Here is a 57,671-nt window from a genome sequence, read left to right on the forward strand (position 1 = left end):
GAACTTTCTGCCTACGGCAGATAATAAACGGGCGAACCTGACGAAAAGCTTTGCATACAATTTATTAAGATTACCGGAGTATCTTCGTAGCATGTATTATATAAATCAGCGGATCAGGGAGACAGGGGCGGAAGTTGTCATCAACTTCTACGAACTTTTAACCGGACTTACCTATGCACTCTTCCGTCCCTCCGTTCCGTATATTTGTGTTGGACATCAGTATCTGTTTTTACATCGTGATTTCGAGTTTCCGGATAAAAATTCGTGCCAGTTATGGATGCTGCGTTTCTTTACCCGGATGACCGCTCTAAGATCTTCGAAGAAACTGGCTTTGTCTTTCCTGGAAATGGAACGGGATGACGTGACTCAAATAGTGACCGTTCCTCCGTTGATTCGTCCGGAAGTGACGGCTATCTGTCCAGAAGAGGGTGATTATATTCATGGATATATGGTTAATTCCGGGTTTGCCGATAGCGTGGAGAACTTTCATGCAAAGCATCCGGAAGTCCCTTTAACTTTTTTCTGGGATAGATCGGATGCTGAAGAGGTGACACAGGTCGACGAAACATTGAGTTTCCATCAAATAGATGATGTGAAGTTTCTTAATGCTATGGCGGGTTGCAAGGCTTATGCCAGTACAGCGGGTTTCGAGTCTATTTGCGAAGCAATGTATCTTGGAAAACCTGTATTAATGGTTCCGGCACATATTGAACAAGACTGCAATGCCTATGATGCAATGAAAGCGGGGGCAGGAATAATCAGTGATTCCTTTGATTTGCAACCGTTGCTTCGTTTTGCAGGAGAATATACTCCGAACCGTCATTTCGTTTATTGGGTTCGCAGCTGTGAACGTCGGATGATCCGTGAACTGGAGAAACTGGCAGCTTCACATTCAGAAATAACTTCAATACCAACATTCACTAATTATTTACCAATATGAAACTAAACAGAACGGATTATGTGCTTGAACGCGCATCAGATGGTGGCTATTATGCCTGGTTGACTGTAAATATGCAATGTAATGCTTATGGGGAATCTCCTGAAGAAGCAGTTCAGAATTTACAGAATATAATGAATGAGATGATTGACGAGATGTATATGGTAGAAGAGTTTATATAAATTGAGAATTGAGAATTAAAAATTGAGAAATAAAAGTCATGCCACTGGGCATCATATTTCTCAATTTTTAATTCTCAACTTTCAATTTACTCAATGCTAAGTTCGTCGATGATATGAGAGGCTCCTGCGTATTTATCGATGATAAACAAGGTATAACGGATGTCAACACAAGCGGCTCGCTGCGATGAAGGACGGAAAGCGATGTCTCCTGTTAAGCCTTCAAAGTTGCGGTCGAAGGCAGTTCCAACTAGCTGACCTTTGCTGTTAAATACCGGGCTGCCGGAGTTTCCTCCTGTATTGTCGGTGTTTACGATAAAGCAGACAGGCATTTCACCGTTTTTGCCATAACGTCCATAATCCTGGGATTTATATAACTCTTTTAGCTTTTGAGGCACTACGAATTCCCAGTTTCCCTGATCTTCTTTTTCCATCACACCTTTGAGGGTGGTATGAGCGTCATAAACCACACCGTCAGCCGGTTCATAAGAAAGCACCTGGCCGTATGTCAACCGTAAAGTAGAGTTCGCATCCGGATAAATCGGCATTCCTTTTTCCTGTCTCATGTCCATCATGCCTTTCACCCATACTTTATGAGCTGCGTCATAGTTCTGATTGGCTTCTTTCATGGCAATGGCTGTTTTCAGAATTCCGTCGGTAACAGAATATTTGAATAATACCATCCAGTCATATCCTATTTTATACAAACTTGGTTTCTTGATAAACTTCTCAAAGTTTTTAGGATTGCCGAAAATGGAATGTTCGAAACAGGCATCAACGAAGGCGTCAATACTTCCCTTGAAACGAGAATTGATGATTTCGAAGATGTTGATTCGTTGTTCTGCCGGAATGTAGTTGGCATAAGTTTTCAGCATTTCTTTGGCTACCATCCGTTCTACGTCCGGGAAGGGGACAGAAGCAAAATACTTATCACCTTCTTTCTTCAGTTTTAGTTTTGCTTCTTTTATCTGCTCCTTATCTTTCGATTTCAGAGCGGTAACCAATTCTGTCGTGGAAGGGATACGCATAAAATCAAGGGCGGTGACCAATGCTTCATTGATAGCTTGCTGATGATATAGCGCATCGCGTCGGTGAGATACAATAGAGCGAATTTCATCAAAGGCTTTCTGATACGAATCATCTCCCTTTTCACGGCCACGGGCTAATAGTTCTTCTTGCTGTGCACGTTTGGTATCCAGTACATTGAGGCGTATCAGTCCTTCATTCATGCCGATTGCATTTTTCCAATAATTGGCCGAAGAAGCATATTTGCTTGCATAATGAATACGCACTGCCGGATCTTTCAGCATTTGCTCCATAAGTACTTTCTGACGGGCTCCGCGTACATGCTGGCGCATGAAATTGGTCGTTTGCATCCGTTCTTCCACTTCGTCGGCAATCATATACCGCCAGTTACGTCCGGGGAATCCCATGACAAAGGTGAAATCTCCTTCCTGAACTCCGGCGAGGCTGATCTTCAGATGTTTCTTCACTTGCAGAGGAACGTTGTCTTTAGAATATTCTGCCGGTTTTCCATTCTTGTCCGCGTAAATACGGAAGAGAGAAAAGTCGCCTGTGTGACGAGGCCACATCCAGTTGTCGGTATCAGCTCCGAATTTACCGATGGAAGAAGGAGGAGCCCCTACCATACGAATATCACTGTATACTGTTTTGATGAACAGATAATATTTGTTTCCTCCATAAAAAGCCTTGAGCTCCAGCTTTGTTGCAGGAGTTATTTCTATATTCTCCGCTTTGGCAAAACGTTCTGCTACGTTACCAAGATAACTTGGAGATAGATAATTAACACTATCCGGGTCCGGATCTTTTTTCAGTTGTTCGTTGACGTAATCCGTCACATCGAGAATCCGGTCGATAAAAGTGACGGTCAATCCCGGAGTAGGGAGTTCCGCATCACGGTTCATAGCCCAGAAACCATCTGTCAGATAGTCATGTTCTACATTACTATGTTGCTGGATAGCTCCATAACCACAGTGATGGTTAGTCAGTACCAGTCCTTCGGAAGAGATAACTTCTCCCGTACATCCTCCTCCGAAGTGTACAACAGCGTCTTTTAGAGAAAGACCATTTGCGTTGTATACTTCCTCTATCGGAATTTCGAGGCCAAGTTCGCGCATGGCAACAGCGTTCTGTGCTTTCAGATCGGTTAGCATCCACATGCCTTCGTCGGCGTGGATGCTAAGAGTTGCCAGTGAAAATAGGACAAATAGGATTTGTTTTCTCATTTATTCTACGATTGTCATTTCATTGATTAGGTGTCCGCAGTTTCCTAACTTTTCCAGAATGAACAGGACATAACGGATATCCAGGTTAATACAACGTTGCAGGTTATTGTCGAAATTGATGTCACCGCTTAATGATTCCCAGTTGCCATCAAAAGCACAACCGATCAGCTCTCCGTTTTCATTCAGTACCGGGCTACCGGAGTTACCACCGGTGATGTCGTTGGTCGACAGGAAGCAGACAGGCATATCACCATTTGGCAAAGCGTAACGGCCATAATCTTTCTTTTCAATCAGTTCCTTCAGTTTGGCAGGTACAACGAATTCACGGTCTTCCGGATTTTCTTTTTCAAGGATTCCCTTAGTGGTCGTATAGTAGTTGTAGTGTACGCCGTCTTTCGGATCATAAGGTTTCACATTACCATAGGTCAGACGAATGGTAAAGTTTGCATCCGGATAAGAAGGTACAGGCAACTTCATTTCACCCAGACCACGGATATAAGTTTTGTGCAGCAAAGCCAGTTCCTGATCCATATCCTTGAGTTGGGAAGTCAATGTATCCATCAAGTCGTATTTAGACTGACAGTATTGCAGTGCCAAATCATTGTCAATCGCTTTCACTGAAGGCTTCTTTGTAAACTTCTCGAAGTTTGCCCGGTTGGCAAAAATAGAGTTGTCATACATATCATCAACAAATTTGTTATAATCGCCTTTATATTTCTGCTCAATAACTTTATAAATAGAAGGACGTTGGTTTGCCGGAATCATTTCAGCATATAAGGGGAACAAGGCTTTCGCTACCTTGCGGTCTACTTCATGATCGTAATCTTTGTTATGGATGCTTTCGTAAGTGCTTTCCAAGGCTTTCATGCGTGCTTCGATTACAGAATCGTTTTTCTCAAGCAATGCTTCGCGTGTTTTAGCCAACATAATATTACCAAATTCGATAGCTCCGAAGAAAGTCTCTCTCAAACAGGTGTACTGATAGTTGAGAGGAGTTGTCTTAGCTACCAGGTCATCAATATTCTTCACTACTGCTGCATATTCAACATTGTTTTGTGCTTTTGCAAACTCTGCGAATTTGGCTTCTTGTGCAGCTTTTGTTCCCAATACATCATTATCGATGATGGCTTTATTCATGCCGATGGAGTTTTTCCAATAGTTGCTGGAACCTGCATACTTGTTTGCATACTGAATACGGATTTTGTCACTGGCATTCATTACCTCTTTCAGGACAGCCAAACGTGCACCACGAATACGGATACGTGGATCGTTCTCCGATTCCATACGTTCTTTTACTTCTGATACAGTCAGGTAGCGGCTCGTACTTCCGGGGAATCCCATAATCATTGCATAATCTCCTTCTTTCAATCCTTTGATAGAGATAGACAAATGTTTCTTGGTTTTCAGTGGGACGTTGCTCTCGCTGTATTCTGCCGGTTCACCATTTGCATCTGCATAAATACGGAACATGGAAAAGTCGCCGGTATGACGCGGCCACATCCAGTTGTCTGTTTCACCACCAAACTTACCGATAGAAGAGGGTGGAGCGGCTACCATACGTACATCCGGATATATTTTCTTGTAGAAAAGATAGAATTTATTCCCGGCATAGAACGGAAGAGCTTGCGGAACAATTCCCTTTTTGTCTGCCAGGTCACTTTTAAAATAAAGATCATGAGCCAGCTTTTGAAGGAATATATTGCTGAATGATTCGGATTCGGTGATTTCTTTCGCCGCAATCTTGGCATTGACAATATCCGTAATATCTTCGATACGTTCGATAAATGTAAATTTCAGTCCCGGTGTAGGGAGCTCTTTGTCTCTGGAAGTAGCCCAGAAACCATCAGTCAGATAATCGTGCTCAACACTACTATGTTGCTGGATGGAGGCGTAGCCACAATGGTGATTGGTTAGAATCAAACCTTCGGGTGAGATAATTTCTCCGGTACACCCTCCTCCGAATATACCTACAGCATCTTTAAGAGAAATGCCATTCGGATTATATAGGTCTTGTGCTTCCAGTTTTAATCCCTGTTTTTTCATCATGTCTATGGAGTGTTGCTGTTGCATCAGTTGCAATAGCCACATACCCTCATCCGCTCTAACGGAACATACAAAAAGCGCGGTCAGCGCTAATAGATAAAGTCTTAATCTGTTCATTATTAAATGATAAAATTACAATATATGATTGGTTAGTATTCAATTTTTAAATCTCCGTTTTTCAGTGCTTCCATGATATTAGCAGGCGGGCGTTGATTCATCAGTTCGTTTTTCATAAAGTCCATGTAAGGAGCTACATGCTTAAAGAACTGATAATACCCTTTGCATAAGTAATTTAACCCCGGTTCGCCTTCAGCCGTTTGGCTGAAACGATTTTTCGGGCATTCTCCGTTGCAGGCAAACAGGAACTCACATTCCTTGCATTGAGTAGGGAGAGACTGATATTTCATGTTCCCGAAATTGTGCTGACGTTCGCTATGCATCATTTCCACCAGAGTTTTACTGTAAATGTTACCTAATTTATATTCGGGGAATACAAAGTGGTCGCAAGAATAAACATCTCCGTTGAATTCCATCACACCGGCATGACCACAGGTCTTTGCCATTGTGCATATACCAGGTTGTTCGCCCATCCAATTCGCCAAAGTCGAATCGAATATTTGTACGTAGTATTTGCCTACGTCTTCTTTCACCCATTCGTCGAAAAGAGTACAAAGGAAGTTACCCCATTGTTCCGGGGTGATCGAAAAATCAGCAAGAGTTCCGGCTTTATTTTCTGCAAGAGAAGCGAGGTGGCGACCGTCTTCATGTGAGAGAATACGTTCAACGATAGGAGCGAACTGGATATACTGGCAACCGATTTCTTTAAAGAAACGATAAAAGTCTAGTGGATAGTCGGCATTGAAGTCATTAATAACCGCCATCGCATTCCATTCCACCCCATGTTTTTTCAAAAGATTGATGCCTTGCATCACTTTCACAAAAGAGGGTTTTCTCATTTTGTTTTTACGATACTCGTCATGAAACTCCTGGGGACCATCGATAGAGACTCCTACCAGCCAATTATTTTCACGGAAGAACTCGCACCATTCGTCGGTGAGCATGGTTCCGTTGGTTTGGATGCAGTTGTCGATCGTTCGTCCGCGGGCATACTTTTTTTGTAGTTCCATTGCCTTTTTATAGAAGGAGAGCGGTCGCATCAGCGTTTCTCCTCCGTGCCAGGTGAAAAGTACCTGTGGCATGGTTTGTGAGTTAATGTACTCGTCGATAAACTTTTCCAGAAGTTCATCGCTCATTACGTGTTTCGGATTGTCTTTGTATAGGTTGGCCTTTTCCAAATAATAGCAGTAATCGCATGCTAGATTACATACGGCACCTACGGGCTTTACCATTACATAAAGCGGTTTGGCAAAAGGGGCAAATGTTGATGTTTTCATGACTGCAAAATTAGATAAACTAAATGAAAAAAAGAGCCTTACACCTATGTTTATAAGGATTATTAAAGAAAAGAGTCTTACAAGATTTAAATATTGATAAAATGTTTCTTTGAATTCTGAATCAGTTGTACCTTTGTACCCAGAATTTAATGAATAGATGAACGTGAATAAAATTTTGCCTTTTTTGCTTTTGCTTCCGTTTTTGGCTTCCTGCACCAGTAAGTACAAGATTGAAGGAACCTCTTCTGTGAATAGTCTGGATGGAAAGATGCTGTATCTTAAATCCCTTCGGGATGGAGAGTGGGTGAAGCTGGATTCTGCTGAAGTAGTGCATGGTCTGTTCTCAATGAAAGGGAAAATAGATTCCGTACAGATGGTGACACTTTATATGGATGAAGAAAGCATTATGCCGATTGTGCTGGAAAGTGGGAAGATAACAGTTACCATTAGCAATACGGACCTCAAGGTAGTCGGAACATCTTTAAATAATGCACTGTACGAGTTTATCAGCAAAAGAAACCAATTGGAAGAAAGCATTGGTGAACTGGAGCAGAAGGAAACTCGTATGGTACTGGATGGAGGCGATCTGGATGAAATTCACGGTCAGTTGGTGGTGGAAGGAGACTCACTGATGAAAGAAATGAATCAGTATGTGAAAACGTTCATCTCTGATAATTACGAAAATGTGTTGGGACCTAGTGTATTTATGATGCTCTGCAGCTCTTTGCCCTATCCTATTATGACTCCGCAGATTGATGATATAATCAAGGATGCTCCTTATTCTTTTAAAAATAATAAGCTGGTTAGAGAGTTCCTGTCTAAAGCAAGAGAAAACATGAAGTTGATAGAAGAACATCAACGATTGGAACAAAATGCTTCAACAAATAAGTAATACTTGAGTTTTTTTTGTATTTTTGTACAAAACTCAAGTAAAGTGAAAACGACTACTGTTTCGGTATACGCCGCTTTCTTTTTTATTTTAGTCTTATCGGTTTCTTGTCATAGAGATTCGGAGGTCCCTGATGCGGCATTCCAGAGGATCGAAATGTGCATGGAATCTCTTCCGGATACGGCTCTGTATCTATTAAAGTCAATACCTCATACTGAAAAATTGCGTGGAAAGTTGCAGGCGGATTATGCACTTTTATTGACGCAGGCAATGGATCAGAATTATGTGAAGTTTACTTCTGACTCATTGATTGCACTGGCGCTGAATTACTATACTGTAGAGCGTGGTGACTCTGTTATGCGTGCTAAAGCACAGTATTATTATGGAAGAGTACTGCGTGAATTGGATAAAGATGAAGAGGCTTTGACGTTTTTGTCTTCGGCAAAAGAAATGTTCGGGAAGATTCAATGTTGCAAGATGTTTGCAATGGCTACTGATGAGATAGGGATGATTGACCGGAAAAAGAAATTGTATCAGGAGTCGTTAGAGAATTTTCGGGAGTCGTATGCTATCTATAAAGAGTTGAAAGATTCTTTGGGGCTTGTCAGAGCCGGGCAAAATATAGGCCGGGCTTATTTGTTTCAGAATAAATGGGATAGCTGTTATTTCTATTATACTTATGCATTAGAACTAGCCAGGGAAAAACAGTATCCGTCTGAAGTTTCCATTTTACATGAGTTGGGGATACTGTATCGTTCTATGGGAGAACTGCAAAAGTCTGAACGCTATTTTCTTGCTGCTTATGAGAAAGAAACGGATGAAGAAAGGAAATACGTGGAGTGTATGTCTCTCGGCTATTTGTATATGCAGATGGGTGATGTGGAGAATGCCCGGAAATATTTTAAGATGAGTATCAATTCTTCTAAAGAATATACCCGTATTGACGCATATAACAATTTATACTTTCTTGAAAAAGATATTGATAATTTTGAAGAAGCGATTATCTACCATGAAAAAGCGGACTCTATCGTGAATGTATTGGATGAAGTCGATTCGCAGGAGTTGATAACAGAACTGCAAAAGCAGTACGAGAACGAGAAACTCCGGAATGATAATCTACAACTGAAAGTGGACCGTACAGTTTTTATATTTTGCGGTACGGTTATTTTCCTGATTGTGGCCTTCTATATGTGTTATTACTACTACAAAAGTAAAAATCACAGGAAGAAGATTGCCGAAATCGAATCCCAGATTAGAGATAATGAAGAGGAGATAAAGCGATACCAGCAGGAGATGGAAGAAATCCAGGAGTTGAAAGATCAAGTGCTGGAAGAGAACCGCATACTGGAAGAAAATCGAATGAAGGTAGGCGAGTTGAATGGAAAGATTGTACTTCTAAGTATGCAGAACAAAACCTTATCGGGACTGTTGAAAGAACTGGGAGGAGAATTAACTGTCGGACCCTCTTCTGAACAGTACATATCCGCTTTTCGTCTGCTGCTTGCTATCAAAGAGGGAACATTAAGAGGTAAATTGTCTAATGGAGAACGCTATAAATTGTTTAGCCTGTTTGATTTACTCTATTCTAATTACGTTACCCGGTTGCTTGACAAAACTCCTTTATTAACTAAACATGATCTTGAGATCTGTTGCTTTCTTAAATTTGGACTGACCAATGAAGAACTGGCACGTATTTTTCAGACCTCTTCCGATTCTGTTACCAAAGCAAAAGGAAGGCTGAAAGGCCGATTAGGCATTTCTCCACAAGAAGATTTGAATGTGTTTTTAAGGGATTTTTGATAAATAAAAAATGAATTGTCCGGGTCATTAATAGAACGCTAATCTGTATTTTATTGAAATGTAGGTGTTTACGGAAAATCAGGCGCGCTGATTTTGTCCGGGTGACTTTTTTTGTGTTTTCGGATGCATGCTGTACTTTTGACACAACAAAAACCAAATAGCTATATGAAAAATCCTAATGAATTATCTGCCGCCTCTTCTTTAAGAGGTGACGAATTGCAGTTAATAGAACAAAAAGCCAGCATTGTTGTCGGAATAGCTAATTCTCGCACGAGGTTAAGGATAGGAGTTCTATTAAGTAAATATTCAGAGTATCAGGTGGATTATATATCCTCCGAGAGTGAGATCGGTAAACTGATTGAAGAAGCCGACTTGATTATTGGTGCGGGGGTTACCGCTTATGAAGGGGTATTGCGCCGAAAACCGGTGATTGTAGTGGGTGATTATGGCTTGGGAGGTCTGGTTACTCCGGATACATTTCGCAAGCATTATAACAATCGGTTTAGAGGGAAGATTAATGGCGTCAGAAATGAATCTTTCTCATTAGAGAATTTAGAAAAGGAGATTTATAAAAGTTTTAATTTGACTTTTCAAGAATTACAAATGATGTCAAACCAAACCATAACCTTGCAAAACATCTAAATATCTGAATTTCTTAATTTAATAGTTTGATGCATAAAACTGGTTAGGAATATGGGGGTGCGTGAGCATCCCCATATTTATATAAGATTATGTACTGACTATCGGTCTTGATCTTCGTTTTTCACCATTCCCTTGTATTGTTCCGGCAGGGCGCTTTCAACCGCAGCGTAGGCCTCTGCCATGGTTGCCTTGATATTTTCCATTCCTTTCCCTTTGGGAGGAATAGGTTCATGAATAGTCAGAATCATGCGATGACGGTGTATCCATTTGCCTGTGCGTGGCAGAATTTCGAATGAGCCGTCAATGGTGACGGGTACAACCGCCAACTGTAAATCATCTGCCAACTGGAAAGCGCCTTTCTTAAAGTATCCCATGTGTCCTGTAAATGTACGCGCTCCTTCAGGAAAGACAACGAGAGAAACCCCATCTTTCAATGAGTCTTTTGCCTGTCGGATTGTTTCCAATACTTTTTTAGGGCCGGATCTGTCTACAAAGATATGTCCTGCACTCTCACAGGCTTTTCCTACAAATGGCAGCTTGCGCAGGCTTTTTTTCATCATCCACTTAAAGTTTCTTCCTATGAAGCCGTAAATAAGGAAAATATCAAATGAACCCTGATGGTTAGGTACGAAAATATAGGAAGTTTTGTCATGCAACTTTTCACGTCCCTCAATCTTCACGGGAATCAACAGAAACAGACAAATTAATTGTGACCAAATCTTCCCCGGATAATATCCCCAGATGTGGGCTCCTCCCAAGAGAGAACCTACAATAGTGACGATTGCCGTGAGGATGGTCAACACTAATAAAATAGGCAAAGCGATGCAAATCTGATAAATATAATACAGTATCTTCATAGGGTTGGATTTTTATCCTGCAAATATACATGATTATTGGTAAAAAAGAGAGGCAGATGTGATATAATCTTTTTGATTGTGTTATTTTTGCCTCTTGTTATTAGAGATAGTTACAAAATTATGATACGTATATTACATACTGCCGACTGGCATCTGGGACAAACCTTTTTTGGTTATGATCGCACGGAAGAACATGAAGTATTCCTGAATTGGCTGGCAGAAGAAATTCGTCAGAAAGAGATTGATGCATTGATTATAGCCGGAGATGTTTTTGATGTTTCCAACCCTTCCGCTGCATCCCAAAGCATGTATTATCAGTTTATTTATCGGGTGACAGCGGAGAATCCGTATTTGCAGATTGTCATTGTTGCCGGCAACCATGATTCGGCAGCACGCCTGGAAGCTCCTTTGCCTCTGTTGCAAGCTATGCGGACGGAAGTCAGAGGGGTAGTTCGCAAGCTTGAAGGCGGAGAAATCGATTATGACCATTTGACTGTGGAACTGAAGAACCGGAAAGGGGAAGTGGAATTGCTTTGCATGGCAGTTCCTTTTCTGCGTCAGGGAGATTATCCGGCCGTGCAAACGGAAGGCAATCCGTATGCGGAGGGAGTTCGCGAACTTTATGCACAACTTTTGCAAAGGCTATGGAAGCGAAGGACGGAGAATCAGGCGATTCTTGCCATCGGTCATTTGCAGGCTACAGGATCGGAGATTGCAGAGAAGGATTATAGCGAGCGTACCGTGATTGGTGGGTTGGAGTGCGTATCTCCGGAAGCTTTTTCCGAACAGATAGCTTATACGGCATTGGGACATATACATAAAGCGCAGCGAGTGTCCGGAAGAGAGAATGTACGGTATGCCGGAAGCCCCATTCCGATGTCTTTTGCCGAGAAACATTATCATCATGGAGTCGTGATGGTGACTTTCGACGGAGGTTGTGCCGTGGACATTGAACGGTTAGAATGCCCGAAATTAATACCTTTGGTGAGTGTCCCGAACGGAGAACCTGTTTCACCGGAAGCTATCTTGGAAGCCTTGAAGGAACTACCCGAGACAGAAGCCGTAGCCCCATATCTGGAAGTAAAGGTATTGTTAGAGGAACCGGAACCCATGCTTCGACAGGAGATTGAAGATGCACTGGCAAATAAAAATTATCGGTTGGCGCGTATTGTTTCTACCTATCGTACTGAAACTGGAAATACGACGAAAGAAAATGAAAACTGGAAGAGGGGGTTGCAGGAAATGTCTCCCTTACAGATTGCACAGTCTGCCTTTGAGAAGATTTATCAGGTGGAAATGCCTGTAGAACTGACAGGTTTGTTTGAAGAGGCCTATTTGGCTGCTACCCGTAAAGAAGAGGAGGAAGGAGAATGAAAATACTAGCTATACGATTGAAGAATCTGACCTCGATAGAAGGAACGGTAGAAGTGGATTTTAGGACAGAACCATTACATTCTGCAGGTATCTTTGCCATTTCAGGACCTACCGGTGCAGGTAAGTCTACTTTATTAGATGCCTTATGCCTGGCATTGTATGATAAGGCTCCCCGTTTCGCTACTTCAGTGGAAAATGTGAACTTGGCAGATGTGGGAGACAATCAGATTAATCAGTCTGATGTTAGAAATTTGCTGCGCCGGGGGACAAGTGATGGTTATGCGGAAGTCGATTTTTTAGGTATTGACGGACGGCGTTACCGTTCTCGTTGGTCGGTGAGGCGGACAAGAAACAAGATAAACGGTTCTTTGCAGCCACAAACGCTGGAAGTGAAAGAACTGGATACGGAGAAAGAATTTCAAGGTACCAAGAAAGAGTTGTTGATTCAGTTGGTGGAGTTGGTTGGCCTGACGTATGAACAGTTCACCCGTACAGTATTATTGGCACAAAATGATTTTGCTACATTTCTGAAATCAAAAGGGGCGGCAAAAGCAGAATTACTGGAGAAGTTGACAGGAACCGGCGTGTATTCCCGGATTTCTCAAGAGGTCTATGCCCGGAATAAGGCGGCACAAGAAGAGGTGACCTTGATTCAGAATCGAATGAATGTGATCGAATTGATGCCGGAAGAAGAGCTGCTTGCTCTGCAAAAAGAGAAAGAACTATCGACTGAAAAGCGTGCATTAGGGATTAAACTGCTGGCAGAACAGAATGAACAACTGAATGTGGTTCGTTCATTAAAAATACAGGAAGAACTTTGGAAGAAAAAGCAGCAGGAAGAACAGGAGGAACAGGCTAGGGAGAAAGTACTGCAGGGTGCATTGGCTTCCCAAGAGGAAGGATTGGTGCATTTTAAGGCACAATGGGAGGCCATACAGCCGGACTTGAAGAAAGCACGTCAATTGGATGTACAGATACAGTCTCAACAAAGCAGCTATATACAGTCGCAGCAGATTTTACAAGCGGCTAACAGGCAGGTGGCGGAGCAGGAACAAAAAATGCGAGTGGCTGCGGAACAATTACAGGTGTCTTATTCTTCTCTGAACCGCTTATTAAGCCATGTAGGGATAGAAGAAGCACTGCAACTTGAACAGGTGGAAGAGATTCTACGGCAAGAAGAAAGCAAACTGGCTGCCGCTACAAGTACGAATGAGGAACGTTTATTGCGCTTAAATTCTTTCGGATATCCGTTATTGGCCGAAGAACAGGTGAAGTTGCAAAAAGAGTTGACTCGTCAGCAGAATATCCGGCAATTAACGGAAACGCAGACGAAAGCAAAGACGGAAATAGAAAGACTGGAGAAAGAAGTGGCCGATTGTCTGAAACAATTGACGGAGCAAGAAACCGCATTGAAAGTTACTCAACGTCTTTACGAAAATGCACGTATGGCAGTGGGAAAAGACGTGAAAGCATTGCGCCGGCAATTACAGGAAGGGGAGGCTTGTCCGGTTTGCGGTAGCACAGCGCATCCTTATCATCAGGAACAGGAGGTGGTAGATACTCTTTTCCGGAGTATAGAGCAGGAGTATAATGTAGCATCAACCAACTATCAGCAGATGAATAACCGGAGCATTGCTCTGCAACGTGATTTGGCGCATCAAAAAACGGTGGACGGACAGATCGCGGAACAGTTGGCAGCATTATATAAAGCAGGGATTGAAGCCGGAAACGAAGAGCAAATACAACACCGTTTGGCGGAACTGGCAGAACGTATTTTGGAATATCGCAATCTTTATGCAGAATGGCAGCGCGGCGATGAAGAAATTAAAAAGATGCGTGCACATTGTGAAGCCCTCCGTGAGAATGTTTCTCTCTGTCGTTTGGCTATGCAGAAAGTATCGTCTGCCAAAGAACAGCTGGTAATCTTACAGAATGCTGCTTCGGCCGAACTAAAGAGATTTGAAGTGATAGAGAAAGCGCTGAATGTGCTTCGTCAGGAACGTTCGCAGCTATTGAAAGGAAAAAGTGCGGATGAAGCGGAAGCTGCCGTAGCAAAAAGAGAGAAAGAACTGAATCTCGCTTTGGAGAAAGCACGTAAAGAAGTAGAGGCGGTACACAACCGGCTTTCCGGTTTGCAAGGAGAGATGAAGCAAATTGCACTGGCTATAGGAGAGTTGCAAGAACAGTATAAAAAGATAGAGTCTCCCGAACTGCTTCCCGAAATAATAAAGAAGCAACAGGAAGAAAACCTGAATATAGAACGTGCCCTTTCTACTATGGAAGCCCGCCTGCTACAACAAGCAAAGAATAAACTGACTGTGGAACAGATTGCGAAGGAACTGGCAGAGAAACAAACTGTTGCCGAACGTTGGGCAAAATTGAATAAACTGATTGGCAGTGCGGATGGAGCGAAATTTAAAGTGATTGCTCAAAGTTATACTTTGAATTTGTTGTTGCTTCATGCCAATAAACATTTATCCTATCTCTCTAAACGCTATAAGCTGCAACAGGTACCCGATACGTTGGCACTTCAGGTAATAGATTGCGATATGTGTGATGAAATACGGACCGTGTACTCTCTTTCAGGAGGTGAATCGTTCCTGATTTCTTTGGCACTGGCTTTAGGTTTGTCTTCCTTGTCAAGTAATAATCTGAAAGTTGAATCTCTTTTTATTGATGAAGGTTTCGGCTCTTTGGATGCGGAAAGTTTGCGTACAGCCATGGAAGCATTGGAGCAATTACAGATGCAGGGACGGAAAATAGGAGTCATCTCTCATGTGCAGGAGATGAGTGAACGGATTTCTGTTCAGGTGCAGGTACATAAAAAAGTGAATGGAAAAAGCGTGCTTACCGTGGTGGGGTAAGCACACTCCTTACTACTTAGTATGAATTATTCAGGTTAGATTCTTTTACATTAATTCGTTCAGTTCGCTTAAATTCTTTTTGATTTCGTGGATACGATTTAAGAACTTCTTGCGGTAAATCCATAAGATCAATCCCAGTCCTCCGCCCCATAACAGGATGAAGAAAGCGATCATCCCCATTCCATATTGCCACACTTGCCAGTAGATAAATGAAAGTATAGCCAGGACCAGGAGAAAGGCAATAGCAATCAATCGTTCCCTGATGGTCCATCGATGGATACGGTTCACGCGGCTGATTACTTCTACCAAAGGCATCTCGTCTATTTGTGTCCGTTGGAGGAAACGGGTGGTGACGATATCCCAGCAAAGGGCAGGAATCCATGCGAAAATGATAATGATATAGATCGGGTTCAATCTGTTGTGCAACAGTACCTCTGCTAAAAATAAGATCAGTATCGGCAGAGAAATCAGAATAAGCTTGATGTTCAGTCTGGCAATGGCATGGATACCTTTGTCCGCATGCCTTATCAGCTTTTCAAGCTCTTCTTCTTTGATGAACTCTTTGTCTTTCAAGTGTTCATCCAGGGCATTCCAAGATTTTTTCAGTTCTTCCAGTTCCATATATCTTATTCCTCCTTTTTCATTCTTTTAAGTTTGTCTTTGATGCGACTTAGTTTGGTCGCTACATTGGTAACCGTCAGTCCGGTGATTTCTGCTATTTCCTCGTAACTTTTGTCTTCGAGATAAAGCAGGATAATTGATTTGTCGAGTTGTCCCAGTTGGTTAATCATCTGATAGAGCTGTTTCAGCATTTCGTTGATCGGGTCGTGTGCTTCTATGGCCCAGTCGGTATCTCTGGTGAGGCTGACTATTTCCGGCACATTCTTTTCTTTACGATAGAAGCTGATACAGGTGTTGAGGGCAATACGGTAAATCCAGGTGGAAACCTTACATTCTTTTCTGAATTTGGGATAGGCTTTCCAAAGGTTTAATACCACGTCCTGATACAGATCATTGAGAGGAGCATTGGGATTGGCATACAGATAGCATACCTTATAGATCACTCGTTCATATTCGCGGATCACCGACAAAAACTCTTGCTCAATAGGGGCGCTGACCTCTGTTGTTTGTTCTCTCATGGAATCTATGATTACTTTTCTGGTTAGTTAGTCGTGAGAAAAGGAGAAAAATCACAGGAGAATAGGGGCTATTGGAGATTAGCTGCCAGAAACTTACACATTTCTTCGATACTTTTTCCCCGACGGCGGGCATAATCTTCTAATTGGTCTTCTCCAATCTTTCCGATGGAGAAGTATTCGGAGGCCGGGTGTGAGAACATAAGCCCGCAAACAGAAGCGTGCGGGTACATAGCTCCGTTTTCGGTCAGCGAAATGCCTATCTGCTTCATATCCAACAGTTCATCCAACAGGAAGTTGACAGATTGATCCGGTAAAGACGGGTAGCCGACAGCAGGGCGAATGCCTTGATACTTTTCGACCAGTAAGTCCGCTATGCCTAAATTCTCGTCTTTGGCATATCCCCACGCTTCTTTGCGCACATATTCATGCATCTTTTCTGTTGCTGCTTCTGCCAGTCGGTCGGAGAGGGTTTGGACAAGCAGGTGTTTATAAGGGTCCTGTTCGTACAATCCTTCCATGTCTGCATCAATGGAAGAGGCAAAAGCACCGATGGTATCCGGGATATCGGAAGAGATCGGGCGGATAAAGTCACTTAGACAAAGAAAAGGACTACCGTCTCTTTTCGGCGTTTGCTGGCGCAGTAAAGGAAAAGTGATGAACCGGTCTTTTTCTTTCTCAATAATCAGGTTATCCCCGTCAGAGTTTGCCTTGCAAAGCTTGAAGATGGTCTTTACTTCATAATCCCGGTCGAGCAGATCGAGCATCCGATTGGCTTCTTTGAATAGCTGCATTGCTTCGGAAGCCTTATTACGCTCTTCTTCGGGGAAAGTTGTCAGCCACGAAGCACGGCAGGCATCACATCCGTGAATGTTGGCGATGGCTGCAAAACGCGGTTGGAAACCCCATGCGTGGAAAAAGTAAATCCAGTTGATGTAGGGAGTGACTGTATGTATTTTATAAGATAAAATCATAAATTATGCAATTAAATAGGAGTTTAATGGCGGCAACGTAGTGCCAGGCAAGATTTTCTTCAGGATATTGATGTTCTTAGGCACGGATTACACGGATTACGCTGTTGTTTTATATAGTCATATTTCTAAAAACCGTGAAATCCGTGTAATCCGTGCCTGAAATATTATTTATCGCTCAAAGAACAATTCCTGTCCGCGATAAGTCTCGTCTATTTCTCCGTTGTTATATAACAGATGTCCGTTTACAAATGTTTTCTCTACTTTCCAGTCGAATGTGTGTCCCTCTAATGGACTCCATTTGCATTTGCTTAAAATACAATCGGTTGTTACCGTCCATTCGCTTCCGGGACGGACTAATACCAAGTCAGCCTGATAGCCTTTGCGAATGAATCCTCTGTTTTGTATTTCATACATCTGCGCAGGGGCATGAGCCATCTTTTCTACTACTTTTTCGATAGTAAACACTCCTTTTTCTGTCAACTCCAACATGCTGACGAGTGAGAACTGAATCATCGGCATTCCGGACATTGCTTTTAAGGCACCGCCTTCTTTTTCGCTAAGTAAATGTGGGGCATGATCTGTGGCAATAGCATCAATCAAACCGCTATTGACAGCCTCTCGCAAAGCTTTCCGGTCTTGCGCTGTCTTAATGGCAGGGTTGCATTTGATGCGGGCACCCAGTGTCTGATAGTCCTCTTCCGTAAAGAGTAGATGAGAAACACAGGCTTCTGCCGTGATCTTTTTTTGTACCAAAGGTACGTTAGAAAACAGGCTCAACTCTTTAGCTGTGGAAATATGCATGATGTGCAGGCGGGCGTTTGTCTCACGTGCCAACTGCACTGCCAGTTCGGATGAACGATAGCAAGCCTCTTCCGAACGAAGGAGCGGATGAAGAGCCAAAGGTACATCGTCTCCGTATTCTTTCTTATATTTATCCGTATTTTCTTTGATAATTCCCTGATCTTCGCAATGAGCAGCGATGAGCAGATCGGTTCCACCGAATATATTACGCAGACTGGCCATCCGGTCTACCAGCATATTGCCGGTGCTTGACCCCATAAATAACTTCACTCCACAAACCCGGTGTTTATCCAGTTGTGCAAACTGGGTATAGTTATTATTCGTTGCTCCGAAATAGCAGGAATAGTTGACTGCTGACTTTTCACCCAACAGAACAAATTTTTCCTCCAAAGCCTCCAATGTAGTAGTTTGCGGATTGGTATTGGGCATATCCATGATAGAGGTGACACCTCCAGCTGCCGCAGCACGACTTTCTGTGGTGATATCTGCCTTATGAGTCAGTCCGGGATCGCGGAAATGCACATGTTCGTCGATGGCACCCGGCAAAAGATAACACCCGGTTGCGTCTATTATCTCGTCGCAGGGGGCAGTTGCGTTTTCTTCACCAACCAATATTTCGGCTATCTTTTCATTCTCGATTACTACTGAACCCAGAACTTTTCTTCCTTCGTTGACAATAACGGCGTTTTGAATCAGTGTACGTTTCATTTCTTTTGTGGGAATTTATGGAACCAACTATTTACTTTTAATTTTATCACACCAAATATGGCTTCTCCAAAGATGCTGCTATTCATTTTAGAAGTCCCTAATTCACGATTAATGAAGATAACGGGAACCTCGATAATTTTGAAACCACACTTGTAAGCAGTGAATTTCATTTCAATCTGAAAGGCATATCCTTTAAAGCGAATATGATCTAAATCGATCGTTTCCAATACCTGACGGCGGTAGCAAACAAATCCGGCAGTGGTGTCATGTACAGGTATTCCGGTGATAAACCGCACATATTTAGAGGCGAAGTATGACATCAATACCCGTCCCATCGGCCAATTCACTACATTCACTCCGCTGACATAACGGGAACCGATAGATACATCTCCTCCTTGTTCCGAACAAGCCTGATACAAACGGGGTAAATCATTCGGATTATGACTGAAGTCTGCATCCATTTCAAAAATATACTCGTATGCGTGTTCCAGTGCCCATTTAAATCCGGTAATGTAGGCAGTACCCAGTCCTAGTTTTCCTTTACGTTCTATCATAAAAAGCTGTTCGGGAAATTCTTGTTGCAGTTTTCTTACGATGGCTGCCGTCCCGTCCGGAGAGCCGTCTTCTATGACCAGAATATGGAATACTTGGGGAAGGCCGAAAACGGCACGGATGATATTTTCTATGTTTTCCCGTTCATTATAGGTGGGGATAATTACAATGCTATCCGATGTCTGCATATAGATACTATAAAATTTAGAAACAAAAGTAGTTCTTTTTCCTTTAGTTATAGCTGAACTAAGGAAAATTTAACGTGTTTCATGCCCCATGCGGGATAAGACGGCAGATACCTTATTATAATACTTCTGTTCTTTGGGTGTATACTCCCAATCTTTTTTGTAATTTTGCGGGGAAATTTTATAGGTATGACAATAACTGAGTTGCAACAACAATATGCTGCCCATCCCAATATGGCAGTAATGAAGCGCTTGTTGAAGGACACTTCCGTTCAGACTGTTTTTTGCGGAGGACTGTGTGCATCCGCCGCTTCTCTTTTTTCTTCTGTACTGGTGCAAGAGGGTGGTTGCCCGTTTGTATTTATTTTAGGTGATCTTGAAGAAGCCGGATATTTCTATCACGACTTGACGCAGATATTGGGTACGGAAAGAGTTTTGTTCTTTCCATCTTCATTCCGTCGCTCCATCAAGTATGGACAAAAAGATGCGGCCAATGAGATTTTGCGCACAGAAGTACTTAGCCGCTTACAAAAGGGGGAAGAGGGATTATGTATCGTTACGTACCCGGATGCATTGGCGGAGAAAGTGGTGTCGCGCAAGGAATTGAGTAATAAAACGCTGAAGTTGAATGTAGGAGAGAAAGTGGATACCACTTTCATCACCGATGTGTTGCATAGTTATGGTTTTGAATATGTAGACTACGTATATGAGCCGGGACAATATGCTGTTCGCGGTAGTATTATCGACGTTTTCTCTTTTGCTTCGGAATATCCTTATCGCATCGATTTCTTTGGTGATGAAGTGGAAAGTGTTCGTACCTTTGAAGTGGAGTCTCAATTATCCCGTGAGAAGAAAGATGGAGTGTCTATTGTTCCCGATTTGGCGGTGACAGGTGATGTAACGACTTCTTTTCTGGATTTCATCCCGAAAGAGACTACCTTGGCGATGCGCGATTTTCTTTGGTTGCGCGAGCGAATCCAGGTGGTACACGATGAGGCGCTGACTCCACAGGCAATAGCCGTTCAGGAGGCCGAAGAGAATGGTGGCATTACATTGGAAGGGAAATTGATAGACGGCAGTGAGTTTACTGTACGGGCACTCGATTTCCGCCGGTTGGAATTTGGTAACAAACCGACCGGAACGCCTAATGCCAGCGTTACTTTCAATACATCTGCCCAGCCTATCTTTCATAAGAATTTTGATCTGGTAGCTTCTTCTTTCAAGGATTATCTGGAAAAAGGCTATTCGCTATCTATCTGCAGTGACAGCATGAAGCAAACAGATCGTATCAAAGCTATTTTTGAAGATCGGGGTGATAAGATTAATTTTACTCCCGTAGAACGTACCATTCACGAAGGTTTTGTAGATAACACACTGCGACTCTGTATTTTCACAGATCATCAGTTGTTTGATCGTTTTCATAAATATAATCTGAAAAGTGATAAAGCCCGTTCGGGAAAAGTGGCACTATCCTTGAAAGAACTGAATCAGTTCACTCCGGGAGACTATGTGGTGCATACGGATCATGGTATCGGACGTTTTTCCGGCTTGGTACGTATTCCGAATGGTGATACTACGCAAGAGGTTTTGAAACTGGTGTTTCAAAATGAAGATGTGGTGTTCGTCTCTATTCATTCCCTGCATAAGGTTTCCAAATATAAAGGTAAAGAAGGAGAGGCTCCCCGGCTTAACAAATTAGGTACAGGTGCATGGGAGAAACTGAAAGAACGTACAAAGAGTAAAATCAAGGATATTGCCCGCGATTTGATAAAATTGTATTCGCAGCGTCGTCAGGAAAAAGGTTTCTCTTACAGTCCCGATAGTTTCTTGCAGCGTGAGCTGGAAGCATCTTTTATTTATGAAGATACACCGGATCAGAGCAAGGCGACGATTGATGTCAAGGCAGATATGGAAAGTGACCGTCCGATGGATCGTCTGGTCTGCGGAGATGTAGGATTTGGAAAAACCGAGATAGCGATACGTGCGGCTTTCAAAGCCGTTGCCGATAATAAACAAGTAGCCGTTCTGGTTCCGACAACAGTACTTGCTTACCAGCATTTTCAGACTTTCCGTGAGCGTTTGAAAGGATTACCGTGCCGGGTGGAATATTTAAGTCGCGCACGTACTGCCGCACAGACCAAAGCTGTATTGAAGGGATTGAAAGATGGAGATGTCGGTATTCTGATAGGTACCCACCGTATCTTGGGAAAAGATGTCCAGTTTAAAGACTTGGGATTGTTGATTGTGGACGAAGAACAGAAATTTGGAGTCTCTGTCAAAGAAAAGCTGCGTCAGTTGAAAGTGAATGTGGATACACTGACTATGACTGCTACTCCAATTCCCCGCACCCTTCAATTTTCATTGATGGGTGCACGCGACTTGAGTGTGATTTCTACTCCGCCACCCAACCGCTATCCGATTCAGACCGAAGTGCATACTTTTAATGAAGAAGTGATAACGGATGCCATCAATTTTGAGATGAGCCGCAACGGTCAAGTCTTCTTTGTCAATAACCGGATTGCGAACTTGCCGGAATTGAAAGCGATGATCGAACGTCATATCCCGGATTGTCGTGTAGCAATTGGACATGGACAGATGGAACCGACAGAGCTGGAGAAGATTATTCTGGATTTTGTCAACTACGACTATGATGTACTCTTGGCAACTACAATCATCGAAAGTGGTATTGATATTCCGAATGCCAACACTATCATTATCAATCAGGCGCAAAACTTTGGATTGAGTGATCTCCATCAGATGCGTGGACGGGTAGGACGTAGTAATAAGAAAGCTTTTTGTTATCTGCTGGCTCCTCCGTTAGGTAGTTTGACAGCCGAAGGAAGACGACGTCTTCAAGCAATTGAAAACTTTAGTGATTTGGGAAGTGGTATTCATATCGCCATGCAGGATTTGGATATTCGTGGAGCCGGAAATCTGCTTGGAGCCGAACAAAGCGGATTTGTTGCTGATTTGGGATATGAGACATATCAGAAAATTCTTACTGAAGCTGTCCATGAGTTAAAGACAGACGAGTTTGCTGAACTGTATGCGGATGAAATCAAGGGCGAAGGACAAATTAGTGGAGAAGAGTTTGTAGACGAGTGTCAGGTAGAAAGCGACCTCGAACTATTGTTGCCTGCCAACTACGTAACAGGCAGCAGCGAACGTATGTTGCTCTATCGTGAACTGGATGGACTGACATTGGACAAAGATGTGGAAGCTTTCCGTGCTCGCTTGGAAGACCGCTTCGGACCGGTTCCCCGGGAAACGGAAGAACTACTCCGTATTGTGCCTCTACGCCGTCTTGCAGCCCGTTTGGGTGCAGAGAAAATCTTCCTGAAAGGTGGGCGGATGACCTTGTTCTTTGTTTCCAATCCGGATAGTCCGTTCTATCAAAGTAAGGCTTTTGGTAAAGTGATAGACTATATGATGAAATATACCCGTCGTTGTGATTTGCGTGAACAGAACGGCAGACGGAGTATGCTGATTAAGGATGTTACTAATGTGGAAACGGCAGTCAGTGTGTTGCAGGAGATTGTGGCTTTGCCGGTAAAGGAAGCATAGAAGGTGCTGATTTGTAAATAATTGGATCCGTGTTAGGTTTTTTGATAGAAAATACTTATCTTTGAATTTATAGCCGTGAATGTAAAGCAAGAGTGGATAAGAGCCATTTATATCTAAAAACAAGGGACATGAAAAACATAATAACATTGATCATTATACTTTCATCATGGTTGACTGTATATTCACAAGTAAATTATACACAAGCTGAACTGAAGCTAAAGTGTGATTCTATAATAGAGGAAAGTAATACATTATATCGATATGAAATGGCTGCTTGGAATTTCACGGATATATTTGTTACTAAACCGGATATAATGGAAACCATACAGAGTTATCTGGTTTATCAGCAAGGGGATACTATAAAATGTATTGTTATTGATAATCAGGCTCAATGCACGTATGAAGCTTCTTTTCTTTATGAAACGGTTCCTTGCGCAGAAGTTAAAGCTTGTAGGAGTTTATCCGAATATGAAGTACGTTTGATTGAGGCTAAGAAGAAAATACAAAGTGCCTTTGATGACGATAAAAAATATCCTGTGTATGGCTATAAGGACTTTCCTCTAAACTGGATTCTCATCCCATTTAAGGACGGATATAAGTTATATGCTATTTCAGGTACAAGCAAGACACGTGTTATTCCATTCGGCAATGATTACTTATTTATTGCTAACAAAAAGGGGGAGATACAATCCTGGAAGAAATTCCATTCCGGGCTGCTTCCGGTGGAAACTACAGATGAAGTTCCGATGATTAATTTCCCTATTCATTCGCATTTGAAACAAGAGCCTTTTATCTCGGCTACTGATATATGTACATTTAGATTATATTATAATCAAACAGGAAGTACAAAATTTGCTGTATATTCTCCTGCCCTTTCTATCTATTTTATCTATAAGATAGCTACGAATACCATCACTCCGACGAAAGATCTTGATATCCAGTAACCATCTGTTTTCTAAAAGATGTATTCTATCATTTCCTCATAAGAAGCTCTATGTCTTATGAGGAGAAAAGGTTATTTCTTTTTTCCGTATAACTTGTCTATCAAATCTGAACGTCCGATACGTCTCAACTCATTGATGATGTTTTTTCGTTCTTCCGGTTTATACCAAAAAAAGAACTGTCGTTGTGCAAGTTTCTCCCGTTGGGTTTTGGCACTGAATATCGGTTCTAGCGTGTATGGATGGAATCCGCTATACCAGGCTTCGGTAGCCACTGTCATCGGAGTAGGGGTGAAGTCCTGCACTTGCTCCAGATGGAAGTCCAGACGTTTAGTGATAACGGCAAGTTCCGCCATATCTTCTTCGTTGCATCCGGGATGCGAAGAGATAAAATATGGAATCAGTTGTTGACGCAGATTTTCTTCCCGGTTAATGCGGTCGAATATTTTTTTGAATGTTTCAAATTGCTCAAAAGAAGGTTTGCGCATTACGGATAATACCCGGTCACTGGTATGCTCCGGAGCTACTTTTAACCGGCCACTCACATGATTGACTATCAATTCACGGGTATATTCGGCAGTGCTACGGTTGATAGCTTCATCTTTGCTTTGATGAAGTAACAGGTCATAGCGTACACCGCTACCGATAAACGATTTTTTGATTCCGGGCAAGGTATCCACAGCATGGTAAATATCCAGTAAAGGGCGGTGATCGGTATTCAAATTCGGACAAACTTTCGGGTGAATACATGACGGTCGTTTGCATTTTTTGCAAATAGCTTCATCTTTCCCTTTCATCTGATACATATTAGCGGAAGGACCTCCCAAATCACTTAAATATCCCTTGAAATCGGGTAACTGAATAACTTCTTTTACCTCTTTCAATATAGACTCTTTGCTTCGGCTGACAATAAACTTTCCCTGATGGGCGGAAATGGTACAGAATGCACAGCCACCAAAACATCCTCGGTGAATGTTGATGGAAAATTTAATCATATCGTATGCCGGAATCCGTTTTCCTTTGTATTTTGGATGAGGCAGGCGGGTATATGGTAAATCAAACGAATGATCGAGGTCTTTCTGACTCATCGGAGGATAGGGAGGATTGACTACAACTATCTTATTTCCTACTGCTTGTGTGATTCGTGAAGCCGAATATTTGTTGGATTCTTCTTCGATATGTCGGAAATTACTAGCCTGTTTCTTTTTATCTGCCAAACATTCTTCGTGTGAATAAAGTTGAAGGTCATCTTCGGCAGATATCCATTCTGTTGCACGACAAAGATAGGCTGTCTGGGGCACAGACCCGATAATCGTTTTGAATTTGCTGCTTGTCAGTACAGGTTCTTCAGTGGTGAGCAGACTTTTCATATTCTTCACCAGATCTGCAAGAGGTTTTTCCCCCATTCCGTAAATGAGTAGATCTGCTCCGCTGTCGCACAAAATACTCTTTTGTACTTTGTCCTGCCAATAATCGTAATGACTCAATCGCCTTAAACTAGCTTCGATTCCTCCAATGACTACCGGAACATCCGGAAAAAGTTTCTTTAGTATCTGGCTATAAACTGTGGAAGGGTATTCCGGACGCATATCCGGTCGGCCGTCCGGAGTATAAGCATCTTCACTGCGTAGGCGTTTGTTGGCGGTATATTTATTAACCATCGAGTCCATGCATCCGCCGGAGATACCGAAGAATAGCCGTGGACGCCCCAACTTCTTGAAGTCACGCAGGTCGTCACGCCAGTTAGGTTGGGGAACGATGGCTATTTTCAAACCTTCCGCTTCGAGAATGCGTCCGATAACGGCAGCACCAAAAGAAGGATGATCCACATATGCATCAGCACTGAATAGAATGACATCCAATTCATTCCATCCTCGAAGTTCTACTTCTTTCTTAGTAGTGGGTAACCAGTCGGTCAATCGATATTCTTTCATGCTGCAAAGATAGTGATTTTCTCCCAATCCACTTCTTCTGCTATAAGGAACGCATATTTTATCTATATAATTTTTCTCTTATTTCCACTAATACTTTTTCTGCACTGTTTTTGTCAGGGACATTGGGTAATGGAGATGTTAAGCAATATGATTCTATACTTTCCATTAATTTATCGGCCATCATTAACAAATCATCATAATTCATATTTCCGCTTTTTATATCGAGAAGTTGTTTTCTGTTTGAGCGTTTTACATTTAATGTTCCGTCTCTTAATATTTCTTCAGCCACCTGTAACAAACGTATGGTGTGCATCATATTCTTCGAATCATAGTTTTTACCATGATTTAAATTTGTTTGATAGCGGCTGTCGTTACGTTTCTCCACCCAATCCCAATATTCTTTATATTCTTTGCAATAGAGCGAATAAGCCTCCATATTCCAAAATAGATAGACGAGAGCTTGTTGATCTTTGGGAATAGATGATAGAGATACTTCATTGGCTGTTGCTTTTGCGGCTATCCCATGATAACCCAGTTTCTTTTCAGCATCATAAAACAAGGCATACATTCCTTTTGCATGAGAAATAGAAGATAAACCACAGCATTCTTGGATAAGCCCGTTTTTATTGAGCCAATCTTTTATGGGAATAGATTGATAATTATCCATTATATAGCAAAAATCCAAAATGGTTTTACGTTCTTTTTCTATTGGATTTACTACTTTCTTTTTGTGCCCTCTGGCTTTCCGTATTTGGGTTAAAGCATATCCGGCAAAAGTGTCCTTGCAAACTTTTGACAGAAACATATCTATATTTAGTTTATCCATTAATGGATGTCTGTATAATATACATTCATTAGGCGAAGCCAATAGTTCCAATATATTCGGATTGTTTTTGCAAAGTAATTCTACAAACCGTCCCAGTTCATAATACACTTCATCATTAGTTTCATTATTCACTTGGGGGATATATTCCAAACCGTAAAACAGGTCTTTGGGTAAATAGAATACTCCTTTCAGGTCTGTATCCGATTGAGAAGTATCCAATCCGTATGCTTTACTGCCACTTATACATTCAAAGAGTAATAACCCTTTATCTTTTATTTCCTGTATCGTCATTTTAATATCATTTTTCTAAAGAAAAGGTCAGCTTCTTTTATATCAAACGTTTTTCGTTCTTGTTGTGCAGAGACTTCTGCGCAATAATCAAAAGTCATATCTATCCACTGCCTTAGGTCTTTATCTATTTTTATCAGGTAGCTTTCTGTTGCTGTTAATTTCATTTCTATCAAAGATAATACCTTTTTGCGTATATTGCTGGATAGTAAATCCATTAATGGTAATATATTCATTGGGGCTATTGTATCACGTTCGGCACACCATTGTGCAGCCAACAATGGACGGAGTACATAAAATAGTTTTTTTATTTTTATTTCTTCTTCCTGCATAGTCTCCATTGCTCCGTGCGCTACACCAAGATAATGATGTATATTGCTTTTGGGGCAAAAGTAGTTTTGACAGAGCTGCCACAATTCTTCTTTAATTTTCTTGTTTTCTCTGTATATGACAGGAGACTGCAACCATTCGAAAGGTGTTGTGTTCGATTTGACTACTAGTTGCAATACTTTCGATATGTCCCAGCCATATACATCCAGTTCATCATTTATGGGAAAAGACAGATGGTCTTTTTTCGGCTGTATCGTTAGATAGTCATTTAACGTGCGAATATATATAAAGCGTACATCATAATCACTATCGAATGATGGGAATCCCCACGCACGACTACCTGATTCACAAGAATAGAGTATTCTTACTTTATAAGTTTGTTCTATATCGGTTAGCTTTTGTTGTATAGTTGCTTCCATAATTTATTTTTTTGATACGGCAAAATTAGACAAGGGGTGCGCAGTGTTTTTGCGTATCTAAAAATATTTTCATATTTCTGAAAATATTTTATTAATATGTCAACTAATCGAAGCGCCTTAATCTGCTATAAAACAACAGACAGCCGCTTTTGTAACAAATACAGGCAATAGATATTTGAAGGTCTGATTGATGTCTGTTTTGGGGGGATAGATAGACTGTATATATATTATAAACCGAAAAGAGAATCGGATTTAGCCCTCTCTTTTCGGTTTGTAATATCAGTTTTAATTCAATTAAAAACTTTCTCCTGTATTAGGAAACAACACTGTTATATCTGCAAAGCTAATAATTGATACATTATCTAATTGTGAACTGTAATGTCATTTGTTCTCCGTCATAGATTTCACGGAAGCCGATACCTTGCTCGGACAGATATTCCTTTAGATCCTGAAACGCATCGGCATGGTTCATTATAATCTCTATCGTTTCACCCGGAGAGGCAGTACACATCGCTTTTATTGCAGGAATCAGCGGACTGTATGCTGTTATTCCGCAGGTATCTACCGTAATCATTATTCCTCCTCTTCTTCCGCTTCCGGACTGGAGAGCCAGGTAAGATAGAGCTTGATGAGCTGTTGCAAGCCGAATGCCTTCATATTATTGTGATAAATCACGTCGATACAAAGGTCCAGCAAGTCTTTACTGTCTTCCTCCTGACTGGCGATAAGGGAGCGGATATTAAGTTTCAACTTATCCAGAACTGCTTCATCTACAATACCGGTACTGTCGATAAGATGACGGAACAGAGCATATTTTTCAATTGTTCTCAAGTTTTCATTAGATACTTCTATGCTGCGTGTACCGCTGGGATTTGCTTGTATAGTATACATTGTTTTTTAGTTTTAAAGGTTATTATAGTAGCAAAGATAGAATTTAAAATGAAAAACGGATTAAAAAAAAGGATATTTTTTATTTTTGAGTAAAGAATCCCAGGATGCCTGCCATAATGGTTGCCCGGTCTGCTTCAGACTGGATACTTTCAAAAGGAAAGCCCAATACAAAAGTACGGTAGTTTCCTTTGTAGGCAATACCTGCACTCTGATTGCCGGGTGCATACGTAAATACGGGGAAGGCAGTATCTACGGGAACAATACAATCCGCAGCAGGTACAGCATAACTGCTTTCATTAGGCAGACGTGGGATTGTTATAGTACGGCCCAATCCTTTAATCTGATTCGAACTCTTATCCGTCAGGCTACCTTGATAACCATATTTCAGTATTTTCTCTGTAAACTCCCGGTTTCCTTGTGTTCCACTCATATCACTTCCTACATAAGCACCACTGACAAACAGGTTACCTCCCGCTTGGCAATAACTGGTCATAATCCGTTGCATAGCCGAAGAGAATGTCTTGTAATATGCTTTACTTGCAGGATCTTCTTTTTCCAGTCCCAAAATATAATCTACCACCGGATAGTTTTCTAACGTAACCAATCCGTTCTCTACCGCTTCGTCGCTGCATGATACGAAGCTATATTTTCCGGCTGCCTGAATCGCTTTTCCGTGAATAAAAGGATAGTCGAACGTGTTTCCTGCAATTTTCATTCCTTCTAATTCGCTTCCACTATGCCCCAGACTTCCTTTTCCTTCTTTACCGGCTTGTGTACGGTCGAAGCCGGTTTGTGCTCCGCAAAATGAAATATTCGATATATACGGAACGCCGGGATCTTGCATTAGATCGAATCCAGCTTTATCAGAAGTGTTAACGACCGCCGGACCGCTGATTCTGTCAAAACCATTGATGATGATTACTTTTCCCTGTTCACGTTTGGCTTTATAAGCGGAGAGGATTTCAGAAGGAAAACTTTCCCCGCCCCGGTTTACAGCAGTTACTTTGAATGAATAAACAAGTCCCGGTTCTATCTTAACGGTGTGGGACGTTTTGCTGACTAAAGTGCCATTGTCAAAACCTCCATAACCGATGCGGGTATATACAATGTATTCCCGTGGTCGTGCAGTCGGTTCTTGCGGATCGTCTTCGCCTTTCCATGAAAGTTCTAATGTATTCTTTTTCTTTCCGAATTGAATGGCGAAATTGCTCACAGGCAGAGGCTGAACAATGTATTCTTTATCATGCTGGCTGGTAATGAACTGCAAAATTCCTTTGTAGATGGCACGTCCCACTGTAAATTTAAAGTTCGGATCATGTCCTAACTGCATATCTGCGAAGTTCTGGTGGGAGAGTAGTTCAATAATCGTAGAAGGCGTAGCCGGAAGACGTGTTTCACTATAATTCCGGTTCCACATGCTGCGGCGTGTCCACGGCAAGCTGTAGCTTGAATAAATATCTTTCTGAATCTGTGTCAGCAGAATGTCTGCCAGATCACGTGAGGCATACCGGTCTGTTCCTGCATTTAGTTTGCCGTTATTGAAATCGGTGGTGTAAATGCCGAGTGATCCGATCAGTTCGTCTGTTTTGCTGCATCCGGCGTCACTGTGCAATGCCATCGTCATTTCCAAAGGTACGCCCAGACCCGACTGTTGTGGGTTATAGACGGAACTGCCCGATAAATAATTGATAACGTTAGAGCGTGTGTTGATATCGTCTGTATAGTCGTTTTCACCTTTTCGTCCGGCATATACTTCGTATGGCATTCCCGCCCATTGAGCAGAGTAGCGTGCTCCTTCCAAGTAACGCGGTAGCCCACTGATTTTTCCTCCGCGGGCAATGTTACCCATTCCTCCTCCAAAACGTACTGCATCGGCACATACAACTCCATGTTCGCTGCTCTCGTTGCTAAGAACCACCATGCCGTAGTCATTATTCCCTTTGTCGAATTCAAAAGTGCCGAGATAAACCCATGTGCCTCCACCTATCTTTTGGTTTACTTTGAATTCGGTAACTCCACCGTTATGAAATACCAGATATTTGGCGTCGCTTACACTGTTGGGTAATGTCTGGTAGGAAACATAAACAGCATACTTGCCTGTTGTCGGCAGAGTAGGCACCCATTCGGCAAATACCTGGTCTTTATTCTTCTTTTTCTTTCTCTCTGTCGGAATAAAACGACAGGTTCCGTCAGTGAAAGGATTTTCTCCATCTTGATAGATTGTTTTTTTCTGAGCAAATCCTCTTACCGGAGCATTTGTCCAATTAGTCTTTTTACCACCCACTTCCAAATAAAGGGAAGCATTGGGGGTATCATTATCTACAATGATTTCATTCTTTTGTGTATCTCGTTCGCGGGGAGTATAGACAATCGCTCCTGCATTTTCCAGCATTGGAATTACATAAGGAAGGACAAAAGATTGGGTGAACATATCTTCTGTGGTGCAGAATAATCGGGGACGTTGCCATCCCCATTCGTTTTTATCATTTTTGAAATAGTTGCCGTGGCTTTGCCAGATTGCAATGTGGCGGTCTTGTAGTCCGCGTGAGATTTCATTAGGACGTGAAGTGTTTTTCACCCAGGGAGCTCCTTTATAATCTACATTCAAGGATAACCGCTCCTTATCCTTTTTCTTATTCCGGTAGAAATTAGGTACCAAATCCTCAATGGGCTTCCCATCCGCATAAATGGTGAGTTGGTAATAATGAACGGGACCCGGAAGTAATTCTTTTACTTGATTATAAATGCTTTCTACAGTTTCCGGTCGGAAAGGCTGATAGGCGAAGCTCTCCGATGCATAGATTGCAATCGTCTTACGGTCGTAATTAATATCGAAGCTATTCAGTTTAGGGGTACTGATTTTGGCTGTTGCGGTATATTGGTTGAAGTAATCCGTCAGCCGCTCTTTTACATTTCTTTCAATGTCTTGAGCGAAAAGGTAGTTTGCGCCTATAGTGAGGCATAGAAGAAACACTATTATCTTTTTCATCATTCAATGCTTTTATTTTCATTTTCACTCCCGCAAAAATAAACAAAAAAGAGCGAGAAGTATCGAAACTTCCCACTCTTCTTTCATTGTTTTATATTCTCTTAATTAAGAATGATTACTCTTATAATGGAACATATTCTACAAATGCTTCCATTGCTTCGTAAGAAGCCAGTCCCAACTGATCGTACAAAGTAGCTGTACCACGGTTACGATCCTCACTACGTTGCCAGAACAAACGTTCGTCGTTACCCAGGAACGGAGCGCTTTCCATTTGCGACTGATGTTTCAGGATAGAGTTACGTTTTGCACGAAGTTCTTCCGGACTGATAGGCACTGCCATTTCAATATTCTCGATTTCCCATTCAGCCCACGCACCACGGTACATCCAAATACGACAGTCTTTCAGCCATTTGGCACCTTCTTCTTTTTCAAGATCGACAGCAGCAAATACAGCGTCTGTACATACACGGTGAGTTCCATGTGGGTCGGCTAAGTCACCAGCAACAAAAATCTGATGAGGTTTTATTTCACGGAGCAAGTTGCGTACAATTTCTACGTCTGCTTCACTGATCGGGTTTTTCTGAATCTTACCTGTTTCATAGAATGGCAGATCGAGGAAGTGGCAACGTTCCAGCGGTATATTATTATAAGTACAAGCTGTACGGGCTTCACCACGACGAATCAGACCTTTGATAGTCAGAATATCACGGCTGTCCATATCACCGTCTTTCTTCTCCTTCAGGAAATTACGTATTTCTATATATTTTTCATTGATAACCAAATCTTCGCTGTTATTGAAGAGCTGATTGAATCCATTGATGAAATGCATGAAACGAACAACTTCTTCGTCACCTACAGCGATATTACCGGAAGTTTCGTAAGCTACGTGTACTTCGTGCTTTTGCTCTACCAAGCGGCGAAGCGTACCACCCATTGAAATAACATCATCATCCGGATGCGGAGAGAAGATGACCACACGTTTCGGATACGGTTTTGCGCGTTCCGGACGATAGGTGTCATCAGCATTAGGTTTACCACCCGGCCATCCGGTAATGGTGTGCTGCAAATCATTGAAGATTTTGATATTTACATTGTATGCAGAACCATAAAGTGCCAAAAGCTCACTCAAACCGTTTTCATTATAGTCTTTATTCGTCAACTTCAGAATCGGTTTGCCGGTCAGCTGACACAGCCAAACAATAGCGCTACGAATTAACTTATCGTTCCATTCGCAAGAAGTGACTAACCACGGACGTTGGATACGTGTTAAGTTCATGGCTGCTGAAAGATCGAGAGCCACATGTGCATTGTTGTGAGTTTGCAGGTAAGAAGCAGGAATTGTGTCAGTGATTGCACCTTCCACACATTCTTTAATCATAGCTGCTTTATTCTCGCCCCATGCAAGCAGATATACTTTCTTTGCACCAAGAATAGTGGCTACTCCCATTGTAATAGAACTGATCGGAGTATTATCCAACGTTCCGAAAATCTTGGATGCCTCATTGCGTGATGCGTTATCCAACAAAATCAGACGAGTGGTAGAGTTCAGTCGGGAACCCGGTTCGTTGAACGCAATGTTACCTACACGACCGATACCTAACAAAGCAATATCAATGCCTCCGAAGCTTTCAATGCGTTGTTCGTACAGACGGCAATATTCGAAGATGGTATCTTTGGCAATGCTTCCATCGGGAGTGAATATATTCTGCTTGTCAATGTCGATGTGATCTAACAACATATTCTTCAAAGCATTGAAGTTACTGTTGATAGCATCGGGAGACAACGGATAATACTCATACATATTAAATACGATCACATTGCGGAAGCTAAGACCCTCTTCTTTATGCATACGGATAAGCTCGGTATATACGTGGCTGGGTGAATCACCTCCGGGAAGAGCCAATACACAGAAACGTCCTGCCTTTTGTTTTTCGCGGATGGTTTGTGCTATTTCGCGCGCAATATAGTTAGCACCTTCTTCTACGGATTCGTAGATGTCCGTAGGAATTTTCTCGAGTCTTGTCAAGACTGATTTTTCAAATGCATTCTCCGGTCTGTAGTATCTGGGGGAGACCCGGTGGAGACTGATTTGAGAACTAAGATTTGTTTTCATAAAGTTGTTAATTAAGTTATGTAAGATTAGCGTCCTTACGACTGTATTTTCACGACAAAGATACAAAAGAAGTCTATATAATTAACTACCGAGTTCTAGGTATTGTTGCTGCAAGAATCTGTTTTTAACATTTGTTATTTTGCCAATGTTACAGATGGAATTCGTCTGCATCTTTCCATACCGGGAACTTCTCTCTGAATTGGTTGAGAGTGTTCAGATTAAGACTCACAGTAGCTATTCCTTCCTTTTCATCTGGAAATGAGCCGATTTCTTCTCCGAAAGCAGAATAAACTTTACTTCCTCCATTATATGTAAGCTGATATCCGTCTATGCCCACTCTGTTGACACCACATACATAGCATTGATTTTCCAAAGCACGCGCCCGGAGCAGAGTGTCCCAGACCAGACGGCGGGGGATAGGCCAGTTGGCTACATATATTAAAAGGTCGTACTCGTTGTTTACGTTCCGGCTCCATACGGGAAAACGGAGATCATAGCAAACCAACAGGCAGATATTCCATCCACGATAGGGGATGATAAGTCGTTTATCACCGGCCGAAAAATGTTCTGCTTCCCTTCCCATACGAAACAGGTGACGTTTGTCATAATAGAATTCTTCTCCTTCCGGTGTCAGGAAGAAAGCCCGATTATAGAACTGGTCGTTCTCTGTTGCTATATAGCTTCCACAAATGGCTAGATGAAATTGGGCAGCCCATTGTTTGAGTGTTGTAATGGTTGCTCCGGAGTTCGGCTCTGCCAGCATTTTACTCTGCATGCTGAATCCGGTGGAAAACATCTCCGGTAAAACAACAATCTCCGTTATTCCACGAAGACTTTGCAGCTTTTCGTGGAGCAAACGGAGATTTTCTTGTTTATTTTCCCAAACAATATCGGTTTGTATGATGGAAATACGGATAGACTCCATACTAACTAAGTATTAGGTTTTAAGTATTAAGTATTATACCATGCGCTCAAATTGTATGTTGTAAGCTACGATTAATACTTAATACTGGATACTTAATAATTGAATTTAAAGCTCTCCAAGAGCAAAATTCTCCGGATGTTTTCCTTTGAAATCCTTGAAATAAAGTTTGATTTCTTTCATGTCCTTATTAATATCTCCTGACGGCATGATAGCTTTCGTTGCAGAGATTGTTTTCTTGCTGTAATCAATACCAATCAGGACGATAGGAACCTGGGCTTTCAAAGCTATAAAATAAAAGCCTTTTTTCCAGTTTGGATTCGCTTTGCGGGTTCCTTCGGGAGTGATAGCCAAATTAAACTTTTTATATTTAGCAAAATTATGAACCATCTGATCTACTAGCGAAGTTTTTCGGCTACGGTCAACGGGAATTCCGCCAACTGCTTTGAAAAAAACTCCAAGCGGAAAGAAAAACCATTCTTTTTTCATCATGAAACTTGTCTTACGGCCTATAGCACCATAAAATAGTTTTCCAATAAATAAATCAAGGTTGGTTGTGTGTGGAGCGGCACATATCACGCATTTATCATAATTAGGCACCGTAACATTTGTCTTCCATCCTAACAGGCGGTAATAGATAAAGCTATAAATTGCTTTTTTCATTTCTGCTTTTAGTTCAATTTTCCGATAGCCTCAATAATCTCGTTAATCTTTGCATTAAAGTCTGCACGGAATTTCTTATAAAAACCTTTCACGTTGCCCGGTTCTGTGTGGCTGATACGAGTAACAAACTCATCCTGCATTTTCAGTACCTCTGCCATCAGTTCATCAGCTTTCGCTTTGTCTGTGCCGGGGATAAGCATGCTGTTGATTAAACACTCGGTGAATAATTCTCCTGCGATATAGTTTACGTTCTTTTTGAGTTCTCTTCTACTTGCCATAATCTTTGTATTTAATGGTGAATAATAAAAATACTTGCGGTAAAGATAGGCACTTTCTTTGATTTGGGCGAATAATGGCGGGAAAAAATGAAAAGTAAGAGGCTTTTAATATCTTTTTTATATGTATATAAACTTTGAGCTGAAGATAGAGTTCCCTTCACCTTTTTTCCGCATCCCTTATCTGATGGGAGGATACGGGTGAAGGGCTTTCCTTTCACCTATTTCTTCACTCGAATAATTTTGCCGGGTTAATGCTTAAGAACTGTTCGACTTTCATCCCTCCTTCTCCGACTACGAAAGTTGCATAAGGATGATACAAATTGCGCACTTCTTCGAGTCCCGCATTATACTTTTCACTGTTGCTTTTTACTTCTATTGCTACAATTCGGTTTTTCTTTTTCAGTATATAGTCTACTTCTTTATCCTTCTCTCTCCAGTAAAATACCTCATAATTACCGGTGAATGCGTTAGAAACAATATGAGCGCCGATGGCAGATTCGAAAATACGTCCCCATTCTTTCCGGTTGAGAATGGCTTCTTTAAAAGTTAAATCATTGTATACGGTTTTTAATGCATTGTTATATACTTGGAATTTAGGCGCACTTGCCCTTTGACGTGATTTATCCATAGCAAACTTTTGTAACCCGGTCAGTAATCCGCTATCTCCCAGTAAGTTTAAATATCCAGCCAATGTTGTTGTGTTTCCGGCGTCTTGCAATGTTCCTACCATTTTGGTCAGGGATACGATTTCACCGGAATAAGAAGTCCCCAATTCGAAAGTTTGCCGTAGTAGTGCCGGTTTGCTGATAGGAGAGTCGTATAAGATGTCTTTATTGATTGTGGCATCAATGATTGCTCCATTGATATATTGTCCCCATCGCTCTTCGTCCTCTATTAGGAAAACTGCGCCGGGATATCCGCCAAAATAGAGGTATTGTTCCAAACTCATACCGAACGCATCCCGCATTTCCGGATATGACCAGTGAGTCATCCTGATTTCTTCGAAGCGTCCCATCATGGAATCCGACAAACCTTTCTCTAACAATACACGTGAAGAGCCAAGGAGAACAACTTTTATGTTGATGTCATTGAATGTATCTGCATCCCATTCTTTTTTCACTACTTCGCTCCAGTTCTTTATTTTTTGAATCTCATCGATTATTAGAATGAAATCAGGTAGCTTTTCAACCCGCATCTGTACTCTTGCCGTATTCCAACAATCTGAAATCCAGGATGTCTGTGTAGCAGGAATGCTGTCTGCCGAATAGATTTGATAAGGTATCTTCAGATCATTGACTACCTGTTTGATAACTGTAGTCTTTCCCACTTGACGAGGTCCTAATACTACTTGTAGAAAATGCCGGGGTTCTTTCAGCCTTTCTGTAATGATTTGATATTGTGCTCTTTTATACATGATTTTCTGATTTTACTCAATGGATTGAATAATTTTACTCAATGCTTTGATTAGTTTTACTCAATGGATAACGCAAATATACATGATTAGTTGCTATAACCCTGATATTATTCTTTATCCTTTGTATTTTATATCTACAGAAACCTTGTAGTTACCCGGTACCGGGGTATAAATAGGCTGATGAGTGGTCCCCTTATTTTGCAGTTTCTTTTCCGCAATCAGCCTTTTTATATGACGATAGGCAGTGATCTGTGTCATTCCACAGAGATACTGAAAGTCTTTTCGGGTGATTATTTGGTTTTCGGTAAAGTATTTCGTCAATTCCATATCTATCTCTACTTCAGAGAGTCCGGCAGAGTGTGGTTTGTATTTCGAACGTTGGAACTGCATATCGGAAAGTTCTGCTTTGAGTTCCCTATCTGCCTTGAATTTGACAGCTTTTAATTTGACTTTGTGTACCCGTTTAGCTTTGGGGTCACGTATTTCTTCTTCGCAACTAAGAGTAATTTGTAAGTATCCCAATCCATCGATGTGTACTTTTTTTCCTTCTTTGAGGCATTGGGCTACTTCATATTTTAGTTCTTCTAATGTTGCTATTACATCCGATGGGCTAAGTGAGCAACGATCGTGAATCCGATATACTAACTTCTCTGTATTCACAGTCTCAAAACTGATCGGACGTGCATGGTATCTCACCTTGTTTTTTCTCTCCTTCGGCATAGGAGTCTTGTATAATTCAAATTGTACTGACATAGTCTTTCCTTTTTCTTTAGATATTGGTAGATTATCTTCTTGATGTTTCTTAATTTTCTCCTAGGCATTTATTATTTATCATTATTGTGATAAGTACTTATCATAGCAATGAAACTTTATTATCACAGCTATGATAAGATATTATCATGACTGTGATAAGCTATAAATATCTGCATCAAAGATAAGGTTTAATTAGGAGATAAACAAGAAATAACCGGATAAAACGCCAAGTTCATATTTATGAAAATGAGAGGATTAAAAAGTTGCAGATCGTATTTGGAGGGTATTATATTCGCACTCATTAAATACTAAAAACTGAATTTTATGAACAAGAAAAGTGTATTGCTAGTGTTGTGGCAGAAATTTACGAGTCATTTTTGTAAAAGTGAAAAAAAAGACGAGTTAATGGCGTATATGTCGGAGTCTTCAACAAGTCCTATGGAGACAAAGGAAAGTAAAAGGAGGGATACATTATGCAAAACGAAGAATTTGACCGAGAATGTAGAAAGTTTTTTGAAGTCTCATTATGATTTTCGCTATAATGTGTTGACGGAAGAAACTGAATTCCGTTCATTGGAACGGATGAACGAAGGATTTCAGTCTGTAAATCAACGTGTATTGAATACCTTATGTATGGAAGCGCATGAAGCCGGCATTGTTTGTTGGGATCGTGACTTGTCACGTTGCATTTATTCCACTCGTATTGTGGAATATCATCCTTTCAGACTTTATCTGGATGAATTGCCGAAGTGGGATGGGATAGACCGTGTGATGGATTTAGCACGACGGGTTTCGGAGAATCCTTTGTGGAAAAAAGAGTTTCGCATTTGGATGTTGGGTATGACGGCACAATGGATGGGAATAATGGGCGATCACGCTAATAGTGTTGCTCCTTTGCTCATTAGTACGGAACAGGGATATTTGAAATCTACTTTCTGTAAGTCTCTGCTTCCGTCTGTGCTTCAGCGTTATTATATGGATAAAGTGGATTTGACAGGTCAGGGAAATGTGGAGCGTAGATTGGCGGAGATGGGGCTTTTAAACTTGGACGAGTTTGATAAATATTCTCCGACAAAAATGCCTTTATTGAAAAATCTGATGCAAATGGCTTCATTGAGCTTGTGTAAAGCGTATCAGAAAAACTATCGTTCATTACCTCGCATTGCTTCTTTTATCGGAACGTCTAATCGGAAAGATTTATTGACTGATCCAACCGGCAGCCGTAGATTTATTTGTGTGCTAGTAGAGCACCCTATTGACTGTAAATTGATTGAGTATGAACAGCTTTATGCGCAGTTGAAAGAGGAAATATTGTCCGGTGAACGTTACTGGTTTACAAAGGAGGAAGAACAGGAGTTGCAGAGGAATAATCTGTCTTTTTACCGTCAAGGTCCGGTAGAGGATGTATTGCGCTCTTGTTATCGTTCTGTAGAAAAAGGGGAGGAGTGTGAGCTTCTTTCAGCAGCCGATATATTTCAATATTTAAAGAAGAAAAATCCGGCGGCTATGCGTGGGGCGAATCCGGCAAGCTTGGCACAAGTACTGGTCGCAGTGGGGATAGAACGTAAGCATACAAAGTTTGGCAATGTGTATCGTGTAATAGCGGTGTGGTAAGCGTCTCCGCGATTCTATATAGTGTATTAAAATAAAAAGGCTAATGATCCCTTTTTAGTCATTAGCCTTTTCCCATCTGTCAGGAAGCAGTTCCCTGTATTTTTCAATTGGTGTGTTCGGTTGCCATTCGGCTGTTCTGTTTATCACATCCGTGAGATACTCAAATAAATTCACTTTATGCATCCTGCAAGTGAGTGCTATCGTGTAGAGTATGGCGCCTCGTTCGGCCCCCTTATGGCTGCCGAAGAACAATGAGTTTTTTCTTGATAAGGATATGTATCGGTTCATCCGTTCAACCATATTGTTGTCCAGATAAGTGTCACCATAATTAAAGATGTCCACCACCGCATTCCACTCATTGCGAAGATAGGTAATGGCTTCCTGTAGTTCGCTCTTAGGTAATAAATCTCCCCGTTCTTCTATTTCATCAAGCACATCTTTTATTTCTCCGAGTATGTCCGGTGCATACTTTTTTCGATGCATAAGATTCTGTTCTACCGTCCATCCCTCAACCCCAACTTTATGCTTATGCTCGTTTTGATAAAGTGTGTTTATCAGCTCCACGATTCTTTTTGCATCCGGGTCCTTCTCACCGCAATCTATAAATTTCCGTTTTATATGTTGCAAGCACGGGATGCGTGTGATATTGGGATAAGCATCGCTTTCGAGCTTCCGGTAAGGTGAGTAACCATCGCTTTGTATGATACCTTTGCAACTGCCTAATTCGTTAAGAATAACTCTTTCAGACCGGGAGCCGTCATCATAGAGCAGGTATATCATCCTGGTGTTTATGCCGACAACCACCCAAAGGTATCCCTTCCTGACTCCTTTTCCCTTGCTGTTCTTTTCCGGGACGAGTATTTTGTAATAGGTTTCATCGGCTGCCTTATAAGGATCACTCAAAGCTGTCTGCCGGATGCACTTATAAAGATTTTCGAAGAGGCTTGAGGCTTTTTCTATCAACTTATGAGCCGTAGGTTTCTTCAGCGTAAAGCCATAACCCTCGAAGTAGTTGATGATTCTTTCAACAGGTAGCGATTGTATATAACGTAATTCCATCAATCCGGCAATAAATGAACCGTCATAGCTGGAATTCAAGAAGGCCGAAGCCGGTGTTTTTCCCTCAAACAGGCGACCTTCTTGCGTATAGGTGTGTATCTTGTAGACATGCTTGATGAAGCGCATGGGTACACATTCATAGCGGACGCATATTCTGGGAACAGTGGTAAACAACCGGGCCTTATTGATGTCAAAATCGGGATCATTGGGATAAACGACATGTTCTTCTTCCTCCATCTCATAATGCATGTCACGTTTGGCCCCATTGTTCTTTCTTGCTTTACGCTTATCTGCTTTTTCCGCTTCTATCTTCTGTCGCTCTTCTTCGGATATGGCAGATTGGGGAGCCTGTTGCTGTTCGGATGTGTTGGATACAAGTTTGGCGAGTCCCTTAGTAAGGCACTGTTGCTTGCTAAGAGATTCGCCTTTTTGAAGGAGTGCCTCTTTAAGGGAAGAAACCTCCTTTATCAAAGCATCTATTTGGTCCAAGAGTCTGTTGTTATCATCTCGTAATCCCTTGATTTGTTCCTTCAATAACTCTATGATTTCATCCTTTTTCATGGCATAAAGATATAAAAAATCAACGAATTGGCCAAATAAATCGGATGATATCTTTAGTTCAAATAATTAATAATCAGTACGTTGTATTAAATTCTAAAACGTTTTCTCAACCGTACAGACTTTAATGACACTCCATTTAAGATAAAAAACAAAACCTGATAAGAAATCTCGTAATTGCCTGTATTGGGGTTAAATGTCGGTAACTCAAAACTTCCACCTTCGAGGCGCTTGTAGTACAAGAGAAAGCCATCGCCATCCCAACGCAGTATTTTTACACTTTGTCGGTTTTTACCAAAGAATAAAAAGATATCTCCGGAAACGGGAGACAAGTCCTTCATTTCCGATCGTATAATTTTGAATAAACCGTCAATGCCAAGGTTCATACGAACAAAGCCCTGGTACAGATAGTATCGATTGGCTGATGTTAGAGAATACATAGATCTCCCTCCGTTTTTTCGTAATCGCGCAACATTTTAATAACACCACCAGGTGTGGCCCGTTTGACCGAAATGGTGGTTCCACTGTTAAAGGTGATTGTGATCCCGGCAAGACTAAACTCTTCTTCCGACAACATGGCGGGTGTTATTTGAGTGAACGCAGGAGAGATAGTTGGCAGCGGGGAGGGCGCAACGCCACCATAATAATCACGAACGACATCTGCCTTAGCTTGTTTAACGCTATAGCCCCGTCTGGACATCCAGGAAGTCATACCTCCAAAAGTAGTATGCTGCTCGCGGCAAACAGCGGATAAAGAACAATTGTAGTCTGATTTCAATACTTCTAGGAAACGTTCCCAAGTTCTTCTAAATCGATTTTCTTCTAAATACATAATACGTCATCTTTATATCGCACAAAGATAGAAGGGATAAAAAAGGAAGGCAATATAGAATCGCGGAGACGCTTACGCGGTGTGAAAAAGGTGAAGTTGGGGTGAAGGGGGAACTCTTCACCCGCTATCTTCCATGAATAGGAAGATACAATGAAAAAGTGAAGGTTTTCTTTTACTTTTCTTTTTTTATAATAGTTGCAATCATAAAGTAGGTTATTTTTGTTCTTTCTCTTATTATTGTATAATCTAAAATAACTAATGATGCAAAAAATGAATAAGAATGGATTTAACCAATGTGCCGGAGCGTACATTGAGCGTTTGCGAAAAGAAGGGAGATATTCTACCGCTCATGTTTACAAGAATGCCCTTTTTTCTTTTAGTAAGTTTTGTGGAACAACGAACATATCGTTCAGACAAGTCACGCGGGAATGCTTACGTTGCTATGGGCAGTATCTTTATGAGTCAGGATTGAAGCTCAATACGGTTTCTACCTATATGCGTATGCTGCGTAGCATCTACAATAGGGGAGTGGAAGCGGGAAGAGCTCCTTATGTGCCCCGGTTGTTTCATGACGTCTATACAGGTGTAGATATCCGGCAAAAGAAAGCATTGCCTGTGCTCGAATTGCATAAACTTCTGTATGAAGATCCGAAGTCTGAACGCTTGCGCCGTACACAGACGATTGCTGCTCTGATGTTTCAGTTTTGTGGGATGTCATTCGCGGATTTGGCGCATTTAGAGAAATCAGCTTTGGACCAAAATGTGCTTCAATATAACCGTATCAAGACTAAAACGCCTATGAGCCTGGAAATTTTGGATAGTGCAAAGGAGATGATTGATCAGCTTCGAAGCAATAAACCTGCTGTTCCTGATTGTCCCGACTATTTATTCAATATTTTACATGGCGATAAGAAACGGAAAGATGAAAGAGCATATAGGGAATATCAATCTGCTCTTCGGAACTTTAATAATTGTTTGAAGGATTTGGCTAGGGCACTACATTTGAATTCCCCCGTCACTTCATATACTTTCCGACATTCGTGGGCTACTACCGCTAAATATCGCGGAGTTCCGATTGAGATGATTAGTGAATCGTTGGGGCACAAATCTATTAAAACCACACAAATATATCTGAAAGGCTTTGGATTAAGAGAACGTACAGAAGTTAATAGAAGGAATTTATCTTACGTTAGAAATTGTAATGTTAGCAGGTGATACATAGACAAAACTCTAATAATCAATATTTAATTATGTCTGTTACTTCTTAGGTAACGGATTCTAATACGACGCAAAGATAAACAAAAATATAGATAGCAAACAAATATAATCTCATTTTTTTTCGTTTTATCTGATATATATAGCAAGAAAAAATCCGAACATGAAATAATCTTATCTTCATGCCCTATGATTTATATGTCCTGTTAAAAAGAGAATTCCCCCCCTTCGCTAAAGGCCAAAACCCTTCTATTACTGTAATTGTCGATGTTTTTCTCTGCTTTCATTCTAGTTGTTCTCGATTGTGTGTTTACTGTTACCTAAGAAGTAACGGAATTATATAAGGTAAAAATAGTAGATTAATCAATGGCTTGAGGGTATCTCTATTTAAAAGTATAACATACAAATAAAGATGAAGCAAACTAAAGCAACTTTTAGGAATAAGTCATTTATTTCATTGAAAGGTAGTATTCTATTTTTGATTCTCATTTCGATGACCACCAGTTTGGTTCATGCTCAATATTCCATAGGAACAACGGGGCAGTTGATGATACCTACTGCTGAAATGCAAGAGACTGGTACATTTATGGGTGGAGCCAATTTCTTACCCGAACAGCTTACTCCTTCGGTTTTCAGTTTCCCTACCATGAACTATTTTGTAGATATGACTCTTTTTTCTTTTATCGAATTCACTTATCGGATGACATTGCTCAAAATGACAACAGCTACGGGTAGAACCGGTTATCATAATCAAGACCGTTCTAATACGATTCGTATTCGTCCGATAAAGGAAAGTCGTTATTTTCCGGCTGTTGTGGTTGGTGGAGACGATCTCTTGACGGAAAAGAAGACGCCATATTGGGGAGCTTATTATGGTGTATTAACAAAGACTATCGGATTCCGTTCGGGGGATCAATTGGCTGTGACGGCAGGTTGGTATATTCATCAGGGCGATTGCCGGGTATATAATAAGGGGCCTTTCGGAGGTGTCCGCTACACGCCTTCTTTTTGCAAGGAGTTAAAGTTGATGGCTGAATATGATACGCGTGGATGGAATCTGGGTGCTGCCATGCGCTTTTGGAAGCATTTGTCCGTCAATGTGTTTACTCGTGAATTTACATGTGTTTCCGCTGGTCTGCGGTATGAATGTATATTAATACATTAAAATAAAGATGAAAAGGATCGTTAGTATAGCAGCCGTTTTTCTCTGTGGTATTTCTTTGTTGCAGGCACAGCTACTCCGCGTGAGTGATGCCCTGAAAGAATTGAAAATGGAGAATATTTCGGTTGTGGAGAATAAGGACACGATAACTGTCGCTTTTGAGACCTCTACCTATAGAGGCATTTATAATGGAATAGGTATTGCCATAAGCCATTTGGTTGCCATACCGGAAATACCGACTTTGCAGTTGCTTATATTGGATAATGCTTTACCGCAATTATGTATAACTATCCCTGCGGAATTGATTCAAAGATATCAGTCCGGTGAATATGCGTTGGATGAAGTGTATCGTAATATGGCGATGACAACTTCTACCAAAACTGCTGTGCATCGGCTGAAAGGTGTAAAACGGGAAGAAAGTTCTTTCGGTAAGGTAGATCTGGTGGTATATCCCAGTGTGATGTTAGTCAATAATGTAACTTATAAGTTGTATAAAGCGGCTTTGGAATTGCAGCCTGCTTTAGAAATGCAATTATGGAAGGGAGCTTCGCTGCGGATGCAGGTTTCTTTGCCCATTGTGAGTAATGAAGATGGTAAATGGGACTGTGTTCGCTTCGGATTCGTGACTTTACGCCAGGATTTCCGTTTGGCTAACCATTGGAAAGGATACCTTGCTGGCGGTAGTTTTTCTAATGACCGTCAGGGGCTTGCTGCAGGAATCGGCTATTTTTCTGCGAATGGGCGGTGGACAGTAGAAGGTGGCGGAGGAATTACCGGTTCTTCCCATTTCTACGGTAGTGAATGGAAAATGAGTAAGTGGGGAAGAGTTAATGGACAGCTTAGTGTAGGATATTATGTACCGGAAGTGAACACCTTGGTGAAAGTAGAAGGAGCTCGTTTTATTTATGGAGATTATGGAGTGCGTGGAACTCTTTCACGTTATTTCGGTGAATATATTGTAGGCATATATGGTATGTATACAGATGGAGCAACGAATGCGGGATTTAATTTTTCTATTCCGTTACCGGGAAAGAAACGCAAGCGACATGCGCTACGGGTGATGCTTCCCGAATATTTTGCTTTTCAATATGATATGCGTAGTGGAAATGAATATGCCCACCGTTCGTTGGGTGAAAGTTATAGTATAGAACCTAAGTCTGTCGAGAACTCACGTTTCTGGCAGCCGGATTATATCCGTTATTATTTGATTAGAACGAGTGAGAAATGAATCATGATTGATATTTAAACTAGTATTTTTAACAAATTTGAAACATTATGAAAAGTGTAAAATGGTTTTATGTGGGTGCCATGGCGATAGCCTTGGGGGTGTTGTCTTTTGCGACAGTTGCGTGTCATGATGATGATGACGATCCGAAACCGGCAGAAGGGGAAGTCATTGAAAGTCCGAAACCGGTAGTGGAATATTACATTATGGGTACAGTAACTTCAAAAGGCGAAGGAATGAATGGGGTGACTGTGAAAGTAGGAAGTAAAAATTGTACAACGGACTCCAATGGTAAGTTCTCTGTTACAGAAAGTGCTACAGGTACTTATGAAATTGCCGTTTCTCATACCGGTTATCTCTCTCAAAAGACTTCTGTGACAATAGCAGACAATGCGGAGAACCGTAGTGTGATAACAGTGGCTTTAGCTCTAACTGGGGAAAGTCCGAAAGAAGAAGTCAAATTGGACGCACAGGAAGCAACTGTTGTGGAAGATAAAAGTACATCAAATACGGATATTCCGGCAACTTCAGACGATTTAGGAAAGGTTGAACCGGATAAAGTCGTAGAAGACGTACCCTTGGCGAAAGTGGCCATAGAGATTCCGGCAGGAGCTATTGAAGTAGAAGGGCAGAATGCAGGAATTGTGAAAGACGGTAAAGTCAATATCAGTGTCACTACGTTTGTTCCTGCTCCCGAAAAGGTTACTACCGAAGTTAAACCTGCTGAAGAAGGCAAGGCTGTAGATAAGAACATTCCTTTGGCTGCAGCTCATTTTGAACCGACAGGATTAAAATTCAAAGAGGCTGTTAACATATCTATTCCTAACCCTATTCCGGGTATAACTTTCCCGAAGAACAGTATGCAACTGACTTATCAGAATCCGCAATCAGGACAATGGGAAGTGGAGAAAGAATCAGGGCAAAATGTAGAGGTTACTTTGAGTGAAGATGGTAATTATATAGCTCCGGTGAAACACTTTTCCGCTTATGCAATAGAAAACAAAGTGTCTAGCACTATCAGCAAAGAGGAAATTCAGAAAAGCGAAGTACTCGGACAGGCAAGTCGTGATAATAGCGAGAATGCGAAAGCTGTGACAGGTATCGTGTTGAAATATTCTGAAAAAGCTGGTTGGGACTATGTCGGTGGTGTAGATGGAGTGGTTGCGGCTATAAAAAATGCCTTAGGTACCAGTGACCAAACGACAATAAATGCAATGGCAGCTTATCTCAAAACCCGTATGTATTCGTTGATGGGTTCAACATCCGGAATCACTACTACCGAACGTACATATAATACGGTAAATGTGAATGGTTATACTACGATGGATTATGCTTGTTATGCTAAGACTCGTACAACTACATTGACTACAACAGTCATCTATAACGGGCAGACAAAAACGATATCTATTTCTGCAAAACGCTATACAGGTGCTGACCAGCAATATAAGACGGTAACTTATAATCCGACACATAGTGGTGGTAAAGGTGGTAGTATGTAATTTATTCGACCTACGTATCAATATATAATTTGATGCATATTTCCCTATACATATCAACTGTCTGCGAAAATCGTTGATATGATTTTGATGCGATTCATTGAATCGACATGTAATATTTTTTAATAAAGCCCTTTTGAATATGCTTCTTTTTTTCAATAAACCCTTTTAAGCATATTCATAGAGAGTATAGAAGGAGGAGGTCACTGTGAAGCGGTCTCCTCTTTTGCTTTTCAGAAATACTGTATTACATTAGAAATAATATCCTAAATTCACAAAGCAGCTTCCTTTATCCGTTTGATTGGAATATCCTAATGATATTTCCAATGGTCCGAAGATACTGTCCATTCCGTAACCGGCACTGATACCGAATAATTGTTTGCCTTTCAATATATCGAAGAAATTACTATCCGTTAGTCCGTAGTTACCTGTCAACGTGAGATAATGAATGGCTCCCATACGTTGCCTGAATTTAATAGAGGCAATCATAACGGTATTGTCCATTAATTCCAGATTGGTAACCCCGGCAAAAGGTAATTGCTGTGGAATATAGAAACCGGGGATATCACCGCCAATGGCATTTTGTAGCGGATAAGGAAAATCCCTTCCGATCAGGATACGTCCGTAAATGGAAGGAATGACTGCGAAACGGCGGGTTACAGGAATGACGCTTGCCCACGAAGCATTCAGTGCTGAAAATGGAGCGTGTTCGTTGTATTGTGCCATATTATCCGTATAGAGTGAATAGGCGGCTCTGAAGTCACTTCCTTTAGAAGGGAAATGTCCTTTATCATAGGTATTATATTGCACTTGGGCAAAATAACTTAGGAAATGTTCCGATTCTACTTTCAGATCGGAGATTTCAGGTTTCTTAAACAGGAAATCCTTGTATTTGTAATATTCAAAACGAAGACCGAGTCCGAAACGGAAATTCTTGTACCATACATCAGAGAAGCCAAATTCGGCCAGATGATATTTGTAAGTTGTATTATAGGCACGGTCGCCTTCCTCGTAAATATTGATATCGTTGTATTGGAACATATATGAGAAGTTGAAATTACGCTGTTGCATTGGTTCCAGCGTATAGTCTATGCGGGCAGCATATCGTTTACCCAACCGACCGGTAAGAGCTAATCGGGAAGGAATACGAGTTTTGAGGTCTGCTGTTGCATTGACCAACAAAGATGCGATCTCTTCTGAATCGAAACGGATACCCAGGTTGATTCTTCTTTCATATTTTTCCTGCAACAGGAAGTTTAGGTGATAACCTTCAGGTGTCTCTTTCAACGTATAACTGGCACTGGAGTAGGACTGACTGCCACGTAACTGATACAGGGCCTGTTCTATTTGTTGAGTGGAGATATCACTGTTTTCTTCCAGTTTACATTTCTTCATCAGCCATTTTTTGTCATCCACTTCTACTCCTGAAAATGAGATGTCTGTCACATAAACGGTGCGTGCATTGGAAAGAGAAGAATAAGGACCGTGTTGTTTCGGAGTGTAGTCTTCGGCTATTCCTATTTTCTTTTTTAAGGCAAGCAACGAACTCCATTGGTCTTTTGCAGCTTCTTCGCCTCTTCTCATCAGCGTATCAATAGCGGCCGGAGTAAAACTGGCGGATGAATATCCATCTACATTGACACGGATATAAGTATCTGTGAGATCTACATTCTTTTCATGGTTAGACTGACAGGTGATATCTACAATTTGTCCCAGAATGTCGGGGACACTATTGAGCTTGTCGGCTTTCTTGAGAGCATTTTGCACATCTACCCCGATGATAATATCGGCTCCCATTGCTTTCACTACATCCGCCGGATAGTTGTTTACAATACCACCGTCCACTAATACCATGCTGTCTTGTCGTACCGGAGTAAATACACCGGGGATAGCCATACTGGCACGCATGGCAGTTGAGAGTATTCCGTCGTGGAATACGATTTGCTCTCCGTTGACAACATTGGCAGCCACACAGGCAAAAGGAATGGGTAGTTTATTAAAGTCGATGGAGTCATGATACCCCACGGTAAGGTCTGAAAATAGATTAGCCAGATTCTGTCCTTTCATGATTCCTCCGGTAGCGGCATCTTTGGGAGTTTTGGTGAAAGGGATAGAGACTGTATATTTTTCAGATCGCTCACGATCTGTTAATGACATGGCACTTCTTTTGATACGGTCACTCAACAGGAATGTCCAATCTTGCTTCCGTACCATACTGTCCAATTGTTCCGGAGTATAGCCGATGGCATAAAGACCACCTACGATAGCTCCCATACTGGTACCGGCTATATAGTCGATAGGAATTCCGGCTTCTTCGATCACTTTCAGTGCTTTGATGTGTGCCATTCCTTTGGCACCGCCGCCACTTAGAACGACACCTACCTTTTTTCTTTGTTCCTGAGAATGCAAAGAAAAAGGCAATAATAAGCCAATTGATAAAACTAATGTTGAAAAGATTTGTTTTTTCATTAGGACATGGTCTAGTGTTGATGTTTAATATAATACAAATGTAGAGCATAATTTGTTTAGTTGTTGAAATGGGAATTAAAAAAAATGTTCCAAAAGTCGGAAATGTGGATAATTTCTACACAAGACAGTGAATTTCCACACTTTTGCAAAAAGAAGAAGATTTTGTAATGCTTTGATTGTAAGCGAATAATGTCTGCGACGCATTTTTGGTATATGAATTGCATATAAGAGTATAGAACAAACATAAGTTAAATTAAATAATAAGATTCGATATGAGATTATTCTTTTCGAAACATGAGTTGAAACTGAGGAGAAAGAGAACCATTGCTGCTATTATATGTGTGGTAGTTGTGTTGGGTGTGTATTGGATACTGACCCGACCTCAGAAGGCTGCACCGGAAATGCCGACAGTCATTGTAGAACCGGTAGTGAAAGATGATGTAGAGATATACGGGGAGTATGTAGGGCGTATTCGTGCCCAACAGTTCGTCGAAGTCCGTGCCCGGGTGGAAGGCTATCTGGAAAATATGCTTTTTGCCGAAGGTACATATGTCAATAAGAATCAGGTTTTGTTTGTCATTAATCAGGACCAGTATCGTGCCAAAGCTGATAAGGCTAGGGCGCAGTTGAAAAAAGACGAAGCGCAGGCTTTGAAGGCGGAGCGTGATTTAAAACGTATCCGTCCGTTGTTTGAGCAGAATGCTGCAAGCCAGTTGGATTTGGATAATGCGGAAGCTGCTTATGAAAGTGCCGAGGCAACGGTAGCCATGAGTGAGGCGGATTTGGCACAGGCTGAATTGGAGCTGGGCTATACCATTGTCCGTTCGCCATTGTCGGGACACATTAGTGAAAGAAATGTGGACTTGGGTACGTTAGTGGGACCCGGGGGGAAATCGTTGCTTGCTACTATTGTGAAGAGTGATACGGTGTTGGTTGATTTTAGTATGACAGCACTCGATTATCTGAAGAGTAAAGAAAGAAATATTAATTTGGGACAGCAGGATTCTACCCGTTCCTGGCAGCCCAATATTACCATTACATTGGCGGATAACACAGTCTATCCATTCAAAGGATACGTGGATTTTGCCGAACCGCAGGTGGATCCTCAAACCGGTACTTTCTCTGTACGTGCAGAAATGCCTAATCCGAAGCAGGTATTATTACCGGGACAGTTTACAAAGGTGAAATTGTTGCTGGATGTTCGTGAAGGAGCACTCGTTGTTCCGATGAAAGCCGTTACCATCGAGAAGGGAGGAGCTTATATTTATACCATGCGTAAAGATAATGCGGTAGAGAAGCGTTTTATCGAATTAGGACCGGAAGTCGGGAATAATGTGGTGGTAGAAAGAGGATTGGCAGAAGGAGAAATGGTTGTTGTGGAAGGATTCCATAAGTTGACTCCAGGTATGAAAGTACGGGTGAGCCAACCGGATGCAGAGGCCCAGGATAGTATAACTACGACAAAAAATGAAGTGGCCGGGGCGAAAGAAGATGTTACCGGAACGAAGGATAACGCGAAAGGAGAATAAACGATGAAAGTTACTTTTTTTATAGATAGGCCGGTCTTTTCGGCTGTAATCTCCATCGTGATTGTGATTGTCGGCATTATCGGTCTGACGATGCTTCCGGTGGATCAATACCCACAGATTACCCCTCCGGTGGTGAAGATTAGTGCTTCCTATCCGGGTGCGAGTGCACTTACTGTATCACAGGCAGTAGCTACTCCGATTGAGCAGGAAATCAATGGTACTCCGGGGATGCTTTATATGGAATCAAATAGTTCTAACTCCGGAGGCTTTTCGGCAACAGTTACTTTTGATGTATCTGCTGATCCGGATTTGGCTGCTGTTGAGATTCAGAACCGTGTGAAACTGGCAGAATCCCGTTTGCCGGCGGAAGTGATTCAGAATGGTATTTCGGTAGAGAAACAGGCTCCCAGTCAGTTGATGACGCTTTGTTTGACTTCTACTGACCCAAAGTTCGATGAGATTTACTTGAGTAACTTTGCTACTATCAATGTGCTCGATGTGATTCGCCGTATTCCCGGAGTGGGACGTGTATCCAATATTGGTAGCCGTTATTATGCCATGCAGATATGGGCGCAACCGGATAAGCTGGCAAACTTCGGACTGACCGTACAGGATTTGCAGAATGCATTGAAAGATCAGAACCGTGAATCGGCAGCGGGTGTGCTGGGACAACAGCCTGTACAGGGATTGGATATCACGATTCCTATCACGACACAGGGACGTCTTTCCACTGTAGGACAATTTGAAGATATCGTAGTGCGTGCCAATGCGAATGGTTCTATCATTCGATTGAAAGATGTGGCACGTGTATCGCTGGAAGCTTCTTCGTATAATACAGAGAGTGGTATCAACGGTGAAAATGCTGCCGTACTTGGTATTTATATGTTACCGGGTGCCAATGCGATGGAAGTGGCCGAGAGAGTAAAAGAGGCGATGGATGAGATTAGCAAGAACTTCCCTGAGGGATTGAGCTATGAGATTCCGTTCGATATGACGACTTATATTTCCGAATCTATCCATGAAGTATATAAGACGTTGTTTGAAGCATTGGTATTGGTGGTTTTGGTGGTTTATTTATCCTTGCAGAGCTGGCGTGCAACGTTGATTCCGGTAGTGGCGGTGCCTATTTCATTGATCGGTACTTTCGGATTCATGTTGATTTTCGGTTTCTCACTGAATATCCTGACATTGCTCGGATTGATCCTTGCCATCGGTATTGTGGTGGATGATGCGATTGTGGTGGTGGAAGGTGTAGAACATATCATGGAAACGGAGCACCTAAGTCCTTATGAAGCTACGAAAAAAGCGATGAACGGACTTTCCAGTGCTTTGATTGCCACTTCACTGGTATTAGCGGCTGTGTTCGTCCCGGTTAGCTTTTTAAGTGGGATTACAGGACAGTTGTATCGCCAGTTTACGGTGACAATTGTAGTGTCCGTACTTATTTCTACGGTAGTGGCTCTGACATTGAGTCCGGTGATGTGTTCGCTGATTCTGAAACCGGATAGCGGGAAGAAAAAGAATATCGTTTTCCGGAAGATTAATGAATGGCTGGGTATCGGTAGTAATAAGTATGTAGCTGCCGTAACTCGTACAATTAAGCATCCTCGTCGAGTTTTGAGTGCTTTTGGTATGGTGTTGATTGCTATCATGTTGATTCATCGTATTATTCCGACCAGTTTCTTACCTGTGGAAGATCAGGGATATTTCAAGATTGAATTAGAACTGCCGGAAGGAGCTACTCTGGAACGTACCCGTATCGTGACAGAGCGTGCCATTGCTTATCTGGAAAAGAACCCGTACATTGAGTATATACAGAATGTAACGGGAAGTAGTCCGCGTGTCGGAAGTAACCAGGGACGTGCTGAACTGACGGTGATCCTGAAACCTTGGGAGGAACGGAAGAGTACCACTATTGAGAAGATCATGCATACGGTAGAGAAACATCTTGAGGAATATCCGGAATGTAAAGTCTATCTGTCCACCCCTCCGGTTATTCCGGGGCTCGGTAGTTCGGGAGGTTTTGAGATGCAGCTGGAAGCTCGTGGAGAAGCCACTTTTGATAATTTGGTAGACGCGACAGATACATTAATGTACTACGCATCCAAACGCAAAGAGTTGGCGGGCTTGTCATCTTCTTTGCAGTCGGAAATCCCACAACTTTATTTTGATGTGGATCGAGACAAAGTGAAGATGCTGGGTGTGCCTTTGGCTGATGTGTTTTCTACCATGAAGGCTTATACCGGTTCGGTGTATGTGAACGATTTTAATATGTTCAACCGTATATATAAGGTTTATATTCAGGCGGAAGCTCCTTACCGGGAACATAAAGACAATATTAATTTATTTTTCGTAAAAGCCTCCAATGGAGCGATGGTACCATTGACTTCTCTGGGAAATGCATCATATACCACAGGACCGGGAAGTATCAAACGTTTCAATATGTTTACTACGGCCGTTATTCGTGGAGCAGCTGCGCAAGGATATAGTTCCGGACAGGCGATGGAGATCATGGAACAGATTGCCAAAGATCATCTCCCCGATAATATCGGTCTGGAATGGAGCGGCCTTTCCTATCAGGAGAAGCAGGCGGGAGGTCAGACAGGTATGGTGATGGCACTGGTATTCTTGTTCGTTTTTCTTTTCCTTGCCGCACAATACGAAAGTTGGACAGTGCCTATTGCCGTGTTGCTTTCTTTACCTGTGGCTGCTTTGGGAGCTTATTTAGGAGTCTGGGTTTGCGGATTGGAAAACGATGTCTATTTCCAGATTGGCTTGGTTATGTTGGTCGGACTTGCCGCTAAGAATGCAATTTTGATTGTAGAGTTCGCAAAGGTGCAGGTAGATAAAGGTGAAGACTTGGTGCAATCGGCCATATACGCAGCCAAATTGCGTTTCCGTCCGATTCTGATGACCTCTCTTGCCTTTGTGCTCGGTATGCTTCCGATGGTACTGGCAAGTGGTCCGGGTTCGGCAAGCCGGCAGGCAATCGGTACAGGTGTATTTTTCGGAATGATATTTGCCATCGTATTTGGTATCATTCTTGTGCCGTTCTTCTTTGTGATGGTGTATAAAACAAAGTCGAAAATCTTAAAACATAAGAAATAATGAAACGAAAGAAACTATATATTGCTATCCTGTTACTTGCCGGAGTACTGACTTCCTGCAAGGTAGGGAAAAGCTATGTCCGTCCTGATCTTCATTTACCCGACAGCTTGGAAAGATCACAGGATTCGGTCAGCTTCGGTGACCAGGACTGGAGGGATATTTATACGGATGCTACATTGAGAAGTCTGATAGAGCGTGCGCTGGATCATAATAAAGATATGCTGATTGCTGCTGCCCGTGTGAAAGAAATGGCTGCACAGAAACGAATTTCTACGGCTGCATTGCTTCCGGATATTAAAGGAAAAGTGACAGGGGAACGCGAACTCGAGAATCATGGAGGAGATGCTTTCAAGAGATCGGATACCTTTGAAGCACAATTCCTCGTTTCGTGGGAAGTCGATCTTTGGGGAAATCTACGTTGGGCACGTTCGGCCAGCATTGCCGAGTATCTGCAATCTATTGAAGCACAACGCGCATTGCAGATGACGATTGTGGCTGAAGTGGCACAGGCTTACTATGAACTGGTAGCTTTGGATACAGAACTTGATATTGTCAAACAGACATTGAAAGCCCGTGAAGAAGGAGTGCGCCTGGCACGTATCCGGTTTGCCGGCGGATTGACTTCCGAGACTTCCTATCGACAGGCACAAGTGGAGTTGGCACGTACGGCCACTCTGGTTCCTGACCTGGAACGTAAAATCTCTCTGAAAGAAAACGATATTGCTTATCTTGCGGGTGAATATCCTAATAAGATAGCCCGTTCCCGTTTGCTTCAGGAGTTTAACTCTCCGGAAACACTTCCTGTAGGGTTGCCGTCTACTTTGTTGGAACGCCGTCCCGACATTCGTCAGGCAGAGCAGAAATTGATTGCTGCCAATGCAAAAGTAGGAGTGGCCTATACGAATATGTTCCCACGTCTTGCCCTGACAGGCGGTTTCGGTAGTGAAAGTACTTCTTTGTCGGAACTTCTAAAATCTCCCTATGCAGTGATGGAAGGAGCTTTATTAACTCCTATCTTTGGTTGGGGAAAGAACCGTGCGGCATTGAAAGCGAAGAAGGCTGCTTATGAGGCTGAAGTACATAGTTATGAGAAATCCGTACTGGAAGCTTTCAAGGAAACGCGTAATGCGATTGTCAACTTCAACAAGATCAAGGAAGTGTACGAACTTCGTGCCAATCTGGAACGTTCGGCCAAGAGCTACATGGACTTGGCACAATTGCAGTACATTAATGGAGTCATCAACTATCTGGATGTGTTGGATGCCCAACGTGGATACTTTGATGCCCAAATCGGATTGAGTAATGCCATTCGTGACGAGTTGATTGCGGTGGTTCAACTTTATAAGGCTCTTGGCGGAGGCTGGGAGCAGAATCCCTAGAATTATATTATAAATTAGCTCGCTGAAGAAAACGTAAAGGCTATCTCCCACATTGGGAGATAGCCTTAATTTTTCTTTCTTCTTTCTTTTGTCTTAAAAACAACAGAAGAAGAATTTTCATAATTCGGAAAAAAGTGCGAAATTTGCAACGCTTTTCAAGTTTGACAAGAAACTTACTAACACCTTTAAATAAAAAATTAAAGAAAATGACTAAAAGTGCATTGCAAATCGCAAGGGCTGCTTACCAGCCCAAACTTCCGAAAGCATTGGCATCAGGAGCTGTTAAGGCTATAGCAGGTGCTGCTACTCAATCTGTAGCCGATCAGGAAGCTATCAAAGCATTATTCCCGAACACGTATGGAATGCCGTTGATTACATTCGAAGCTGGTGAAGCTGTTGCTCTTCCCGCTATGAACGTAGGTGTAATTCTTTCCGGTGGTCAGGCTCCGGGCGGACACAATGTAATCTCCGGTTTGTTCGATGGTATCAAGAAATTGAACCCGGAAAACAAATTATATGGTTTTATCCTGGGTCCTGGTGGTCTGGTAGATCACAACTATATGGAACTGACTGCTGATATCATCGACGAATATCGTAATACAGGTGGTTTCGATATCATCGGTTCCGGACGTACGAAGCTGGAAGCTGAAAGCCAGTTTGAAAAAGGACTTGAAATCATCAAACAACTGGGCATCAAGGCACTGGTTATCATTGGTGGTGACGACTCTAACACAAATGCTTGTGTATTGGCTGAATACTATGCTGCTAAGAAGTATGGTGTACAGGTAATCGGTTGCCCGAAAACAATTGACGGTGACTTGAAGAACGATATGATTGAAACGTCTTTCGGTTTTGATACAGCTTGTAAGACTTATGCTGAAGTAATCGGTAACATCCAACGTGACTGTAACTCTGCACGTAAATACTGGCATTTCATCAAATTGATGGGTCGTTCGGCTTCTCACATCGCACTGGAATGTGCTTTGCAGGTACAGCCTAACGTATGTATCATTTCAGAAGAAGTGGAAGCAAAAGATATGTCTTTGGACGATGTGGTGACATCTATCGCTAAAGTGGTAGCAGACCGTGCAGCACAAGGACACAACTTCGGTACAGTTTTGATTCCGGAAGGATTGGTAGAGTTCATTCCTGCCATGAAACGTCTGATTGCTGAATTGAATGACTTCTTGGCTGCTAATGCTGAAGAATTCGGTCAGATTAAGAAATCTCACCAACGTGATTATATCATCCGCAAACTTTCTCCGGAAAACTCTGCTATCTATGCAAGTCTGCCGGAAGGTGTTGCCCGTCAGTTGACTTTGGATCGTGACCCGCACGGAAACGTTCAGGTATCATTGATCGAAACAGAAAAACTGTTGTCTGAAATGGTAGCTACTAAGTTGGCTGCATGGAAAGAAGAAGGCAAGTATGTTGGTAAATTTGCTGCTCAACACCACTTCTTCGGTTATGAAGGACGTTGTGCTGCTCCGTCAAACTTTGACGCTGACTATTGCTACTCTTTGGGTTACACAGCTTCTATGTTGATTGCTAACGGTAAGACTGGTTATATGTCTTCTGTACGTAACACAACAGCTCCTGCTGCCGAATGGATTGCTGGTGGTGTGCCTATTACTATGATGATGAACATGGAACGTCGTCACGGTGAAATGAAGCCGGTTATCCAGAAAGCATTGGTAAAACTGGATGGTGCTCCTTTCAAAGCATTTGCTTCACAGCGCGAACGTTGGGCTATCGAAACGGATTATGTATATCCGGGTCCGATCCAATACTTCGGTCCTACAGAAGTTTGCGACCAGGCAACTAAGACTTTGCAACTGGAACAAGCTAAATAAATACACTTCAGAGCAGTTGTTGATACAACAGTTGCAATGAAGGGTTCTTTCAGGCACGGATTACACGGATTAATACGGTTTTTAGTTATTTCTTATAACCCTGTATTCCGTGTAATCCGTGCCTATCTCTAAAAACATTGATCGTTTAAAGTAAATGCCACAACGCAACAACCCGATGTCTGCCGTACAGAAGAAAAGAACTGTTTCCACCACTAAAAGAAAGGGAACGACCTCTTCTTCCAAGACTTCCCGTACTTCAAAAAAGG

At 41.8% G+C, this 57,671-nt stretch carries 43 protein-coding genes and 1 pseudogene (2 of these 44 running past the window's edge); 20 read left to right on the plus strand and 24 right to left on the minus strand.

Going from position 1 to position 57,671, the window contains the following annotated elements:
• Together H8796_RS15045 and H8796_RS15050 are read left to right on the plus strand one after the other, a co-directional pair.
• Window positions 1-940 carry the 3' portion of a glycosyltransferase family protein gene (locus H8796_RS15045; protein WP_117937920.1) on the plus strand. It extends 188 nt beyond the left edge of the window, so the window shows 940 of its 1,128 coding nt (coding positions 189-1,128); the start codon falls outside the window, past its left edge; it ends in the stop codon at window positions 938-940.
• Window positions 937-1,119 carry a type II toxin-antitoxin system HicB family antitoxin gene (locus H8796_RS15050; protein ID WP_004297339.1) on the plus strand — a complete coding sequence of 61 codons (183 nt, stop codon included), beginning with the start codon at window positions 937-939 and terminating at the stop codon, window positions 1,117-1,119. The genes H8796_RS15045 and H8796_RS15050 overlap by 4 nt, the downstream gene beginning before the upstream one ends.
• An 86-nt stretch (window positions 1,120-1,205) precedes the next feature.
• Here H8796_RS15050 and H8796_RS15055 read toward each other — a convergent pair whose 3' ends face one another.
• The 3 genes from H8796_RS15055 to H8796_RS15065 are packed head-to-tail and all read right to left on the minus strand — an operon-like array spanning window position 1,206 to window position 6,799.
• On the minus strand, window positions 1,206-3,362 hold the full coding sequence (locus tag H8796_RS15055) for a S46 family peptidase (RefSeq protein WP_117937922.1): 2,157 nt from the start codon (window positions 3,360-3,362) through the stop codon (window positions 1,206-1,208).
• Window positions 3,363-5,522 carry a S46 family peptidase gene (locus H8796_RS15060; protein WP_187343823.1) on the minus strand — a complete coding sequence of 720 codons (2,160 nt, stop codon included), beginning with the start codon at window positions 5,520-5,522 and terminating at the stop codon, window positions 3,363-3,365. It lies immediately after the preceding gene.
• 32 nt (window positions 5,523-5,554) lie between these two features.
• Window positions 5,555-6,799 (minus strand): anaerobic sulfatase-maturation protein, encoded by a 1,245-nt coding sequence (locus tag H8796_RS15065; RefSeq protein WP_117937926.1) that lies wholly within the window; start codon window positions 6,797-6,799, stop codon window positions 5,555-5,557.
• A 157-nt stretch (window positions 6,800-6,956) separates the two neighbouring features.
• On the opposite strand from H8796_RS15065, the gene H8796_RS15070 reads away from it, so the two are divergent.
• The 3 genes from H8796_RS15070 to H8796_RS15080 all read left to right on the plus strand — a co-directional run bounded on the left by H8796_RS15070 (window position 6,957) and on the right by H8796_RS15080 (window position 10,130).
• On the plus strand, window positions 6,957-7,691 hold the full coding sequence (locus tag H8796_RS15070; RefSeq protein ID WP_117937928.1) for a DUF4369 domain-containing protein: 735 nt from the start codon (window positions 6,957-6,959) through the stop codon (window positions 7,689-7,691).
• A 42-nt stretch (window positions 7,692-7,733) separates the two neighbouring features.
• Window positions 7,734-9,488: a tetratricopeptide repeat protein gene (locus H8796_RS15075; RefSeq protein ID WP_117937942.1), complete on the plus strand. Its 1,755-nt coding sequence runs from the start codon at window positions 7,734-7,736 to the stop codon at window positions 9,486-9,488.
• A 165-nt stretch (window positions 9,489-9,653) separates the two neighbouring features.
• Window positions 9,654-10,130 carry a polysaccharide deacetylase gene (locus H8796_RS15080; protein ID WP_117937944.1) on the plus strand — a complete coding sequence of 159 codons (477 nt, stop codon included), beginning with the start codon at window positions 9,654-9,656 and terminating at the stop codon, window positions 10,128-10,130.
• Between the two features lie 98 nt (window positions 10,131-10,228).
• On the opposite strand, the gene H8796_RS15085 is transcribed toward H8796_RS15080, so the two are convergent.
• Window positions 10,229-10,987: a 1-acyl-sn-glycerol-3-phosphate acyltransferase gene (locus H8796_RS15085; protein ID WP_004297350.1), complete on the minus strand. Its 759-nt coding sequence runs from the start codon at window positions 10,985-10,987 to the stop codon at window positions 10,229-10,231.
• A gap of 120 nt (window positions 10,988-11,107) precedes the next feature.
• Here H8796_RS15085 and H8796_RS15090 point away from each other — a divergent pair, with 120 nt between their 5' ends.
• From H8796_RS15090 to H8796_RS25650, 3 genes and pseudogenes are all read left to right on the plus strand, one after another.
• Entirely contained in the window at window positions 11,108-12,361 is a 1,254-nt protein-coding gene (locus H8796_RS15090) for an exonuclease SbcCD subunit D C-terminal domain-containing protein (protein ID WP_117937930.1), read from the plus strand.
• Window positions 12,358-15,225, plus strand: a complete 2,868-nt coding sequence (locus tag H8796_RS15095; protein WP_117937932.1) for an AAA family ATPase — start codon at window positions 12,358-12,360, stop codon at window positions 15,223-15,225. The genes H8796_RS15090 and H8796_RS15095 overlap by 4 nt, the downstream gene beginning before the upstream one ends.
• Before the next feature lie 509 nt (window positions 15,226-15,734).
• Window positions 15,735-15,779: pseudogene (locus H8796_RS25650) on the plus strand (hypothetical protein); the annotation flags it as partial.
• A gap of 72 nt (window positions 15,780-15,851) precedes the next feature.
• Here H8796_RS25650 and H8796_RS15105 read toward each other — a convergent pair.
• The 4 genes from H8796_RS15105 to H8796_RS15120 form a co-directional block, all read right to left on the minus strand.
• Complete coding sequence (locus tag H8796_RS15105) at window positions 15,852-16,364, minus strand: RNA polymerase sigma factor (protein ID WP_117937934.1); 513 nt, start codon at window positions 16,362-16,364, stop codon at window positions 15,852-15,854.
• A 68-nt stretch (window positions 16,365-16,432) separates the two neighbouring features.
• Window positions 16,433-17,335, minus strand: a complete 903-nt coding sequence (locus H8796_RS15110; RefSeq protein ID WP_117937936.1) for a vitamin B12 dependent-methionine synthase activation domain-containing protein — start codon at window positions 17,333-17,335, stop codon at window positions 16,433-16,435.
• A gap of 168 nt (window positions 17,336-17,503) precedes the next feature.
• The gene (locus tag H8796_RS15115; protein WP_117937938.1) at window positions 17,504-18,844 is read right to left on the minus strand and encodes a dihydroorotase; all 1,341 of its coding nucleotides are present in this window, start codon (window positions 18,842-18,844) and stop codon (window positions 17,504-17,506) included.
• Window positions 18,841-19,584 (minus strand): polyprenol monophosphomannose synthase, encoded by a 744-nt coding sequence (locus H8796_RS15120; protein ID WP_004306020.1) that lies wholly within the window; start codon window positions 19,582-19,584, stop codon window positions 18,841-18,843. The genes H8796_RS15115 and H8796_RS15120 overlap by 4 nt, the downstream gene beginning before the upstream one ends.
• A 186-nt stretch (window positions 19,585-19,770) precedes the next feature.
• Between H8796_RS15120 and mfd the strand changes: the two genes are divergently transcribed.
• Window positions 19,771-23,145: a transcription-repair coupling factor gene (gene mfd, locus H8796_RS15125; protein ID WP_117938078.1), complete on the plus strand. Its 3,375-nt coding sequence runs from the start codon at window positions 19,771-19,773 to the stop codon at window positions 23,143-23,145.
• Window positions 23,146-23,273: 128 nt separating this feature from the next.
• Window positions 23,274-24,089 carry a hypothetical protein gene (locus tag H8796_RS15130; RefSeq protein WP_117938076.1) on the plus strand — a complete coding sequence of 272 codons (816 nt, stop codon included), beginning with the start codon at window positions 23,274-23,276 and terminating at the stop codon, window positions 24,087-24,089.
• Window positions 24,090-24,160: 71 nt separating this feature from the next.
• On the opposite strand, the gene H8796_RS15135 is transcribed toward H8796_RS15130, so the two are convergent.
• The 12 genes from H8796_RS15135 to H8796_RS15190 form a co-directional block, all read right to left on the minus strand.
• Window positions 24,161-26,020, minus strand: coding sequence for a YgiQ family radical SAM protein (locus H8796_RS15135; RefSeq protein WP_117938074.1), 1,860 nt, complete (start codon window positions 26,018-26,020; stop codon window positions 24,161-24,163).
• Window positions 26,021-26,078: 58 nt separating this feature from the next.
• Window positions 26,079-27,137: a DNA polymerase beta superfamily protein gene (locus tag H8796_RS15140; protein WP_117938072.1), complete on the minus strand. Its 1,059-nt coding sequence runs from the start codon at window positions 27,135-27,137 to the stop codon at window positions 26,079-26,081.
• Window positions 27,134-27,883 (minus strand): nucleotidyltransferase domain-containing protein, encoded by a 750-nt coding sequence (locus H8796_RS15145; protein WP_117938070.1) that lies wholly within the window; start codon window positions 27,881-27,883, stop codon window positions 27,134-27,136. The genes H8796_RS15140 and H8796_RS15145 overlap by 4 nt, the downstream gene beginning before the upstream one ends.
• A 358-nt stretch (window positions 27,884-28,241) precedes the next feature.
• Complete coding sequence (locus H8796_RS15150) at window positions 28,242-28,457, minus strand: sulfurtransferase TusA family protein (RefSeq protein WP_117938068.1); 216 nt, start codon at window positions 28,455-28,457, stop codon at window positions 28,242-28,244.
• A complete protein-coding gene (locus tag H8796_RS15155) occupies window positions 28,457-28,774 on the minus strand; it encodes a hypothetical protein (RefSeq protein ID WP_004297365.1) in 318 nt (105 codons plus the stop codon). The genes H8796_RS15150 and H8796_RS15155 overlap by 1 nt, the downstream gene beginning before the upstream one ends.
• 79 nt (window positions 28,775-28,853) lie before the next feature.
• Window positions 28,854-31,763, minus strand: coding sequence for a xanthan lyase (locus H8796_RS15160; RefSeq protein ID WP_117938080.1), 2,910 nt, complete (start codon window positions 31,761-31,763; stop codon window positions 28,854-28,856).
• Between the two features lie 121 nt (window positions 31,764-31,884).
• The gene (locus H8796_RS15165; protein WP_117938066.1) at window positions 31,885-33,876 is read right to left on the minus strand and encodes a glucosamine-6-phosphate deaminase; all 1,992 of its coding nucleotides are present in this window, start codon (window positions 33,874-33,876) and stop codon (window positions 31,885-31,887) included.
• Between the two features lie 148 nt (window positions 33,877-34,024).
• Window positions 34,025-34,801 carry an amidohydrolase gene (locus tag H8796_RS15170; RefSeq protein ID WP_117938064.1) on the minus strand — a complete coding sequence of 259 codons (777 nt, stop codon included), beginning with the start codon at window positions 34,799-34,801 and terminating at the stop codon, window positions 34,025-34,027.
• A gap of 105 nt (window positions 34,802-34,906) precedes the next feature.
• On the minus strand, window positions 34,907-35,461 hold the full coding sequence (locus H8796_RS15175) for a 1-acyl-sn-glycerol-3-phosphate acyltransferase (protein ID WP_117938062.1): 555 nt from the start codon (window positions 35,459-35,461) through the stop codon (window positions 34,907-34,909).
• A gap of 8 nt (window positions 35,462-35,469) precedes the next feature.
• Complete coding sequence (locus H8796_RS15180) at window positions 35,470-35,739, minus strand: hypothetical protein (protein ID WP_074556508.1); 270 nt, start codon at window positions 35,737-35,739, stop codon at window positions 35,470-35,472.
• Window positions 35,740-35,965: 226 nt separating this feature from the next.
• Window positions 35,966-37,153, minus strand: a complete 1,188-nt coding sequence (locus tag H8796_RS15185; RefSeq protein WP_117938060.1) for an ATP-binding protein — start codon at window positions 37,151-37,153, stop codon at window positions 35,966-35,968.
• 114 nt (window positions 37,154-37,267) lie between these two features.
• Window positions 37,268-37,906: an HU family DNA-binding protein gene (locus H8796_RS15190; protein WP_117938059.1), complete on the minus strand. Its 639-nt coding sequence runs from the start codon at window positions 37,904-37,906 to the stop codon at window positions 37,268-37,270.
• Between the two features lie 324 nt (window positions 37,907-38,230).
• On the opposite strand from H8796_RS15190, the gene H8796_RS15195 reads away from it, so the two are divergent.
• Window positions 38,231-39,520 (plus strand): DUF3874 domain-containing protein, encoded by a 1,290-nt coding sequence (locus H8796_RS15195; protein ID WP_117938057.1) that lies wholly within the window; start codon window positions 38,231-38,233, stop codon window positions 39,518-39,520.
• 54 nt (window positions 39,521-39,574) lie between these two features.
• Here the strand turns inward: H8796_RS15195 and H8796_RS15200 are convergent, their stop codons facing one another.
• The 3 genes from H8796_RS15200 to H8796_RS15210 all read right to left on the minus strand — a co-directional run bounded on the left by H8796_RS15200 (window position 39,575) and on the right by H8796_RS15210 (window position 41,969).
• Entirely contained in the window at window positions 39,575-41,140 is a 1,566-nt protein-coding gene (locus H8796_RS15200; protein WP_187343824.1) for an IS66 family transposase, read from the minus strand.
• Between the two features lie 86 nt (window positions 41,141-41,226).
• Window positions 41,227-41,577, minus strand: coding sequence for an IS66 family insertion sequence element accessory protein TnpB (tnpB, locus tag H8796_RS15205; protein WP_117971910.1), 351 nt, complete (start codon window positions 41,575-41,577; stop codon window positions 41,227-41,229).
• Window positions 41,565-41,969: a hypothetical protein gene (locus H8796_RS15210; RefSeq protein ID WP_117971771.1), complete on the minus strand. Its 405-nt coding sequence runs from the start codon at window positions 41,967-41,969 to the stop codon at window positions 41,565-41,567. The genes tnpB and H8796_RS15210 overlap by 13 nt, the downstream gene beginning before the upstream one ends.
• 261 nt (window positions 41,970-42,230) lie before the next feature.
• Here H8796_RS15210 and H8796_RS15215 point away from each other — a divergent pair, with 261 nt between their 5' ends.
• The 4 genes from H8796_RS15215 to H8796_RS15230 all read left to right on the plus strand — a co-directional run bounded on the left by H8796_RS15215 (window position 42,231) and on the right by H8796_RS15230 (window position 47,070).
• Complete coding sequence (locus H8796_RS15215) at window positions 42,231-43,184, plus strand: tyrosine-type DNA invertase cluster 3b (protein ID WP_117937293.1); 954 nt, start codon at window positions 42,231-42,233, stop codon at window positions 43,182-43,184.
• Between the two features lie 412 nt (window positions 43,185-43,596).
• On the plus strand, window positions 43,597-44,349 hold the full coding sequence (locus H8796_RS15220; protein ID WP_117937295.1) for a YjbH domain-containing protein: 753 nt from the start codon (window positions 43,597-43,599) through the stop codon (window positions 44,347-44,349).
• Window positions 44,350-44,356: 7 nt separating this feature from the next.
• Window positions 44,357-45,574, plus strand: coding sequence for a hypothetical protein (locus H8796_RS15225; protein WP_117937297.1), 1,218 nt, complete (start codon window positions 44,357-44,359; stop codon window positions 45,572-45,574).
• A gap of 47 nt (window positions 45,575-45,621) precedes the next feature.
• Window positions 45,622-47,070, plus strand: a complete 1,449-nt coding sequence (locus H8796_RS15230) for a carboxypeptidase regulatory-like domain-containing protein (RefSeq protein WP_117937299.1) — start codon at window positions 45,622-45,624, stop codon at window positions 47,068-47,070.
• Window positions 47,071-47,319: 249 nt separating this feature from the next.
• Here the strand turns inward: H8796_RS15230 and H8796_RS15235 are convergent, their stop codons facing one another.
• Window positions 47,320-49,536, minus strand: a complete 2,217-nt coding sequence (locus H8796_RS15235) for a patatin-like phospholipase family protein (RefSeq protein WP_117937301.1) — start codon at window positions 49,534-49,536, stop codon at window positions 47,320-47,322.
• Between the two features lie 272 nt (window positions 49,537-49,808).
• Between H8796_RS15235 and H8796_RS15240 the strand changes: the two genes are divergently transcribed.
• From H8796_RS15240 to H8796_RS15260, 5 genes are all read left to right on the plus strand, one after another.
• A complete protein-coding gene (locus tag H8796_RS15240) occupies window positions 49,809-51,065 on the plus strand; it encodes an efflux RND transporter periplasmic adaptor subunit (protein ID WP_117937303.1) in 1,257 nt (418 codons plus the stop codon).
• Window positions 51,066-51,068: 3 nt separating this feature from the next.
• On the plus strand, window positions 51,069-54,173 hold the full coding sequence (locus H8796_RS15245) for an efflux RND transporter permease subunit (protein ID WP_008999122.1): 3,105 nt from the start codon (window positions 51,069-51,071) through the stop codon (window positions 54,171-54,173).
• Entirely contained in the window at window positions 54,173-55,552 is a 1,380-nt protein-coding gene (locus H8796_RS15250) for an efflux transporter outer membrane subunit (RefSeq protein WP_004297381.1), read from the plus strand. Before H8796_RS15245 ends, H8796_RS15250 begins: the two co-directional genes overlap by 1 nt.
• A gap of 206 nt (window positions 55,553-55,758) precedes the next feature.
• Window positions 55,759-57,405, plus strand: a complete 1,647-nt coding sequence (locus H8796_RS15255) for a diphosphate--fructose-6-phosphate 1-phosphotransferase (RefSeq protein ID WP_117937305.1) — start codon at window positions 55,759-55,761, stop codon at window positions 57,403-57,405.
• A gap of 154 nt (window positions 57,406-57,559) precedes the next feature.
• A protein-coding gene (locus H8796_RS15260) for a glycoside hydrolase family 25 protein (protein ID WP_004297385.1) crosses the window boundary here: on the plus strand, window positions 57,560-57,671 show its 5' end (the start). 782 nt of this gene lie beyond the right edge of the window; 112 of the gene's 894 nt are visible here — the first part of the coding sequence; it begins with the start codon at window positions 57,560-57,562; the stop codon falls past the right edge of the window.

This window comes from Bacteroides sp. M10 (assembly GCF_014334015.1).
Lineage (GTDB): Bacteria > Bacteroidota > Bacteroidia > Bacteroidales > Bacteroidaceae > Bacteroides > Bacteroides intestinigallinarum.

What these genes read in the sequence shown, in the direction of transcription:
- H8796_RS15050 (WP_004297339.1), top strand. Translation starts at nt 937, where the DNA reads ATGAAACTAAACAGAACGGATTATGTGCTTGAACGCGCATCAGATGGT.
- H8796_RS15055 (WP_117937922.1), bottom strand. Translation starts at nt 3,362, where the DNA reads ATGAGAAAACAAATCCTATTTGTCCTATTTTCACTGGCAACTCTTAGC.
- H8796_RS15060 (WP_187343823.1), bottom strand. Translation starts at nt 5,522, where the DNA reads ATGAACAGATTAAGACTTTATCTATTAGCGCTGACCGCGCTTTTTGTA.
- H8796_RS15065 (WP_117937926.1), bottom strand. Translation starts at nt 6,799, where the DNA reads ATGAAAACATCAACATTTGCCCCTTTTGCCAAACCGCTTTATGTAATG.
- H8796_RS15070 (WP_117937928.1), top strand. Translation starts at nt 6,957, where the DNA reads ATGAACGTGAATAAAATTTTGCCTTTTTTGCTTTTGCTTCCGTTTTTG.
- H8796_RS15080 (WP_117937944.1), top strand. Translation starts at nt 9,654, where the DNA reads ATGAAAAATCCTAATGAATTATCTGCCGCCTCTTCTTTAAGAGGTGAC.
- H8796_RS15085 (WP_004297350.1), bottom strand. Translation starts at nt 10,987, where the DNA reads ATGAAGATACTGTATTATATTTATCAGATTTGCATCGCTTTGCCTATT.
- H8796_RS15090 (WP_117937930.1), top strand. Translation starts at nt 11,108, where the DNA reads ATGATACGTATATTACATACTGCCGACTGGCATCTGGGACAAACCTTT.
- H8796_RS15095 (WP_117937932.1), top strand. Translation starts at nt 12,358, where the DNA reads ATGAAAATACTAGCTATACGATTGAAGAATCTGACCTCGATAGAAGGA.
- H8796_RS15105 (WP_117937934.1), bottom strand. Translation starts at nt 16,364, where the DNA reads ATGAGAGAACAAACAACAGAGGTCAGCGCCCCTATTGAGCAAGAGTTT.
- H8796_RS15110 (WP_117937936.1), bottom strand. Translation starts at nt 17,335, where the DNA reads ATGATTTTATCTTATAAAATACATACAGTCACTCCCTACATCAACTGG.
- H8796_RS15115 (WP_117937938.1), bottom strand. Translation starts at nt 18,844, where the DNA reads ATGAAACGTACACTGATTCAAAACGCCGTTATTGTCAACGAAGGAAGA.
- H8796_RS15120 (WP_004306020.1), bottom strand. Translation starts at nt 19,584, where the DNA reads ATGCAGACATCGGATAGCATTGTAATTATCCCCACCTATAATGAACGG.
- mfd (WP_117938078.1), top strand. Translation starts at nt 19,771, where the DNA reads ATGACAATAACTGAGTTGCAACAACAATATGCTGCCCATCCCAATATG.
- H8796_RS15130 (WP_117938076.1), top strand. Translation starts at nt 23,274, where the DNA reads ATGAAAAACATAATAACATTGATCATTATACTTTCATCATGGTTGACT.
- H8796_RS15135 (WP_117938074.1), bottom strand. Translation starts at nt 26,020, where the DNA reads ATGAAAGAATATCGATTGACCGACTGGTTACCCACTACTAAGAAAGAA.
- H8796_RS15140 (WP_117938072.1), bottom strand. Translation starts at nt 27,137, where the DNA reads ATGACGATACAGGAAATAAAAGATAAAGGGTTATTACTCTTTGAATGT.
- H8796_RS15145 (WP_117938070.1), bottom strand. Translation starts at nt 27,883, where the DNA reads ATGGAAGCAACTATACAACAAAAGCTAACCGATATAGAACAAACTTAT.
- H8796_RS15150 (WP_117938068.1), bottom strand. Translation starts at nt 28,457, where the DNA reads ATGATTACGGTAGATACCTGCGGAATAACAGCATACAGTCCGCTGATT.
- H8796_RS15155 (WP_004297365.1), bottom strand. Translation starts at nt 28,774, where the DNA reads ATGTATACTATACAAGCAAATCCCAGCGGTACACGCAGCATAGAAGTA.
- H8796_RS15160 (WP_117938080.1), bottom strand. Translation starts at nt 31,763, where the DNA reads ATGAAAAAGATAATAGTGTTTCTTCTATGCCTCACTATAGGCGCAAAC.
- H8796_RS15165 (WP_117938066.1), bottom strand. Translation starts at nt 33,876, where the DNA reads ATGAAAACAAATCTTAGTTCTCAAATCAGTCTCCACCGGGTCTCCCCC.
- H8796_RS15170 (WP_117938064.1), bottom strand. Translation starts at nt 34,801, where the DNA reads ATGGAGTCTATCCGTATTTCCATCATACAAACCGATATTGTTTGGGAA.
- H8796_RS15175 (WP_117938062.1), bottom strand. Translation starts at nt 35,461, where the DNA reads ATGAAAAAAGCAATTTATAGCTTTATCTATTACCGCCTGTTAGGATGG.
- H8796_RS15180 (WP_074556508.1), bottom strand. Translation starts at nt 35,739, where the DNA reads ATGGCAAGTAGAAGAGAACTCAAAAAGAACGTAAACTATATCGCAGGA.
- H8796_RS15185 (WP_117938060.1), bottom strand. Translation starts at nt 37,153, where the DNA reads ATGTATAAAAGAGCACAATATCAAATCATTACAGAAAGGCTGAAAGAA.
- H8796_RS15190 (WP_117938059.1), bottom strand. Translation starts at nt 37,906, where the DNA reads ATGTCAGTACAATTTGAATTATACAAGACTCCTATGCCGAAGGAGAGA.
- H8796_RS15195 (WP_117938057.1), top strand. Translation starts at nt 38,231, where the DNA reads ATGAACAAGAAAAGTGTATTGCTAGTGTTGTGGCAGAAATTTACGAGT.
- H8796_RS15200 (WP_187343824.1), bottom strand. Translation starts at nt 41,140, where the DNA reads ATGAAAAAGGATGAAATCATAGAGTTATTGAAGGAACAAATCAAGGGA.
- tnpB (WP_117971910.1), bottom strand. Translation starts at nt 41,577, where the DNA reads ATGTATTCTCTAACATCAGCCAATCGATACTATCTGTACCAGGGCTTT.
- H8796_RS15210 (WP_117971771.1), bottom strand. Translation starts at nt 41,969, where the DNA reads ATGTATTTAGAAGAAAATCGATTTAGAAGAACTTGGGAACGTTTCCTA.
- H8796_RS15215 (WP_117937293.1), top strand. Translation starts at nt 42,231, where the DNA reads ATGCAAAAAATGAATAAGAATGGATTTAACCAATGTGCCGGAGCGTAC.
- H8796_RS15220 (WP_117937295.1), top strand. Translation starts at nt 43,597, where the DNA reads ATGAAGCAAACTAAAGCAACTTTTAGGAATAAGTCATTTATTTCATTG.
- H8796_RS15225 (WP_117937297.1), top strand. Translation starts at nt 44,357, where the DNA reads ATGAAAAGGATCGTTAGTATAGCAGCCGTTTTTCTCTGTGGTATTTCT.
- H8796_RS15230 (WP_117937299.1), top strand. Translation starts at nt 45,622, where the DNA reads ATGAAAAGTGTAAAATGGTTTTATGTGGGTGCCATGGCGATAGCCTTG.
- H8796_RS15235 (WP_117937301.1), bottom strand. Translation starts at nt 49,536, where the DNA reads ATGAAAAAACAAATCTTTTCAACATTAGTTTTATCAATTGGCTTATTA.
- H8796_RS15240 (WP_117937303.1), top strand. Translation starts at nt 49,809, where the DNA reads ATGAGATTATTCTTTTCGAAACATGAGTTGAAACTGAGGAGAAAGAGA.
- H8796_RS15245 (WP_008999122.1), top strand. Translation starts at nt 51,069, where the DNA reads ATGAAAGTTACTTTTTTTATAGATAGGCCGGTCTTTTCGGCTGTAATC.
- H8796_RS15250 (WP_004297381.1), top strand. Translation starts at nt 54,173, where the DNA reads ATGAAACGAAAGAAACTATATATTGCTATCCTGTTACTTGCCGGAGTA.
- H8796_RS15255 (WP_117937305.1), top strand. Translation starts at nt 55,759, where the DNA reads ATGACTAAAAGTGCATTGCAAATCGCAAGGGCTGCTTACCAGCCCAAA.